General features: G+C 71.2%; 50 protein-coding genes (2 of these 50 cut by a window edge). 20 read left to right on the forward strand and 30 right to left on the reverse strand.

Annotation, left to right across the window (positions count from 1 at the left end):
* The 12 genes from OG303_RS31685 to OG303_RS31740 all read right to left on the reverse strand — a co-directional run.
* Window positions 1–545 carry the beginning of a PP2C family serine/threonine-protein phosphatase gene (locus OG303_RS31685; RefSeq protein ID WP_405872660.1) on the reverse strand. Its footprint begins 796 nt before the window's first position, so the window shows 545 of its 1,341 coding nt (coding positions 1–545); it begins with the start codon at window positions 543–545; the stop codon falls past the left edge of the window.
* A 3-nt stretch (window positions 546–548) separates the two neighbouring features.
* The gene (locus OG303_RS31690) at window positions 549–3,062 is read right to left on the reverse strand and encodes a tetratricopeptide repeat protein (RefSeq protein ID WP_405872661.1); all 2,514 of its coding nucleotides are present in this window, start codon (window positions 3,060–3,062) and stop codon (window positions 549–551) included.
* Between the two features lie 25 nt (window positions 3,063–3,087).
* Window positions 3,088–4,428, reverse strand: coding sequence for a hypothetical protein (locus tag OG303_RS31695; RefSeq protein ID WP_405872662.1), 1,341 nt, complete (start codon window positions 4,426–4,428; stop codon window positions 3,088–3,090).
* Between the two features lie 100 nt (window positions 4,429–4,528).
* Window positions 4,529–5,578, reverse strand: coding sequence for a glutamate ABC transporter substrate-binding protein (locus tag OG303_RS31700; RefSeq protein WP_405872664.1), 1,050 nt, complete (start codon window positions 5,576–5,578; stop codon window positions 4,529–4,531).
* A gap of 14 nt (window positions 5,579–5,592) precedes the next feature.
* Window positions 5,593–7,035: a hypothetical protein gene (locus OG303_RS31705; protein WP_405872666.1), complete on the reverse strand. Its 1,443-nt coding sequence runs from the start codon at window positions 7,033–7,035 to the stop codon at window positions 5,593–5,595.
* A 367-nt stretch (window positions 7,036–7,402) separates the two neighbouring features.
* Entirely contained in the window at window positions 7,403–8,374 is a 972-nt protein-coding gene (locus tag OG303_RS31710; protein ID WP_405872668.1) for an N-acetylglucosamine kinase, read from the reverse strand.
* Complete coding sequence (locus OG303_RS31715) at window positions 8,365–9,630, reverse strand: 6-phospho-beta-glucosidase (RefSeq protein WP_405872669.1); 1,266 nt, start codon at window positions 9,628–9,630, stop codon at window positions 8,365–8,367. The genes OG303_RS31710 and OG303_RS31715 overlap by 10 nt, the downstream gene beginning before the upstream one ends.
* Window positions 9,631–9,636: 6 nt before the next feature.
* Entirely contained in the window at window positions 9,637–10,530 is an 894-nt protein-coding gene (locus OG303_RS31720; RefSeq protein ID WP_405872671.1) for a carbohydrate ABC transporter permease, read from the reverse strand.
* A gap of 2 nt (window positions 10,531–10,532) precedes the next feature.
* Entirely contained in the window at window positions 10,533–11,474 is a 942-nt protein-coding gene (locus OG303_RS31725) for a carbohydrate ABC transporter permease (RefSeq protein WP_405872673.1), read from the reverse strand.
* A 7-nt stretch (window positions 11,475–11,481) separates the two neighbouring features.
* The gene (locus OG303_RS31730) at window positions 11,482–12,819 is read right to left on the reverse strand and encodes an ABC transporter substrate-binding protein (RefSeq protein ID WP_405872675.1); all 1,338 of its coding nucleotides are present in this window, start codon (window positions 12,817–12,819) and stop codon (window positions 11,482–11,484) included.
* Between the two features lie 85 nt (window positions 12,820–12,904).
* Entirely contained in the window at window positions 12,905–14,131 is a 1,227-nt protein-coding gene (locus OG303_RS31735; protein ID WP_405872677.1) for an ROK family protein, read from the reverse strand.
* A 204-nt stretch (window positions 14,132–14,335) separates the two neighbouring features.
* Window positions 14,336–15,433: a mechanosensitive ion channel family protein gene (locus OG303_RS31740; protein ID WP_405877584.1), complete on the reverse strand. Its 1,098-nt coding sequence runs from the start codon at window positions 15,431–15,433 to the stop codon at window positions 14,336–14,338.
* A 351-nt stretch (window positions 15,434–15,784) separates the two neighbouring features.
* Between OG303_RS31740 and OG303_RS31745 the strand changes: the two genes are divergently transcribed.
* Window positions 15,785–16,321 carry an HNH endonuclease gene (locus OG303_RS31745; RefSeq protein ID WP_405872679.1) on the forward strand — a complete coding sequence of 179 codons (537 nt, stop codon included), beginning with the start codon at window positions 15,785–15,787 and terminating at the stop codon, window positions 16,319–16,321.
* Between the two features lie 91 nt (window positions 16,322–16,412).
* Here the strand turns inward: OG303_RS31745 and OG303_RS31750 are convergent, their stop codons facing one another.
* The 3 genes from OG303_RS31750 to OG303_RS31760 are packed head-to-tail and all read right to left on the reverse strand — an operon-like array spanning window position 16,413 to window position 18,996.
* Window positions 16,413–17,765, reverse strand: coding sequence for an ABC transporter permease (locus OG303_RS31750; RefSeq protein WP_405872681.1), 1,353 nt, complete (start codon window positions 17,763–17,765; stop codon window positions 16,413–16,415).
* Window positions 17,762–18,466 carry an ABC transporter ATP-binding protein gene (locus OG303_RS31755; protein ID WP_405872683.1) on the reverse strand — a complete coding sequence of 235 codons (705 nt, stop codon included), beginning with the start codon at window positions 18,464–18,466 and terminating at the stop codon, window positions 17,762–17,764. The genes OG303_RS31750 and OG303_RS31755 overlap by 4 nt, the downstream gene beginning before the upstream one ends.
* On the reverse strand, window positions 18,463–18,996 hold the full coding sequence (locus tag OG303_RS31760) for a PadR family transcriptional regulator (RefSeq protein WP_405872685.1): 534 nt from the start codon (window positions 18,994–18,996) through the stop codon (window positions 18,463–18,465). The genes OG303_RS31755 and OG303_RS31760 overlap by 4 nt, the downstream gene beginning before the upstream one ends.
* 250 nt (window positions 18,997–19,246) lie before the next feature.
* Here OG303_RS31760 and OG303_RS31765 point away from each other — a divergent pair, with 250 nt between their 5' ends.
* The 3 genes from OG303_RS31765 to OG303_RS31775 all read left to right on the forward strand — a co-directional run bounded on the left by OG303_RS31765 (window position 19,247) and on the right by OG303_RS31775 (window position 22,076).
* Window positions 19,247–19,480, forward strand: a complete 234-nt coding sequence (locus tag OG303_RS31765) for a hypothetical protein (RefSeq protein WP_405872687.1) — start codon at window positions 19,247–19,249, stop codon at window positions 19,478–19,480.
* Between the two features lie 186 nt (window positions 19,481–19,666).
* Window positions 19,667–21,754, forward strand: coding sequence for a 4-alpha-glucanotransferase (gene malQ, locus OG303_RS31770; RefSeq protein WP_405872689.1), 2,088 nt, complete (start codon window positions 19,667–19,669; stop codon window positions 21,752–21,754).
* 70 nt (window positions 21,755–21,824) lie between these two features.
* The gene (locus OG303_RS31775) at window positions 21,825–22,076 is read left to right on the forward strand and encodes a hypothetical protein (RefSeq protein ID WP_405872690.1); all 252 of its coding nucleotides are present in this window, start codon (window positions 21,825–21,827) and stop codon (window positions 22,074–22,076) included.
* A gap of 103 nt (window positions 22,077–22,179) precedes the next feature.
* Here OG303_RS31775 and OG303_RS31780 read toward each other — a convergent pair whose 3' ends face one another.
* Entirely contained in the window at window positions 22,180–22,779 is a 600-nt protein-coding gene (locus OG303_RS31780) for a TetR family transcriptional regulator (protein ID WP_405872692.1), read from the reverse strand.
* 198 nt (window positions 22,780–22,977) lie between these two features.
* Between OG303_RS31780 and OG303_RS31785 the strand changes: the two genes are divergently transcribed.
* Entirely contained in the window at window positions 22,978–24,420 is a 1,443-nt protein-coding gene (locus tag OG303_RS31785; RefSeq protein ID WP_405872693.1) for an FAD-dependent monooxygenase, read from the forward strand.
* Between the two features lie 12 nt (window positions 24,421–24,432).
* Here OG303_RS31785 and OG303_RS31790 read toward each other — a convergent pair whose 3' ends face one another.
* Window positions 24,433–24,939 (reverse strand): MarR family winged helix-turn-helix transcriptional regulator, encoded by a 507-nt coding sequence (locus tag OG303_RS31790; RefSeq protein ID WP_405872695.1) that lies wholly within the window; start codon window positions 24,937–24,939, stop codon window positions 24,433–24,435.
* 128 nt (window positions 24,940–25,067) lie between these two features.
* Between OG303_RS31790 and OG303_RS31795 the strand changes: the two genes are divergently transcribed.
* The 5 genes from OG303_RS31795 (at window position 25,068) to OG303_RS31815 (ending at window position 30,188) form a co-directional block, all read left to right on the forward strand.
* Complete coding sequence (locus tag OG303_RS31795; RefSeq protein WP_405872696.1) at window positions 25,068–26,018, forward strand: EamA family transporter; 951 nt, start codon at window positions 25,068–25,070, stop codon at window positions 26,016–26,018.
* 94 nt (window positions 26,019–26,112) lie between these two features.
* Entirely contained in the window at window positions 26,113–27,018 is a 906-nt protein-coding gene (locus tag OG303_RS31800; protein WP_405877586.1) for a DMT family transporter, read from the forward strand.
* A gap of 25 nt (window positions 27,019–27,043) precedes the next feature.
* Entirely contained in the window at window positions 27,044–27,970 is a 927-nt protein-coding gene (locus OG303_RS31805; protein WP_405872697.1) for a LysR family transcriptional regulator, read from the forward strand.
* Between the two features lie 49 nt (window positions 27,971–28,019).
* Window positions 28,020–29,345 carry an RNA polymerase subunit sigma-70 gene (locus OG303_RS31810; RefSeq protein WP_405872698.1) on the forward strand — a complete coding sequence of 442 codons (1,326 nt, stop codon included), beginning with the start codon at window positions 28,020–28,022 and terminating at the stop codon, window positions 29,343–29,345.
* Between the two features lie 84 nt (window positions 29,346–29,429).
* A complete protein-coding gene (locus OG303_RS31815; RefSeq protein ID WP_405872699.1) occupies window positions 29,430–30,188 on the forward strand; it encodes an SDR family NAD(P)-dependent oxidoreductase in 759 nt (252 codons plus the stop codon).
* 61 nt (window positions 30,189–30,249) lie between these two features.
* Here the strand turns inward: OG303_RS31815 and pepN (OG303_RS31820) are convergent, their stop codons facing one another.
* On the reverse strand, window positions 30,250–32,820 hold the full coding sequence (gene pepN / locus OG303_RS31820) for an aminopeptidase N (protein WP_405872700.1): 2,571 nt from the start codon (window positions 32,818–32,820) through the stop codon (window positions 30,250–30,252).
* Between the two features lie 246 nt (window positions 32,821–33,066).
* On the opposite strand from pepN (OG303_RS31820), the gene OG303_RS31825 reads away from it, so the two are divergent.
* Window positions 33,067–33,537 (forward strand): DUF1203 domain-containing protein, encoded by a 471-nt coding sequence (locus OG303_RS31825; RefSeq protein WP_405872702.1) that lies wholly within the window; start codon window positions 33,067–33,069, stop codon window positions 33,535–33,537.
* Between the two features lie 31 nt (window positions 33,538–33,568).
* On the opposite strand, the gene OG303_RS31830 is transcribed toward OG303_RS31825, so the two are convergent.
* Window positions 33,569–34,585, reverse strand: coding sequence for an aspartate-semialdehyde dehydrogenase (locus OG303_RS31830; protein WP_405872704.1), 1,017 nt, complete (start codon window positions 34,583–34,585; stop codon window positions 33,569–33,571).
* A 244-nt stretch (window positions 34,586–34,829) separates the two neighbouring features.
* Between OG303_RS31830 and OG303_RS31835 the strand changes: the two genes are divergently transcribed.
* A complete protein-coding gene (locus OG303_RS31835; protein WP_405872705.1) occupies window positions 34,830–35,357 on the forward strand; it encodes a sigma-70 family RNA polymerase sigma factor in 528 nt (175 codons plus the stop codon).
* A gap of 1 nt (window position 35,358) precedes the next feature.
* Window positions 35,359–36,093: a hypothetical protein gene (locus OG303_RS31840; protein WP_405872707.1), complete on the forward strand. Its 735-nt coding sequence runs from the start codon at window positions 35,359–35,361 to the stop codon at window positions 36,091–36,093.
* An 88-nt stretch (window positions 36,094–36,181) separates the two neighbouring features.
* Here the strand turns inward: OG303_RS31840 and OG303_RS31845 are convergent, their stop codons facing one another.
* Entirely contained in the window at window positions 36,182–39,490 is a 3,309-nt protein-coding gene (locus OG303_RS31845; protein ID WP_405872708.1) for a S8 family serine peptidase, read from the reverse strand.
* A 176-nt stretch (window positions 39,491–39,666) separates the two neighbouring features.
* Window positions 39,667–40,209, reverse strand: a complete 543-nt coding sequence (locus OG303_RS31850; protein WP_405872710.1) for a CGNR zinc finger domain-containing protein — start codon at window positions 40,207–40,209, stop codon at window positions 39,667–39,669.
* Window positions 40,210–40,323: 114 nt separating this feature from the next.
* Between OG303_RS31850 and OG303_RS31855 the strand changes: the two genes are divergently transcribed.
* The 6 genes from OG303_RS31855 (at window position 40,324) to OG303_RS31880 (ending at window position 46,749) form a co-directional block, all read left to right on the forward strand.
* The gene (locus OG303_RS31855) at window positions 40,324–40,767 is read left to right on the forward strand and encodes a VOC family protein (protein ID WP_405872711.1); all 444 of its coding nucleotides are present in this window, start codon (window positions 40,324–40,326) and stop codon (window positions 40,765–40,767) included.
* 2 nt (window positions 40,768–40,769) lie between these two features.
* Complete coding sequence (locus OG303_RS31860) at window positions 40,770–41,657, forward strand: pyridoxamine 5'-phosphate oxidase family protein (RefSeq protein WP_405872712.1); 888 nt, start codon at window positions 40,770–40,772, stop codon at window positions 41,655–41,657.
* Window positions 41,658–41,666: 9 nt separating this feature from the next.
* Window positions 41,667–42,137: an NUDIX hydrolase gene (locus tag OG303_RS31865; RefSeq protein ID WP_405872714.1), complete on the forward strand. Its 471-nt coding sequence runs from the start codon at window positions 41,667–41,669 to the stop codon at window positions 42,135–42,137.
* A 232-nt stretch (window positions 42,138–42,369) separates the two neighbouring features.
* On the forward strand, window positions 42,370–44,130 hold the full coding sequence (locus tag OG303_RS31870) for a TIGR03767 family metallophosphoesterase (RefSeq protein ID WP_405872715.1): 1,761 nt from the start codon (window positions 42,370–42,372) through the stop codon (window positions 44,128–44,130).
* Window positions 44,131–44,230: 100 nt separating this feature from the next.
* The gene (locus OG303_RS31875; protein WP_405872716.1) at window positions 44,231–45,379 is read left to right on the forward strand and encodes a serine hydrolase domain-containing protein; all 1,149 of its coding nucleotides are present in this window, start codon (window positions 44,231–44,233) and stop codon (window positions 45,377–45,379) included.
* Window positions 45,380–45,564: 185 nt separating this feature from the next.
* The gene (locus OG303_RS31880) at window positions 45,565–46,749 is read left to right on the forward strand and encodes a glycosyltransferase (protein ID WP_405877588.1); all 1,185 of its coding nucleotides are present in this window, start codon (window positions 45,565–45,567) and stop codon (window positions 46,747–46,749) included.
* A gap of 103 nt (window positions 46,750–46,852) precedes the next feature.
* On the opposite strand, the gene OG303_RS31885 is transcribed toward OG303_RS31880, so the two are convergent.
* Window positions 46,853–47,899, reverse strand: a complete 1,047-nt coding sequence (locus OG303_RS31885; RefSeq protein ID WP_405872717.1) for a hypothetical protein — start codon at window positions 47,897–47,899, stop codon at window positions 46,853–46,855.
* A 230-nt stretch (window positions 47,900–48,129) separates the two neighbouring features.
* Window positions 48,130–50,715: an aminopeptidase N gene (gene pepN, locus OG303_RS31890; RefSeq protein ID WP_405872718.1), complete on the reverse strand. Its 2,586-nt coding sequence runs from the start codon at window positions 50,713–50,715 to the stop codon at window positions 48,130–48,132.
* 149 nt (window positions 50,716–50,864) lie between these two features.
* Between pepN (OG303_RS31890) and OG303_RS31895 the strand changes: the two genes are divergently transcribed.
* Entirely contained in the window at window positions 50,865–51,524 is a 660-nt protein-coding gene (locus OG303_RS31895) for a DsbA family protein (protein WP_405872720.1), read from the forward strand.
* 3 nt (window positions 51,525–51,527) lie between these two features.
* Here the strand turns inward: OG303_RS31895 and OG303_RS31900 are convergent, their stop codons facing one another.
* The 7 genes from OG303_RS31900 to OG303_RS31930 all read right to left on the reverse strand — a co-directional run.
* Window positions 51,528–51,755, reverse strand: coding sequence for a hypothetical protein (locus OG303_RS31900; protein WP_405872722.1), 228 nt, complete (start codon window positions 51,753–51,755; stop codon window positions 51,528–51,530).
* The gene (locus OG303_RS31905) at window positions 51,752–52,804 is read right to left on the reverse strand and encodes a glycerophosphodiester phosphodiesterase family protein (protein ID WP_405872723.1); all 1,053 of its coding nucleotides are present in this window, start codon (window positions 52,802–52,804) and stop codon (window positions 51,752–51,754) included. The genes OG303_RS31900 and OG303_RS31905 overlap by 4 nt, the downstream gene beginning before the upstream one ends.
* A gap of 77 nt (window positions 52,805–52,881) precedes the next feature.
* Complete coding sequence (locus tag OG303_RS31910; RefSeq protein ID WP_405872724.1) at window positions 52,882–54,306, reverse strand: FGGY family carbohydrate kinase; 1,425 nt, start codon at window positions 54,304–54,306, stop codon at window positions 52,882–52,884.
* Window positions 54,307–54,341: 35 nt separating this feature from the next.
* Window positions 54,342–55,379, reverse strand: a complete 1,038-nt coding sequence (locus OG303_RS31915) for a 2-hydroxyacid dehydrogenase (RefSeq protein WP_405872725.1) — start codon at window positions 55,377–55,379, stop codon at window positions 54,342–54,344.
* Complete coding sequence (locus OG303_RS31920) at window positions 55,376–56,455, reverse strand: ABC transporter ATP-binding protein (RefSeq protein WP_405872726.1); 1,080 nt, start codon at window positions 56,453–56,455, stop codon at window positions 55,376–55,378. The genes OG303_RS31915 and OG303_RS31920 overlap by 4 nt, the downstream gene beginning before the upstream one ends.
* A complete protein-coding gene (locus tag OG303_RS31925; protein WP_405872727.1) occupies window positions 56,433–57,284 on the reverse strand; it encodes a DeoR/GlpR family DNA-binding transcription regulator in 852 nt (283 codons plus the stop codon). The genes OG303_RS31920 and OG303_RS31925 overlap by 23 nt, the downstream gene beginning before the upstream one ends.
* Window positions 57,281–57,415, reverse strand: the end of a protein-coding gene (locus OG303_RS31930; RefSeq protein ID WP_405872728.1) for an ABC transporter ATP-binding protein. The gene runs 975 nt beyond the window's last position; the window shows 135 of its 1,110 coding nt (coding positions 976–1,110); its start codon lies beyond the right edge, outside the window; the stop codon is at window positions 57,281–57,283. Before OG303_RS31930 ends, OG303_RS31925 begins: the two co-directional genes overlap by 4 nt.

Raw genomic sequence — 57,415 nt, forward strand, 5'->3', positions numbered from 1 at the left:
GCGATCGGGCCGGACTCCTGCTCCATGTGGTCGCGCTCCCGGGGCTGGGCGTGTCCGCAGTTCTCGCAGTAGCCGTCGCTGTCGACGCGGCCCGCGCGGCAGGCCACGCACAGCTTGGCCTCCTCGGCGGGCGCGGTGAGGTCGGCGATGCGCGGGTCCGGTGCCTGCAGCGGGTACTCGTCGGGCTCCGGCGGCCGGTCGAAGCGCACACCGGAGGCCGGGGACACCGGCGATCCGGTGGGCGGCGACTGCTGAGGCGGCAGCGGGGAGCCGCCCGAGTCCGTCCCGGGAAGGTCCGCCGGCAGATGGGTCGACGCCGGGGCGTCGGTGGTGCCCGGCTCGGCGGCGTGGGGCCAGCCGGCACCGCCGCCGTCACCGGGCGGCGGGACCGAGCCGTTCAGCGTGATCGTCGGGCGGTCGTCCGGCTGTGCGGGCACCACGGACAGGTCGTATCCGCACGCACCGCAGAAACGGTCACCCGACTCGAGCGGCCACTCGCAGCTCGGGCAGTTCGTCAGGGCGGCCTGCTGGGGCATCTGCGACATCAACTACACCCACGTCCGGGGGCGGTAACGGTTGGCACGTTCCACCAGGTCGATCCTCTCCTCGCCGCCCCGCGCCAGCCGGGCCAGCGTGCGGTACGAACGCTCCAGTCCGAAGCGGAGTCCCCGCTCGTCCAGGTCACTGCCGAGCAGCACCCGCTGCCCCGCGGGCGCGGAACCCTGGCCACCGGAGAGTATCCAGTCCAGCGCGCAGCCGAGGACCTCGGCCGACAACTGCTCGCGGCGCGCCGGGTCCAGGCCGTACGCGTCCAGCGCCTCGACCTGCCCGGCGGCGGCGGTCAGGTCCTCCAGGAACTGCACGTCGGAAGCCGTCGCCGTGCGCCCGCGCAGCCGCGCCCGGACGGCGGCCACGCGTGCGGCCGTGTAGTGGATGGACGACTCCGGGACCGACTCCAACGTCCGTACGGCACTGGTGCGGTCACCGGCCGCGAGCTGGACGCGGGCCAGGCCGAAGGCGGCGCTCACATAGCTGGGGTCGGTCGACCAGACCAGGCGGTAGTACTCGGCCGCGTTGTCCAGCTGGCCCAGCACCTCCGCGCACAGGCCGAGCGCCAGCTTGGGCGCGGGCTCGCCGGGGAACGCGTCGTAGATCGCGTCGAAGGCGAGCGCGGCGCCTTCGTGGTCGCCGGTCACCAGCGCGGCCACGCCGCGGTACCAGACGACCCGCCAGTCGTCGGGCTGCTCGGTCTCCAGCGTCTGCAGGGAGTGCAGCGCGGTGGCCGAGTCGCCGTTCTCCAGCCAGGCGCGGATCTGCCTCAGCCGCGTCTCGATCGACGCCGCCGGCGCCGCGGCCAGCGCCCCGAGCAGCTCGGCCGGCGCGGTCGTCATCAGGCCCGCCAGGAAACCGGCGTTCGGGTCGGAGGAGTCGACGCGGGGGACGGGCAGGGCGAGGGCCGCGGTGGGGGAGTTGACGTGCTTGACGAGGGCGGAGGAGCCGTTGACGGAGGCGGGCAGCTGCGGTTGTTGCTGCTGCCCCTTCTGTCTCTTCAGCACCGTCCGCGCCCCGAGGAGCGACACGTCCCCCTCCAGCTTCGGGAACAACTCCGTGTCCGTGACCTTCAGTTCGGGCCCGAACAGCGTCGACAGCGCGGGCCGCGCACGCCCCGACTGCAGCGACACGACTTCGCGCAGCACGCCCGTCAGCTGCTCCGCCATCTCCTGCGCGGAGGCGAACCGGCGGGCCGGGTCGGGGTCGGTGGCGCGGACCAGGAAACGGTAGAAGGACTCGTACTGGCGGAAGACCTCGATGTTGTCCGGGTCGGGCAGGGAGTCCACGAAGACGTTCGTGTAGCCCTGGAAGTCGAACGTCATCACGGCCAGGGTGCGCGCGACCGTGTACAGGTCCGACGCCACCGACGGGCCGACCTCCGCGACCTCCGGCGCCTGGTAGCCCACCGTGCCGTAGATGGCCGACTCCTCGTCGTCCATCCTGCGCACCGCGCCCATGTCGATGAGCTTGAGCTGGTCCTCGGTCTGGATGGCGTTGTCGACCTTGAAGTCGCAGTACAGCAGGTTGCGGCTGTGCAGGTGGCCGAGCGCCTCCAGCGCCTCGATGCCGTACGCGCAGGCCTGCTCCACCGGCAGCGGATCCCGCTTCCCGGTCGGCGTACGGCGGTCGTTGGCGATCTCCTTCAGCGACTTGCCGCCGACGTACTCCATGACGATGTAGCCGTCGAGCGAGCCGGTGCGCTGGTCGAGGTGCTCGACGAAGTTGTAGATCCGCACGATGTTGGAGTGCTCGATCTCGGCCAGGAAGCGCCGCTCGGAGATCGCCGCCGCCATCGCGTCCTGGTCGCCGGTGTCCAGCAGGCCCTTGAGGACCACCCACCGGTCGGAGACCGCCTTGTCCACCGCGAGATAGACCCAGCCGAGGCCGCCGTGCGCCAGACAGCCCACGACCTCGTACTGGCCGTGCACCACGTCGGAGGCCTTCAGCTTCGGCACGAAGGAGTACGGGTGGCCGCACTTGGTGCAGAAGCCCTCCGTACGGCCCGGCCGGTCACCGCGCGAACGGCCGACCGGCGCCCCGCAGTCGGAGCGCGAGCAGAACCGCTTGCGCTCGGGCACCTCCGGGTTGTCCTGGACCATCGCGCGCGGGTCGGGCCGCGGCACGTCCGGCACCTGCACCAGGCCGACGCCCAGCCGGCCGCGGGTGCTGGTGTTGGTGCTCGAACCGGAGCTCCGCACCGACACCGAACGGCCCGTGGAACGCCCCGACAGGGAGCGCGAGAGCCGTCCCGACACCGAGCGCCGGGACTTCGACGACTGCGAGGACGTACGCGAACTGCTGCGGCTGCTACGGCTGCTGGAACGTGAACTGCCGCTGCCCTGCGATCCCTTGCCGCCGCCCGTGATGCCGGTGGCCGGCGAGCTCACCATGCCGTTCGCCGACACGACCGGCGCGAGGCCGCAGGTGTCGCAGTACAGCTCGCCGCCGCCCATGTCCTCGTACGTGCCGTCGCAACCCGGCCGCTGACAGGCCTGTTGTGCCTGACTCATGACGACGCTGCCCCCTCTTCGTGGCTCACGCTCCGGGCCCCCTGCGATCCGGACGGTCCTGCGGCCCGCCCTGCCCCGGCACGCGCGGGGAGCCCAGCACTTCGGCGGCCGCCTGCTGGTAGCGCAGCACGGCCTGTTCGGCGACGCGCAGGTCGCACGGGGCGCTCCACAGCATGCGGCGCGCCGCGTCGTACCGCTCGATCAGGAACGGGTCCTCGGCGAGCCCGTGCCGTGCCACCTTCGCCTTGTACGCGTCGAGGCGGCCGCGCAGCTCCGCGCGGACCGCGAGCGGCGCGGTGACCGCGGTCAACGACTCGCGGGCGCGCAGCAGTTCGTCCTCCGCCTTCACCTCCAGGGACTCCAGGAGCGGGGACAGCCGGTGCCACTGGGCGTGCCTGCGGTACTCGGCGGCCGTCGCCAGCTGCTCCTGCAGCACGGTCGGCGGGCCGCTGACGACCGGCACCTCCGTGGCGGCGATCTTCGCGAGGACCTCCCCGCGTGCGCTGCGCGCCTCGGCGAGCGTGCGGTCCGCGCGGCTGAGCAGGTCCCGCAGCTTCACCAGCCGCTGTTCCGCGTCCTGCCGGACGGTGAGCACGGCGTCGATCTCCCGGCGCACGTCCTCCAGGGCGCGCGCCTCCCGGTCGTACACCGTGGTGTCCGGTCTGCCGCCGCCGGGCGCCGAACTCCCTTGTGCGGGAAGCCAGTACGCCAGCGGGTCGGAGATCACCTGTTCGCGCAGGGACGTCAGGATGCGGGTGATGTGCTCCAGGTCGTCGCCCGCGGGGTGCTCGCCGGGGCGCACGCCGACGGAGTGGGCGAGCTTGCGGGTGCGCTGGAGCTCCGCGGCCAGTAAATCGATCCGGGCGGGCAGCGCCGACCAGACCGCGTCGGCGGTGACGACCATGTCCAGCGAGGTCGCGTACAGCTCGTTCATCAGGTCGACCAGGGTGGCCAGGGAGTACTGCTGGCTGAGCTTGCCGGAGACGGACAGCAGCGTCGGCGCGTTCGCGGTGGCCGTGGTGGAGCCCGCGACCGTGACGGACTCGCCGCGCAGCAGCTCCGTCAGCTCCACCAGGTCCTCGCGGCTGGACCAGCGACGGCGGGCCCGGATCTCCCGGGCCGAGCGCAACGCGTCCGAGTACGCGTCGAAGTACGCCCACAGCAGCGTGATCGACGCCTCCGCGGCAGCCCAGCGCTCCTGGGTGATGCCCGTGAGCTCGGCGCCCTCGAGGAGTCTGCGGCCCGCGTGGTCCTGCAGGGCCAGGAGCGAGGTCTCGATGGCCTCGTGCTCCGCGCCGAGCCGCGCCAGCGCACGGTCCACCTCGTCCCGGTCCATCACCGGCCCGGCGGGGTCCGTGACGCCCATCGATCACCTCTCGCTGCTGTCGTGTGCCGTCGTGTTGTGGGGTCGTGTCGTGTCGTCGTGTTCCGTGTGCTCCGTCAGACGTCCGTCAGTTGATGGTCGGTCACTTGTAGTGCGCTTCGGGAGGGGTCGCCGACGCCGACTTCTTCTCGCCCTGGTCCAGCGTCGGATGCAGCCACTTCTCGTACGACTTCTCCCAGTCGCCGTCCTTGATGTAGTTCTCCAGGGTCCGGTTGACCTGGCGTACCAGATCGTTGGAGCCCCGTTTCATCGCCACGCCGTAGTACTCGTCGGTGAACAGGCCGCCCTTGAGCGTCACCGTGGGGTCCTGCGCGGCCTGGCTGGCGGCGAGCGCGCCGTCCGTCACGACCGCGTCGACCTCGCCGAGCTGCAACTTCACCAGGCAGTCCAGCTGGTTGGGGACCACCGTCTTGATGTCCGCGCCGGCCGGGAGGTCACCGGCCTTCTTGTCCGCCTCCAGCCGATCGAGGGCCGTCGAACTGTCGGCCGAGCAGAGCCTCTTGTGGGCGAGGGACTTGTCGTATCCCGTGATCTTCGAGGTCGCGGGGGCGAGGACCTGCTGGCCGGTCCTGAAGTAGGGGGCGGAGAAGGCGACCTGACCCAGGCGGTCGCAGTTGATCGTCATGGTGCGGACCACCATGTCGACCTCGCCGTCCTGGATCGCCTCGATACGGCGGCTGGTGGGGATGGCCTTGAACGAGACCGCGTCCGGGTCGCCGAGGAGGTCCTGGGCGATGCGGTGGACGAGGTCGATGTCGAAGCCCTCCAGCGCACCGGAGGCGTTGTTCGGGTTGAGGTAGCCCCAGCGGTAGCTGTTGGTGTCGATGCCGACGACCAGGCGCCGGTCCTTGCGTGCCTTGATCTTGGGGATGACCGGTGTGCCGCCGCCGCTGCCCGACGGCGACAGGCTCTGGTCCTGCGGATTCACGCACTCCTTCGGGGCCTTGGCCTGACTGCCGTGGGCGAGACCCTGCCCGCCGCTGCCCGCGGCGCCGCTCCCGCCCTCGGACTGGGTCAGCGGCAGCAGCAGCGCGAAGGCCACGGCGAGGGCGCAGACGACCGCCATCGCACCGACCCCGCCCCAGCCCCGCAGACCGGACCGCAGACGCTGTGACAGACGTGGTGCATTCATCCTCACGCCCCCTCTCACCGGTACTCCGACAGCCTGCGCCCGATGCCGACGACCGCGCCCACCGCACCGAGGACCGCGAGCACCGCGGCCCCGTACGGCAGACCGGTCAGCGCGTCCCGGCCGTTGCCCGCAGCCTGCTTGAACTCGGTCTGCTCATGGCCGAGCGCCGTCTCCAGGGCATCGTCCACGTTGTCGAAGCACACGCTCGTCGGGTCCTTGCCGACGCCGATGACCTTGTCGCGGGCCGCCTGGTACTCGCCCTTGTCGTTCTTGTCCTGGGCGACCTCGTGCCGGTCCTTCCACGCCTTCATGGAGGAGTTCGCGACCTGTACGGGTTTCTTGCCCGCGGAGTCGTCGGCCAGTCCGTCCGCCTTGGTGAGCGACTTGGCCAACTTGCCGATCTCCTCGTCGTACCCCACCGCGTAGGCGTCCTGGGGACTGCCGTTCACCTTCTTGGTGTCCGCGCCGCGGCGGATCAGGCTGAGGTTCTCGTCGCTGCGGGCCGTCAGGGACGCGATGCGGGCGTCGTGCAGGACGTTCAGGGAGAGGACGCCGTGGTTGTACGAGTCGTTCAGTCCCGCGCGGGCGACGGTGTGGCCGACGACCAGCCAGAGCAGGACGACCACGGAGGCGGCCGAGGCGGTGACCAGGCCGTGGTTCAACACCCGGTTGGTGCGCAGGTAGTTGCGGCGCTGGGCCCAGGCGAGGCCGCCGAGCACGAGGAGGCCGAGGCCGATCGCGGCCCACGGGAACGACTTCGCGTCCGCGTAGTCGGAGCTCAGCCGCTGGTTCTCCTTCTGGTACAGGTCCTCGGCCTTGGGCAGCATCTGGTCCTGCATCTGCTCGTTCGCCGCCCGCAGGTACGCGCTGCCCACCGGGTAGCCCTGCCGGTTGTTGGCCCGGGCCGTCTCGACCAGGCCCTTGTACTCCGGCAGCAGCTTGTTGAGATCGGCGATGGTCTTCGCCGAGTCGGACCCCGCCTGTGAGTTGGACGCGGCCGTGACGAGCTTGGCGGCGGCCGTCCGGATGTCCAGCTCGTACCGCTTCCGCATCGCGGGATTCTCCTGCGGGCCCGCCAGATAACCGCTGGCCGCCGCCGTGTTGGCGTCGGCCAGCGAGCGGTAGATGTCGGCCGCGTCGGAACTCAGCGGCTGGCTTCTGGTGAGCACGTCGTCGGCGGCCGACGCGCGGTCGGTCATCTGCCAGGCGGTGACCGCGCCGAACGCGACGACGAGGAGCGCGACGAACGCCCCGATGATGCGCAGCCGGCCCGGCTCCGTCGTCGCCGCCTCACGCAGCCGGTCGACACCCTCCGCGAAGGCCGTACGGCGCGCAGAGACGGGCGCGGCCGCGGGCCCCGGCGGGGGAGCGGGCTGCCCCGGCTGCGGCGGCACGGCCGGCATCGTGGGCATGCCGGATCCCGGTGGCGCCGCGCTGCTCTTCGGCGGGTGTGTCACTGTTTGACCTCCCCCATGGTCATCCGTCGCCGCAAGTATCCCTGGCGGGACTGACATCCGCACCGGTCTCCACTGGATCTTGATCAGATCGCAGCGGAACGCCTGCCGACGGCCGACAGGATCCCGCAGCACCCCTGCCCATGAATACGCCGTGGGAATCTGTTCGGTTCCGTGTCCGGGGGCTGCCGCCCCCGGACCTCCGCTGCGGCCCGAACGGCCTCGTCCTCGAAAGCCGGACGGGCTGGGAGATCGCGGCCCGGCCGGGAGGTGCCCGCCGGGGCCGGGGGGCACCCGCCTGGGGGCCGCCGGGAGAGGGCCGCCGGGGCCGGGAGACGGCCGCCCGGACCGGGGGAGACGGCCCGGGCCGTCAGCCTTCGAAGTGTGCCCGTACCCGCTCGTGCACCTCCGGCTTCGCCTCCGCCCGGTCCAGGCCCAGCAGGGCCGCTCCCAGTACCGGGCTCGCCGTCACCACTCTGGCCGCCGCCTTCGGGGCGCGTGCCGCCAGCAAGTCCCGGATGCAGTAGTTCAGTTGGGGGTGCTGTGCGGCCAGGACGCCGCCGCCCAGCAGTACCGGTGTCTCCTCCTCCAGCAGGTCGAGACGGGTCAGGGCCACCGTCGCCATGGTCACCACCTCGTCGGCCAGCCGGTCGACGATCGCGCGGGCGACCGGGTCGCCGTCCGCCGCCGTGGCGAACAGGACCGGCGTCAGCTCGTGGCGGCGGGCGGGTGCCACTTCCTCCAGGTGCAGCGCCTGGATGAGGGAGAGCATGGTGTCGTGGCCGAAGTGGGCCGGGAGGGTGCGGGCCAGGGCCGTAGCCTCTCCGCGGCCGTCCTCCGCGCGCGCGGCGTGCCACAGCGCCTCCTCCGCCAGGCCCCAGCCGCCGCCCCAGTCACCGGAGATGCGGCCGAGCGCGGGGAAGCGGGCGGTGCGGCCGTCGGGGCGCATGCCGACGCAGTTGATGCCGGCGCCGCAGACGACCGCGACGCCCCGGGGTTCGGTGATGCCCGCGCGCAGGATGGCGAAGGTGTCGTTGCGGACCTCGACGGTCGTGCCCCACGCGCGTGCGTGCAGCGCGGCCGCCAACTGCTCCTCCTCGACGGGGAAGTCGGCGTTGGCCAGACAGGCGGAGACGTGGTCCACCGCGCTCACCCCGGCCGCGGCGAACGCCCGCCGCACCGCCTCGGCGACCTTGTCGACGGCTGCCTCCACGCCGACCACGGGCGGCCGGAACCCGCCGCCGCGGGCCGTGGCGAGGACGGTTCCGTCGGCCGCCACGACCGCGACGTCGGTCTTGCTGTTGCCCGCGTCTATGGCGAGGACACGTGCGGTCATGCCCACGCGAGATGCTCCCGGTTGTGTGCGATCAGTCGGTCGGTCAGGGCGTCCGCGTACTCGTACTGGCCGACGAGGGGGTGCGAGAGGAGGGCCCGGAAGACCCGGTCGCGGCCGCCTCGCAGCGCCGCCTCCAGGGCCAGGTCCTCGTACGCCGTCACGTTCGCCATCAGGCCCGCGTACAGCGGGTCGACGGTCGGCACCGACAGCGGGAGCGCTCCCTTGGGGCCCACCGCGGACTGGACCTCGATCACCGCGTCGTCGGGCAGGAAGGGCAGCGTGCCCCGGTTGTAGGTGTTCACCACCTGGTAGGGGCTGCCGCCCGCGCCCAGCAGCGAGGCCGCCAGGTCCACGGCCGCCTCCGAGTAGTAGGCGCCGCCCCGCTTGGCGAGCAGCTCCGGCTTCTCGTCGAGGGACGGATCGGCGTACATCTTCAGCAGGTTCCGTTCCATCTCCGCGACTTCGGCGGCACGGGACGGCTTGGTCCTGAGCTCTCGTACGACCTCGTCGTGCGCGTAGAAGTAGCGCAGGTAGTACGACGGGACCACGCCCAGGCGGTCGAGCACGGCCCGGGGCAGGTGCAGGTCGGCGGCGATCGTGTCGCCGTGCTCGGCCAGCAGCTTGGGCAGGACGTTCTCGCCCTCGGGGCCGTCCAGGCGTACGCCCGTCTCCCAGGTGAGGTGGTTGAGGCCCACGTGGTCGAGGTGGACGTCCGAGGGGGCGACACCGAGGAGGCCCGCGAACTTCCGCTGGAAGCCGATCGCCACGTTGCACAGGCCGACCGCCTTGTGGCCCGCCTGCAGCAGGGCACGGGTCACGATGCCGACCGGGTTGGTGAAGTCGATGATCCAGGCGTCCGGGTTCGTACGGCGGACCCGTTCCGCGATGTCCAGGACCACCGGGACCGTGCGCAGCGCCTTGGCCAGGCCGCCCGCGCCGGTCGTCTCCTGGCCGACGCAGCCGCACTCCAGCGGCCAGGTCTCGTCCTGCTCGCGGGCCGCCTGCCCGCCGACGCGCAGTTGCAGCAGCACGGCGTCGGCGCCTTCCACGCCGGCGTCCAGGTCGTGCGTCGTCACGATCCGGCCGTTGTGCCCCTGCTTGGCGAAGATACGGCGGGCCAGTCCGCCCACCAGCTCCAGACGTTCGGGCGCCGGGTCGACGAGGACCAGTTCCTCGACGGGAAGGGTGTCGCGCAACCGGGCGAAGCCGTCGATGAGTTCGGGGGTGTAGGTCGAGCCTCCGCCGACCACGGTGAGTTTCATACGTGGTTAACCCTTCACTCCGGTGAGCGTGACACCTTCGACGAACGCCTTCTGCGCGAAGAAGAACACGAGGATCACGGGGGCCATGACCAGCACGGTCGCGGCCATGGTGAGGTTCCAGTCGGTGTGGTGCGCGCCCTTGAACGACTCCAGGCCGTAGGAGAGGGTCCACGCGCCGGGATTCTCCGACGCGTAGATCTGCGGGCCGAAGTAGTCGTTCCAGGCGTAGAAGAACTGGAACAGGCCCACGGCCGCGATACCCGGCTTGGCCATCGGGAGGACGACCTTCAGCAGGGTCCTGAAGTCGCCGCAGCCGTCCACCTTCGCCGCGTCCAGGTACTCGTTCGGGATGGTCATCAGGAACTGGCGCAGCAGGAAGATGGAGAACGCGTCGCCGAACGCCATCGGGATGATCAGCGGCCACAGCGTGCCCGACAGGTCCAGCTGCTTCGCCCAGAACAGGTACATCGGGATGATGATCACCTGTGGCGGCAGCATCATCATCGAGATCACCAGCATGAGCGACAGATTGCGGCCGCGGAAGCGGAACTTGGCGAGCGCGTACGCCACCGGGATCGACGACACGACCGTCAGGACGGTGCCGAGGCCGGCGTAGATCAGCGTGTTCTTCCACCAGGTCAGAAAGCCCGGGGTGTCGAAGACCTTCTTGTAGTTGGACCACTCCCAGGTGTGCGGGATGAGGTCGCGGCTGAGGGCCTGGCTGTCGCTCATCAGCGAGGTCAGGAACACGAACACGAAGGGGAGGACGAAGAAGAGCGCGACCGCGACGCCGAGGGAGTGGATCGCGACCCATTCGAGTACGGCCCTGCGGCGGGCCGTGCGCTCGGCGGGGGAGACCGGTGCCTTCAACTGCACGGGCTTGTCCAGTACTTGGGCCATGGTCAGTCACCTGCCAGGTTGAGACCGCCCCGGCGCCGCATCAGGAACGCGGTGAACACCATGGACAGGGCGAACAGGACCAGGGCGACGACGCAGGCGGAGCCGTAGTCGAAGCGCTGGAAGCCGAGGTTGTAGACGAGCTGGGGGAGGGTGAGGGTCGACTTCTCCGGGTAGCCGGGCTCGAACTGGGTGCCCGCGCCCTGGATCACGCCCGAGGCGACCTTCCCGGCGATGAGTGGCTGTGTGTAGTACTGCATCGTCTGGATCACGCCGGTGACGACGGCGAACATGACGATCGGCGAGATGTTCGGAAGCGTCACGTACCGGAAGCGCTGCCAGGCCGACGCGCCGTCCAACTCCGCGGCCTCGTACTGCTCCTTGGGCACGTCGAGCAGGGCGGCCATGAAGATGACCATCAGGTCGCCGATGCCCCACAGGGCGAGCAGGGTGAGGGCGGGCTTGGACCAGGCGGGGTCGTTGAACCAGCCCGGGGCCGGGAGGCCGACCTTCTCCAGGATCGAGTTCACCGGGCCCGTACCGGGGTTGAGCAGGAACGCGAAGGCCATCGTCGCGGCCACCGGCGGGGCCAGGTAGGGCAGGTAGAAGAGGGTGCGGAAGACTCCCGTACCCGTCTTGATCTTGGTGATCAGGAGGCCGACGCCGAGGCCGAAGAGGACTCGCAGGGTGACCATGACCAGGACCAGCCAGAGCGTGTTGCGCAGGGCCGGCCAGAAGAAGGGGTAGTGCTCGAAGACGTAGGTCCAGTTCTTCGTTCCGCTCCACGTCGGCGGCTTGAAGCCGTCGTAGTGCATGAAGGAGAAATAGATCGTCGAGATCAGCGGGTACGCGAAGAAGACCGCGAAGCCGATCAACCAGGGCGACATGAAGGCGGCCGTACGAAGCGCCGCCCGGCGGCGCTTCGACGCCAGAGTGATGGTGCTCATCGCTGTTCTACTTCGCCTGCGCGATGTCCGTGTCGATCTGCGCGGCCGTCTTCTTCAGGCCGGCCTTCAAGTCGGTGACCTTTCCGCTCTCGTAGTCGTATCCGAAGTTCTGGATCGTCGCGAGATACACGCCGCCGTTGATGGAGGCGGGAGACGTCGTGGAGTTCGGGTTCGCGGCGATTTCCAGGAACGTCTTGAAGCGCGGGTCGTACTTCAGCTTCGGCGACTTCAGGGCGGCCAGCGTGGAGGGCACGTTGTGGATGGCGTTGGAGAAGTTCACCACCGCGTCCGTGTTCGTGGTCATGTACTTCACCAGCTCCCAGGCCGCGTTCTGCTTGTGGCTGGCCGCGGAGATACCTGTGATGGTGCCGGTGATGTAGCCCTTGCCGTACTGGCTGACCTGGTCGTCGGGGACGGGCAGCGGGGCGACGCCGATCTCGAACTTCGGCTTGGCGTCCAGGGCCATTCCCAGGCGCCATTCACCGTCCAGCTGCATGGCCACCTGACCGGTGTGGAAGGGGTGCTTGACGCCCCATTCGTCACCGAGCTTGGAGCGGTAGGTCTCCAGCTTCTTGAAGCCGCCGAGTTCGTCGACGAGCTTCTTCTGGAGCTTGAATCCGGCCTCGAATGCGGGGTCCGTGGCGAGCTCCGACTTGCCGGCCTTGTCGAAGTACGTCGGGGAGAACTGCCCGAAGTAGTGCTCGGTCGTCGACTCCCAGCCGTGGTAGTTCGGCATGAAGCCGAGCTGCTTGTAGCTGTCGCCCTGGGTGATGGTCAGCTTCTTGGCGTCGGTCTCGAACTCGGACCAGGTCTTCGGCGGGTTCTTGATGCCCGCCTTCGCGAACGCCGTCTTGTTGTAGTAGAGCCCGTACGCGTCACCCAGCAGCGGCGCCGCGCAGCGGTTGCCGTCGAACTGGGTGTACTCGTTCATCGCCTTCGGGAACGTCTTCTCCGGGTCGATGCCCGCCTTCTTGAAGAAGGGGTTGAGGTCGCTCAGCGCACCCGACGAGCAGAACTTGCCGACGTTGTTGGTGGTGAAGGAGGAGATGACGTCCGGAGACTTGTCACCGCCCGTGCGCAGCGCCTGGTTGATCTTGTCGTCGGTCATGTTGGCGACGACGTTCACATGGATGTTGGGGTGCGCCTTCTCGAAGCCGGCGATCAGGGAGTTGACGGCCTTCACTTCATTCGGCGCGCTCCAGGCGTGCCAGAAGTTGATGGTCGTGTTCTTCGAGGCGTCGTCGTCGGCACCGGAGGAGGACTGGCCGGTACAGGCGGTGGCGAGGAGGGCGAGGGAGGCGGAGGCGGCGACAGCAAGGGCCGCTTTCCGGGATATTCCGGGCATGGCAAGGTCTCCCAGGGGCGGGACGGGGTGGGTGAGGGAAGGCGGGGGGTGAGTAAGGGGTTCGGCGAGAGGTGGATACGGGTCGTCAGCGAGAGGTGTTGAAGACCTCGTCGCGGGTGGCCGCCAGGGCGCTTTCCAACGCGCCCCGCAGCACGGGCTGTTCACGGACGTCGCCGACCACGAGCCGGGGGCGTGAGGCGGCCAGTTCCTCCAACTCGTCCTGGACCAGGGCGCGCAGTACTTCGCCGCCCATGGTGAGCGAGCTGCCGCTGAGCACGACCAGTTCCGGGTCGAGGACGGAGACGAGGGAGGCGAGACCGGTGGCGAGGTGCGTCGCGTAGGTCTCCAGCAACTGCCGGTGCGGGCCGTCGGTCTCGCCGGCCTCGTGGGCCTCGGCGGCGCGGGCGACGAGAGACGCGGCGACCTCGGCGTACGGGCCGGACGGGATCTCCTCGATGCCCAACTGGCGGGCCAGCTTGGGGATGGCCTGCGAACCGGCCAGCTCCTGGTAACCGCCGCTGTTGGCCTTGGTCACCTGCCGGACCAGGGGTGCGCCCGGCACCGGCAGGAAGCCGACCTCGCCGGCGCCGCCGGTCCAGCCGCGGTGCAGCCGCCCGCCGAGGACGAGGGCGGCACCGAGGCCCCCCTCGTTCCACAGCAGCACGAAGTCCTCGTGGCCGCGGGCCGCGCCCAGCCGTTGTTCGGCCACGGCGGCGAGGTTGACGTCGTTCTCGTACTCGACCGGCATCGGCAGGGCCGCGGCGAGTTCGTCGAGCAGGGTCGGGGTGTGCCAGCCCGGGAGGTGGGAGGCGTAGCGCAGGCGGCCGGTGTTCGGGTCGAAGGCGCCGGGGGTGCCGATGACGAGCCGGTGGACGTCGTCGCGGGCGAGGCCCGCGGCCTTCACGGCGCCGTCGAGGGCGTCGGTGACCTGGCGGACGACGGGCTGGGTGGGCCGCCGTCCCGGGGTCTGGAGCTCGAACGAACCCACCGTGCGGCCGGTGATGTCGGCGACGGCGGCGAGGACGCGCTCGGGAGTGACGTCGAGTCCGGCGGCGTACGCGGCCGCCGGATTGACCTCGTACAGCTGGGCGTTGGGGCCGGGTCGTCCCTCGGTGGTGCCGGTGGCGAGGACGAGGCCGGCCGCTTCGAGGCGGGCGAGCAGCTGGGAGGCGGTCGGCTTGGAGAGGCCGGTGAGCTTGCCGATCCGTGTGCGGGACAGCTGCCCGTGCTCCAGGAGGAGGTCCAGGGCGGCGCGGTCGTTCATGGCGCGCAGGACGCGCGGGGTGCCCGGCGTACCGGCTGTTCCTGCCATGTGGTCGACACCTGCCTTTCGACTGCCCAGCTTCTCAGCGACCCGCGAGGTAAGTCCATCCGCAGATCATTGTTAGGAAACTTTCCTATTGGCTGGAAAGGAACGTAAGCCCAGGGCGAAGCGGGCGTCAATAGAAACCGCCCCCGAGGCAACAGACTCGTTACCTCGGGGGCGGTGGGAGTTGGCCGGAACGCCGGCCGGCCGCTACTTCGCGGCAGGCCGCTGCTGGGCGATCGGCGACGCTGCCGCTGCCTGCGGGGAGTCGGGGTTGGAGAGCACCGAAGGTGCCGCCACCGCCGCCGTCGGGTCGACGGCCTCGTCCTCGCCCAGGGGAGCCGTCGCGCCGCCCACGATGCGGATGTTCGCCGCGTCGAAGGCGCGCTTGATGCGCCAGCGCAGTTCGCGTTCGACGGTGAGGGCCTTGCCGGGCATGGTCTTGGCGGAGACGCGGACCACCATGGAGTCGAGCAGCACGCTGTCCAGGCCGAGGACCTCGATCGGGCTCCACAGGAGCTCGTTCCAGGGCTCCTCCGCGCTCATCTTCTCGGCGACCTCGTCGAGGGTGGCCTTCACCCGGTCCAGGTCCTCGCTCGCCTTCACGGTCACGTCCACGCCGGCCGTCGCCCAGCCCTGGGAGAGGTTGCCGATGCGCTTGACCTCGCCGTTGCGGACGTACCAGATCTCGCCGTTGTCGCCGCGCAGCTTGGTCACGCGCAGACCGACCTCGATCACCTCGCCGGAGGCGACGCCCGCGTCGATCGAGTCGCCGACGCCGTACTGGTCCTCGAGGATCATGAAGACGCCGGAGAGGAAGTCCGTGACCAGGTTGCGGGCGCCGAAGCCGATCGCCACACCCGCGACACCGGCGGAGGCGAGCAGTGGCGCCAGGTTGATCTCGAACGTGGCCAGGATCATCAGCGCCGCGGTGCCCAGGATGGCGAAGGACGCGACGGAACGCAGCACCGAGCCGATCGCCTGCGAGCGCTGCCGGCGGCGCTCGGTGTTGACCAGCAGACCGCCCAGCGCCGTGCCGTCCACGGCCTGCACGGTGCGGGTCATGCGGTCTATCAGCTTGGTGATCGCCCGCTGCACCACCACTCTCAGCACCCCGGCGATCACCAGGATCAGCAGGACCCTCAGACCGATCGAGAGCCAGGTCGACCAGTTCTGCTCGACCCAGCTGGCGGCGTTGGTCGCGCTCTCCTGGGCGTCCTGGAGCGTGGGGACCGCCGGGGTCGTCGATCCCGAGGGGGTCGGCGACGGCGACGAACCGGCGGCCAGTAGGACGGCGGGCAAGGACACGGCAGGTACCTCCAGGTGCTGCGTCCGCCCCAGCGGCAGGTGGTCGGATGGTGGTCGGGCGTCGTCCGTGGCCGCGTTCAAGGTCACGAAAAGGTCACCGGTGGGGCAGGTCCACCACACTAACGGGGCATCGTGTGCGGATCCTTGCCGTCTTCTGGGGAGAGACCGTGCTCATGTGGGGATGAACAGGGGGGATGAACCGTTCGTCATCCTGGGGATGAATGAGATGTGGTCGAAAACACTCCCAGCCCGTTACCGGGACATGGTGGCGCTTCCACCAGGCCAGAGGGGACACTGACTGCAGATCGTCCCGGCGCGAGCCACGCGCCGCCGACGCACAAGGAGGCATCCGTGCCGCATGTCCTGGTCCTCAACGCGTCGTACGAGCCACTCGGCGTCGTACCGCTCCGCCGCGCGCTCGTCCTCGTCCTGGAGAACAAGGCTGTCTCCCTGGAGGAATCCGGCGCCTTCATGCACAGCGCAACCGTCACAGTCCCCGCACCCAGCGTGGTCCGGCTCAAGCGATTCGTCCGGGTTCCCTATCGGGGGCCCGTTCCTCTTACCCGGCGGGCGCTCTTCGCGCGCGACGGGGGCCGGTGCATGTACTGCGGTGGCGTCGCAACCAGCGTCGACCATGTCATTCCGCGCAGCCGCGGGGGCAAGCACGTCTGGGACAACGTGGTGGCGTCCTGCCGCCGCTGCAACCACGTGAAGGCCGACCGACACCTCTTCGAGATCGGCTGGCGGCTGCGCCACAAACCCGCTCCACCCTCCGGCCTGGCCTGGCGCATCATCGGCACCGGACATAGGGACCCGCGCTGGCTGCCGTACTTGCAGCCATACGGCGCGGAGGCCGCCATGGCCCGGATCGACGGCATTTCCGCCTGACGATCCGGGCTTTCGCATACCCCTGGCCGCAGGGCACGCGGCCGTGGAGTGTCCGCCCCCGGAGTCCCCCTGTGCCCCCGGGGCCGGACCGTCATGCGTAGCGCAGCTCGGCCGGCTGGACGGAGCGGCGCAGGAGGGGCAGCGAGGTGGCCGCCGCCAGCAGGCAGGCCGGGTAGACGACGAGCGGGACCAGGAGCGCGGTGTACGGCACCGGCACGGCCACGTGGGCCGAGGCGATCGAGCCGTACCAGAAGCTGATCACCGCGCCGCCGAGGCCCGCCACCGCGACCGCGGGCGCCAGCGGCATCGCGGTCTCCAGCAGCAGCGCCCGGGCCAGTACGGCGTGCGGCACCCCGGCCGCGGTCTGCGCGGCAAGGCCCCGGCGCCGGGTGGCGACGGACTCGGCGGTGCCGACTGCGAGCGCGGTCAGCATGAGCGCGAGGGCGACGAGGATCGCGGCGCCGGTCAGGTTCAGGCCGTTCTCGTAGAACCCGGGCCGTTCGCCGTACCGCGCGTCCGGGGCGTGCACACGCGCCAGCATCACCTGCCGTACGCCCATGAAGCCCGAGGCCACCACCGTGACCAGCAGCACCGCGGCATGGGTACGGGCCGATGCCCACGGGTCGTCGCGCAGCCTTTCCGCCGCGATCAGTACCGCGGGTCTTTTGGCGCGGGCGGCGAGCCCCTCGCCCAGCTGCCGGGCCGACGCCCCGGTCAGCCACACCGCCACCGCGCCGACCAGCAGGCACACGGCGAACACGGTGAGCGGGGCGAGCGCGAACTCGAACGGGACCTCGTGGAAGGGGGTGGTCGCGATGTACACCACCGCCAGCGCGAGCGCCGCGGTCGCCACCCGGAACATCCGCCCCGGACCCTCGGCCGGCCGCACCCGCCGTATCCGCCCCAGCGGCGAGGTCACCACGCGACGCAGCACCAGCACGCTCACGGCCGCGCCCAGCACCGGCACCCCGACGGCCACCACGGCGACGCCCGCCCAGGCCAGGGGGTCGGGGCTGCGCCACAGCCGCAGCAGGGTCAGCACGCACAACACCGTGGCCACTGCCGAACCCGCCAGACACGCCAGCCCCGACTCCAGCGCCGCGATCCGCCGCACCTGGGCGGGCGTGGCTCCCGCCAGGCGCAGCGCGGCCAGCCTGCGGTCCCGGTGCACGGCGCCGATCCGGGCGCACTGGCCGAGGAAGCCGAGCACCGGGATGAACAGCATCAGCAGCGCGAAGATCACGCCGATGCGGGTGCCGGGCTCGTCGAGCAGACCACCGCCCACGGACATGCGGTGGTGGCCGTCCAGCGGCAGCAGCACGGCGATCACCATCCCGAGCCCGCTCGCCAGCCCGGCCCCGACCCCCATGAGCCCGACCCGCCACCACTCCCGCCGGTCCGAACCCCGGGTGAGCAGCCAGGCCAGCCGCAGATCGGTCCTCATGCCGTCACCCCCGCCGTGACCACGGCCCCGTCGCTCAGCCGCACCTCACGATCCGCGTACGCCGCCACCTGGGCATCGTGGGTGATCAGGAGTACGGCGGTGCCCGCGTCGCGGGCCGTGTGGATCAGGGACGTCATCACCTGCTCGGTCGCCAGGGAGTCCAGCGCGCCGGTCGGCTCGTCGGCGAAGACGACCTTCGGGTCGGTGATCAACGCCCGTGCCAGGGACGTCCGTTGGGCCTGGCCGCCGCTCATCTCGCCGGGCCGCAGCGCCTCCTGCGCCCGTACGCCGAACCGCTCCAGCCACTCACCGGCCCGCGCCTGCGCCTCGGGACGGGGTGTTCCGGCCAGCATCAGCGGCAGTGCGACATTGTCCAGCGCCGTCAGCTCGGGAATGAGCTGCCCGAACTGGAAGACCACACCGAACTCGGTGCGGCGCAGCTCGCTCAGCCGTTTCTCCGGCAGCCGGTCCAGCCGCTCCCCGGCATACGTCACCGCGCCCGCGTCCGGGCGGACGATGCCGGCCAGGCAGTGCAGCAGCGTGGACTTCCCGCTGCCGCTGGCGCCGGTCACGGCGAGGATCTCGCCGGCCCGCAGCTCCACCGAGGCGCCGCGCAGGGCCTCTGTCCTGCCGTGCGCCTTGGTGAGGTCGCGGGCCGCCAGGAGCGGCACCGTGGTGTCTGGGCTGTCCCCGTTGCTCATGCTGCGTCGACCTCCGCGGTCAGGGTGGTGAGCCGGGCCGCCGTGGTGGTCATCCAACGGAGGTCGGCGTCGAGGTGGTTGAGGGCGTAGTCCGCCGAGAGCACCGTCGCGAGGTCGGCGCTCTTCCCGGTCTTGACCGCCGTGAGCTCCCGCATCCGCTCCATGTGCGCGGCGCGCTGCGCCAGCAGATAGGAGGCCGGGTCGCCGCCGGACAGGATCGAGACGACGACCTTGGCGAAGATCTCGTTCGTCACGAACGGCGCGGGCGGGGTGATCTCCCCGGCCCACCGGGCCAGTTCACGCGATCCGTCGTCGGTCGAGTGGTAGGTCGTCCGCTCCGGGCCACCGTCCGAGTCGGTGCCCTCGACCTCGGCGAGGCCGTCCCGGACCAGGCGCTGCAGGGTCGTGTAGACCTGCCCGTAGGCCAGCGGACGGGCCTGCGGGAAACGTTCGTCGTGGCGTCGCTTCAGGTCGTAGCCATGGCTCGGCCCCGAGGCGAGCAGCCCCAGCAGGATGTGGCGGGTGCTCATGCCGAGCATTATGCACTCGATACATGTACTGAGTGAATAGTGATCGAGGGAAGAGCTTTCGGGAAGAAAGTCGGGGAAGGACTCGGGGAAGCGCTCCGGGGAGAGCTTCCGTCCGGGAAGGGCGGGGCGGCGCGGTGGCCCCCAGAATGTGAGGAGAGGCACGTACTTCCGTTCCATACGTCTGCCGTCGCGCCCGCTGGGTAGGGCTGCGGTAACCCAAAAGGTCGCCGTACTCGACAAGGAGGCCCCCGTGGCCGCATCGGCACATCTTCTGCTCTCGGCCCTCTCCAAACGTGAGGCGTTCGCCGAACCCGATCCCTATCTGTGCGCCTTCAGTGCGGAGAGCGCCTGCGCCGAGACCCCGCTCACCAGCGAACCGCCCCTGCCCGAGGCCGAGCCCCTCACCAGCGAGCCGCCGCTCGCCGACGCCGCCCCCCTGACCAGCGAGGCGGCGGCCCCCGAGCCGGACTGCACGAGGCCCTAGGGCCTGCCTTTCGGATCAGCCCGGCGTCGCGGGCCCTGGCACGCACATCTGCCGCGTTGTCGTCACTCGCCGACGCTCCGCGTCGACTCCCTCCTCCGCCTTGCAGCTGCACGCACCAGACCCCGCTCGGGGCGGCCCGAAGGCACCGTTTCGTACAGCCGACCTGATCCGAAAGGCAGGCCCTGGATGACAGCGCAGGGGTCGCCCGAACCGCCCTCCGAGGACCTGTCCCGGCTCGCCGTACTGCACGGCGTCGCCACCTCCTACAGCCCTTCCCCGGACCGCACGGTCGCGGCCTCGGCCACCGCCGTCACCCTCGCCCTGGCCGCCCTCGGCATCGACACGGGCACCCCCGAGACCAGCCGCGCCGCGCTCGCCGCCCGCGAGCGGGAGCTGAGCGAGCGGCTGCTGCCGCCGACGGTGGTGCTCTGGAGCGGCGGCACGTCCCCCGCGCTCACGGCCCTCCCGGACGGCACCCGGCTGCGCATCGAGACCGAGCAGGGTGAGACACGTACCTCCGCCGAGCAACTCCCGCCCGGCGTCCACCGGTTGACGGCCACGGCACCCGACGGCCGCACCGCCGAGACGCACCTCGTCGTTGCCCCGCCCCGGCTGCCCACGCCCACCGCCCGCTCGTACGGCCTGCTCGTCCAGCTCTACTCCCTGCTCTCCCACCGCTCCTGGGGCATGGGCGACCTCGGCGACCTCGCCGAACTCGGCGCCTGGGCCGGCCGTGCGCTCGGCGCGGGATTCGTCCAGGTCAACCCGCTGCACGCGGCCGTACCCGGCACCCCCACCGATCCCTCCCCCTACCGCCCCTCCTCCCGCCGCTTCCCCGACCCCGTGCACCTGCGCGTCGAGGACGTCCCCGAGTACGCCTACGTCGAGGACCGCGAGCGCCTGCGGACACTGCTGGGGCGCGCCGCAGAACTGCGCGAATCGGTGCTGGAGAAGGGCGCGTTGATCGACCGGGACGGGGTGTGGGCGCTCAAGCGCGAGGCGCTGGAACTGATCCGCGAGGTGGAACTCGGGCCCGGGCGGCGCGCCGCGTACGTCGACTTCCTCGCCGAGCAGGGCGAGGCCCTCGAGGACCACGCCACCTGGTACGCCCTCGCCGAGGTCCACGGCTCCGACTGGAGCCGGTGGCCCGCCGCCCTGCGCGAGCCCCGCTCGGCCGAAACGGCCCGCGCCCGCGGGGAGTTGAGGGACCGGGTGGACTTCCACTCCCGGCTGGCCTGGCTCACCGACGCCCAGCTCACCGACGCCCAGCTCACCGCGCGCGAGGCCGGGATGCCGGTCGGGATCGTGCACGACCTGGCGGTCGGGGTGCACCCCGAGGGCGCCGACGCCTGGGCGCAGCAGGAGTACTTCGCGGCCGGCATGTCGGTGGGCGCGCCGCCGGACGCCTTCAACGCGCGGGGCCAGGACTGGGGGCTGCCGCCCTGGCGACCGGACCGCCTGGCCGAGTCGGGCTACGAGCCGTATCGCCGCCTGCTCAGAGCCCTGTTCCGGTACGCCGGCGCCCTGCGCATCGACCACGTCATGGGCCTGTTCCGCCTCTGGTGGGTGCCACAGGGGCACCCGCCCACGGAGGGCACCTACGTCCGCTACGACGCCGAGGCCATGCTCGCCGTCCTCGTCCTCGAGGCCTCGCGCGCCGGCGCCGTCGTCATCGGCGAGGACCTGGGCACGGTCGAACCCGGCGTACGCGAGACGCTGCGCGAGCGCGGGGTGCTCGGCACCTCGGTCCTGTGGTTCGAACGGGACTGGGGCGGCGACGGCCGCCCGCTGCCCCCGGAGCGCTGGCGCGCCGACTGCCTGGCCACCGCCACCACCCACGACCTGCCGCCCACCGCCGCCCGCCTCACCGGCGAACACGTCGAACTGCGCGACCGCCTCGGCCTGTTGACCCGCCCGCTTCAGGAGGAGCGCGCGGAGGCGGCGAACGACACGGGGGAGTGGCTGGGCCTGCTCGCCCGCCTCGGCCTGCTGGACGGCACGAGCGGCGCCCACGGGGCGTCGGAGGAGGAGGCCGAGATCCAGGCCGTCCACCGCTTCCTGCTCCACACCCCGTCCCGCATGCTCGGCATCTGGCTCCCCGACACGGTCGGCGACCGCCGCCCCCAGAACCTCCCGGGCACCTGGAACCAGTACCCGAACTGGCGCCTGCCGATCGCGGACGCGGAGGGCCGCCCGGTGACGCTGGAGGAGCTGGCGGGGTCACCGCGGCTGCACGCGCTGATCGAGGTGCTGCGTCCGGTGCGGCCGGGGTAGGGAGGGGCCCGGACCTCGTACGGCACCCCCGGACGAGCGCACCCATTCGGCGTTCGATATTTTTGGCACCGTGGACAAGAAGAACGCTCTGCGCGCCGGGGCCCTGGCTGCCGGTACGACGCTGATGATGCTGCTCATGTCGTCCCCCGCGCTCGCGCTGACGCGCGACGACGGCGACGACCCCGGCAAGGGCCTGAGCGTCATCGAGACGCTGAGCCTCTACGTCCTGGCTCCCCTCGCCCTGTTCGCGATCATCGCGGGCCTGGTGATGGTCCTGGACGGGTCCAAGGACCGTCAGCCGAAGGCCAAGGCCAAGGCCTGACCCCGGTTCGACCTCACGCTATTTCCGAGGGCGTCGGCCGCACCGCACGTCGGTGAGGCCGGCGCCCTCAGTGTGTCCTCGTGCGATCTCGCGGGGTGTGTTCTCACGGGCTCGGCGCGGTCAGATACCGCTGCAGCGTGGGTGCCAGCCACGCGACGATCTCCTCGGGATGCAGTGCCACCGCCGGCGGGATCCGCAGGACGTAACGGGTCAGCGCCACTCCGAGCAGCTGTGACGCCGCGAGCGCGGCCCGCGCGGGGACCTGCTCGGGATCGGGGCACACCTGGCGGGCGACCGGCAGCAGTTGCTCCCGGAAGATGCCCTGCATCCGCTCGGCCCCGGCCCGGCCTGCCGCGCCGACCCGGAGCAGCGCCGTGAGCTCCTCGCTCTTCTCCCAGGTCCGCAGGAAGTGCGTCACCAGCACCCGGCCGACCACGTCCCGGGGCAGTGAAGCCATGTCCGGCAGTCTCAGGTCGATCGCTACGGCTGCCGCGAACAGGCCCTCCTTGTTGCCGTAGTAGCGCATCACCATCGACGGATCGATGCGGGCGCCCTTGGCGATGGCGCGGATGGTGGCCCGCTCGTAACCGTCGGCCGCGAAGCGTTCGCGGGCCGCGATGAGGATGGCGTCACGTGTGCCGTCGGAGCGGCGGCGTGTCCCGCTGCCGCCGGAGCTGCTGCTGCCGCTGTGGTTCCCGTTCATGCCTACGAGCGTAGGTCAACCCGTGTTGGCCAACAAGTGTTGACTCCGGCCTGTGGATAGCTCTATCGTCGCCAACAAGCGTTGGTCAACAGATGTTGGCAAACGGATGTTTGCCAGCAAGGGTTGGCAAGCAGGCGTGGGCCAGCGAGCGTTGGCAAGCACGCGTTGGCAAGCGAATGTCGGCAACAGGAGGTCACCATGAACGGCACCGCCACCCCTGCCGTGATCGTCGTCGGCTCCGGTCCCACCGGCCTTCTCCTCGCCGGGGACCTCGCCACCGCCGGCGTCCGCGTCACCCTCCTCGAACGGCGCGCGCACCACATCAGCAACCTCTCCCGCGCCTTCGTCCTGCACGCCCGCGCCCTGGAGCAGCTCGACGCCCGCGGTCTCGCCGATGGACTGGAGGCCCTCGGCCAACCGCTGGACCGCCTCCGCCTCTTCGGCCGCCTCACCGTCGACCTCGCCCCCCTCCCCTCCCGTTTCAACCACCTCCTGGTCCTCCCGCAGTACGAGGTGGAGAAGGCGCTGGAGCGGCGGGCGGTCGAGGCGGGCGTGGACTTCCGGTACGAGACCGAGATGACGGCGCTGTCGCAGGACGCTGAGGCGGTGAGTGTCGAGGTCCGCACCCCCGCCGGGGAGACCGAGACCCTGCGCGCCGCGTACGTGGTCGGCACCGACGGCATGCGCAGCGCCGTGCGCGACGCGATCGGGCTGCCCTTCCCCGGGCACTCCGTGATCCGCTCGGTCGTCCTCGCGGACGTACTCCTCGACGAGCAGCCCGACACCCTCCTCACCGTCAACACCGTCGGTGACGCCTTCGCCTTCATCGCGCCCTTCCGCGACGGCTACTACCGCGTCATCGGCTGGAACCGCAGCCGCAACGTCTCCGACGACGAGCCGCTCGAGCTCGACGAGGTCAAGGAGATCGCCCGGCTCGCGCTCGGCCGCGACTACGGCATGCGCGACGCCCGCTGGATGTCCCGCTTCCACAGCGACGAACGCCAGGCGCCCGCCTACCGCGTCGGCCGCGTCTTCCTCGCCGGTGACGCCGCGCACGTCCACACCCCGGCCGGCGGCCAGGGCATGAACACCGGTCTGCAGGACGCGGCCAACCTCGGCTGGAAGCTGGCCCAGGTGGTCAACGGGTATGCGGACAGCGCCCTGTTGGACACCTACCAGGCCGAGCGCCACCCCGTCGGCAGGTCCGTGCTCCGCAGCAGCGGCGGCATCGTCCGCCTCGCCATGGCCAAGCGCCCCTGGACGCTGGCGCTGCGGTCGGTGCTCACCACCGTCCTCAACAACGTCGCCCCCGCCCGCCGCAAGGCGGTCGGCCGGCTCACGGGCATCGGCTACGACTACGCGGCCCCCCGCGGCTCGCACCGCCTCACCGGCACCCGCGTCCCGGACGTCGCCCTGCAGGGCGGCCGCCTCTACGAGGCCCTGCGCGGCGGCCGCTTCGTGCTGATCACCCCCGAGGCCCACGAGGAGCAGGGCGCCCGAAAGGACCGGCTGGCGGTGGAGCGCTGGGCGAGCGACCGCCGTACGACCGTGCTGGTGCGCCCCGACGGATACGTGGCCTGGGCGGCGGACTCGGCGGACGCCGCGGCGATCGAGGGCGCGCTCGCCACCCACGTGGGGTGAACGGCCCTTCGACTACTGGGAGTCGCGTGTCCCCGCGAGCAACTCGCGCAACAGGTCGGCCAGTTGGCCGGCCTGTTCGGCGTCCAGGGCGGACAGGGCCGCCGCCTCGGTGGCGAGACCGGCGGCGACCGCCTCGTCGACGACGCTCAACCCCTTCTCCGTGAGCGTCACTTGGAGACCCCGGCGGTCGTGCGGGTCGGGGGAGCGGCGGAGCAGGCCCGCGCGTTCCAGTTTGTCGAGGCGGCCGGTCATGCCGCCGGTGGTGAGCATCAGCGTCGCCGAGAGCTGGCGGGGCGAGAGGGTGTAGGGCTCGCCGGAGCGGCGCAGGGTGGCGAGGGCGTCGAACTCGCCGCGCGAGATCCCGTGGGGTGCGTACGCCTTCTCCATCCGGTCGCCCATCGCGCGCGACAGCCGGAAGATCCGCCCGAAGACCTCCATCGCGGCGGTGTCGAGGTCGGGCCGCACCTCGGCCCACTGCTCGATGATCGCGTCGACGGGGTCCTTGGCCTGTGCACTCATGCGGTGAGTATCCGCCCGGGGATGACTCGATCGCAAGAAAGTGGCTTGACGGAAAGTAGCTTAGAGGTAAGCTACTTTCTACCAAGCTACCTCCGGGTGGCATGTCGCATTCGATGGGGGACCCGGCCATGAAACGGCCCGCGACCGCACTCCTCACCGCCCTCGCCCCCGTCTCCTGGGGCACGACCTACGCGGTCACGACCGAGTTCCTGCCGGCCGACCGCCCCCTGTTCACCGCTCTGACGCGCGCCCTGCCCGCCGGTCTGCTCCTGCTGGCGCTCGCCCGCGTCCTGCCCCGCGGCGCCTGGTGGTGGAAGGCCGCCGTCCTCGGCGCGCTGAACATCGGCGCCTTCTTCCCGCTGCTGTTCCTGTCCGCGTACCGGCTGCCCGGCGGCATGGCGGCCGTCGTCGGCTCGATCGGGCCGCTGTTCGTGGTCGGGCTGTCGGCGCTGCTGCTGGGGCAGCGGCCGACCGGGCGGGCGGTGCTCGCCGGGGTCGTGGCCGCGTTCGGTGTCAGCCTCGTCGTACTGAAGGCGGCCGGGGCGCTCGATCCCGTCGGTGTCCTGGCCGCCCTCGCCTCGACCGCGTCGATGTCGACCGGCACGGTGCTGGCCAAGCGGTGGGGCCGCCCCGACGGTGTGGGCCCACTGGCCCTCACCGGCTGGCAGTTGACCGCGGGCGGCCTGCTCATCGCCCCCCTCGCCCTCCTGGTCGAGGGTGCGCCGCCCGCGCTGGACGCCCGCGCGGTCGGCGGCTATCTCTACCTCGCCCTGGCCAACACGGCCGTCGCCTACTGGCTCTGGTTCCGCGGCATCGGCCGGCTCACCGCCACCCAGGTCACCTTCCTCGGCCCGCTGTCCCCGCTGACCGCGGCGGTCGTCGGCTGGGCGGCCCTCGGGCAGGCCCTGGGCCCCGTCCAACTGGCGGGCATGGCCCTGGCGTTCGGGGCGACGGTGGCGGGACAGCTGGGGTCGCGCGCGAGCGGTGGCGGCGGTGGCCCCCGGCCATTGTTCAGCTCAGCTGAAAGGAATCGTCGAAAAGATTCGATGGACGTGACAAGTGGGGCGCTGCAACGGTAGATCCACCGGGGTTGCCGGGATCATCCGGACGCACCGGATCCAGACCGGATCCCCGGTATCACCGACCAGCGAAAGGACATCCGTGGCCGCCGTCCTGCACCGGACCGCCCCTACGACCGAGACCCCCACCGCCACCCGCAACACCCCGCTCCTCGGGCTCGCCCTCGCCGCCCTGGCCACCGTCGTCTGGTCCGGCAGCTTCGTCACCTCCCGGGCGCTGCACGACAGCGTGCCGCCGGTGCAACAGGCGTTCTGGCGTTGGCTGGTGGCGCTCGTGGCCGTGGCACCGTTCGGGGCCCGGCAGGCTTGGCGGCAGCGGGAGTCGATACGGCGGCACCTCGGCTTCGTGCTGCTCGCCTCGCTCCTCGGCGTGACCGTGTACAACACCCTCGTCAACCAGGCCGGGGCGACCACACCGGCCGCCAACATGGGCATGATCATGGCCGCTTCGCCGGTGCTGATGGCGGCGTTCGAGCGGGCGGGCGGCGTACGGCTGGGCGGGCGCCGGGTCGCCGGGCTGCTGACGGCGTGCGCGGGGGTGGTGCTGCTCGTCGGCGGCGGGGCGGGCCTCGCCGCCGGTGACCTCTGGATGATCGCCGCGGCCTGCTGCTTCGGCTCGTACAGCGTGCTGGTGCGACGCAAGCCGGCCGAACTCGGCGGTGCGGGCTTCCTGTTCACCACCTTCCTCCTCGGCACGGTCCTCCTCCTGCCCGCCCAGGCCGTGAGTCTCACCGTCCAGGGCGGCTTCACGCCGACGCCCGGCACCGTCCTCCCCCTCCTCTACGTCGGCGTCGTCTCCTCCGCCGTCGCCTTCTTCGCGTGGAACAAGGCGATCGCCCTGGTCGGCCCGAGCCGGGCCGGCGTCGTCTACTACCTGCAGCCCGTGTGTGTGGCGCTGCTGTCCTGGGCGGTGCTCGGCGAGGCGATCGGCTGGACGCAGGCCCTGTGCATGGCGCTGATCCTGGGCGGGGTCGCACTGGGCGCCGCGGCGCGGTCCTGAGACGGCCGCCGTATAGGTTGCCGCCATGGCCGAGTGGGACATCCGGAAGCTGCAGATCCTGCGGACGCTCAGGGAGCGGGGGACCGTGACCGCGACGGCCGAGGCGCTGCGGATGACGCCGTCGGCGGTGTCGCAGCAGCTGACCAACCTCGCCAAACAGGTCGGGGTGCCGTTGCTTGAGGCGCAGGGGCGGCGGGTGCGGCTGACGGACGCGGCGCGGCTGGTGCTCCGGCACGCGGAGGCCGTGTTCGAGCAACTGGAGCGCGCGGACGCCGAGTTGGCGGCCTACGCGCACGGCGAGGCCGGCGAGGTGCGGGTCGGTGCCTTCTCCACCGCCGTACCGGCCCTCGTCGTACCCGCCGTGCGGGCGCTGCGGGCCGCGCACCCCGGGGTGACCGTGCGGGTGCGGGAGGCGGAGGCCGGGGAGGCGTACGAGCTGCTGGCCGCCGGGGACGTCGACCTCGCGCTGTCCCTCGCCGCGCAGGCCCCGACGGCGGCCGACCCCCGCTTCACCCGCGTTCCGCTGCTCGCCGACCCCCTCGACGTCGCCCTGCCCCGCGACCACGCCCTCGCCGACACGGACGGACTGCGGCTCGCCGATCTCGCGGGGGAGCCGTGGATCTTCGGCGGGAGCGGGCCCTGGTCGGACATCACCCGCGGGGCCTGCGAGGCGGCCGGGTTCAGCCCCGTCCAGGGGCATTCGGCGGCCGGGTGGACGGCGATCCTGGCGATGGTCGAGGCCGGGATGGGGGTCGCGCTCGTACCGCGCATGGCGGCGGTGCGCAGGGAGGGCGTGGTGATGCGGGAGCTGACGGCGGACCGGCCGCGGCGGCATGTGGTGGCGGCCGTACGGAAGGGGGCCGAGGAGGGCGCCGCGGTGGGGAGAGTGCTGGAGGCGTTGCGGACGGTTGCCGCGCGGCTCGCCGGTCCCACGGGGACCGAACCGCGATAGCGTCACACCGTCCCCGCGTGACGCAATTCCCGGACTCCCGGAGGTGCCCGTGGTCGCCCAGGTCTGTGCCAGTTGTGGCAAACCGCTGCCCGCGCGGGCCGGCCGCACGGGCCGCAGCTCCGTCTACTGCTCGGCCGCCTGCCGGCAGAAGGCCTACCGGGGGCGGCAGCAGGCCGGGGCCAGTGTGAACGGCCTGATCGAGGACATCGGGCGGCGGGTGAAGGAGCTGGTGCCGCAGCCCGCCTCCGTCCTCTACTCCGGGGTGACCGAGCTGTCGGCTTCCGTGGCCCAGTTGCGGCGCATCGCCCGGGTCGCGCGGGACAGCGCGAACGATTCCGTCACGCAGGCCTCTGCCGGGCAGGCCTCCGTCACACCGGCCCCCGTGACGAAAAGCCTCCTCACGGAAGCCGACTTCGCCGCCCTCACCGAGTCCCACCGCCGTGAGATCCAGGTGCACTGCTACCGGATGACCGGCTCCTACGACGACGCCGAGGACCTCGTGCAGGAGACGTTCCTGCGGGCCTGGCGGGCCCGGGACGCCTTCGAGGGGCGGGCCGGCGCACGCACCTGGCTGTACCGCATCGCCACCAACGCCTGCCTCGACTTCCAGCGCCGCACCGCCCGCCGTCCGCAGCGCTACGAGCCGCTGCCCGGCATGAACCACGGCACCGGCGAGGCACCCGCCCGGGTGACCTGGCTGCAGCCCTACCCGGACGACGAACTGCCCACCGCCGAGAAGGACCGGCCGGACGTCGCCGCCGTCTCCCGGGAGACCCTGGAGCTCGTCTTCCTCGCCGCCATCCAGCATCTGCCGCCCCGCCAGCGGGCCGTGCTGATCCTGCGGGACGTGCTCGGCCTGACCGCCGCCGAGACCGCCGAGGCCCTCGACCTGACCGTGGCCTCGGCCAACAGCGCCCTGCAGCGGGCCCGGCCCACGTTGCGCGACCGGCTGCCCGGGCAGCGCGCCGACTGGAGCCCCGCCGAGCCCACCGACGCCCAACGCGCCGTCCTGCAGCGGTACATGACCGCCGTCGAACACCTCGACTTCGCCGCGATGACCGACCTGCTGAGCAAGGACGTCACGCTCACCATGCCGCCCAACCCGTTCTGGTTCACGGGGCGCGACGCCCTCCTGGAGTTCGTCCTCCCCAACCTCGACCCGGCCTCACCGGCGTTCCTCGGCCACTGGCGCCACCTGCCCGCCCGCGCCAACGGCCGGCTCGCGGCGGGGGGTTACGTCCGCAGACCTGGTACGAACGTGTACCGGGCCCAGGTCCTCGACGTGCTCCGCTTCGACGGCGACGACCGGGTCGTGGAGATCATGTCCTTCGAGCCGCACCTGTTCCCGGCGTTCGGACTGCCCCTGCGCCTGTGACCGATGAGCGGCCGGGGTGCCGTGCGTCTGTATCACCGACGCGTACGACTCGTACGACACGAATCCCGCAGGGAGTTGATCACCATGCTGCTCACCGACAAGACCGCGATCGTGTACGGCGCCGGCGGATCCATCGGCGGTGCGGTCGCCCGCGCCTTCGCCGCCGAGGGCGCCCGCGTCCACCTCGTCGGACGCACCCGGGAGACGCTTCAGGCGGTGGCCGACGACATCAAGGGCGCCGAGGTCGCCGTCGTGGACGCCCTCGACGAGGCGGCCGTGGAGGAGCATCTCGCCGGCGTCGGCGACGTCGACATCTCGTTCAACCTCGTCACGCGCGGCGACGTACAGGGCGCCCCGCTCACCGACATGCCCGTGGACGACTTCCTGCGGCCCCTGCTCAACGGCGTCCGCGCCAATTTCCTCACGGCCCGCGGCGCCGCCCGCCGGATGGCCGAGCGCGGTTCCGGCGTGATCCTCACCCTCAACAGCGGCTCCGCGCACGGCAGTCCGATGATGGGCGGCACGGGACCGGCCGACGCCGCCATCGACACGCTGGTGCGGAACCTGGCGGTGGAGTGCGGGCCGCGCGGGGTGCGGGCCGTCGGCCTGTGGGCGGCCGGGGTGCCCGAGACCTTCACCGTCGAGAAGCTCGCCGCGGTCAACCCCGCCATCGACGCCGCCGCCGTCCAGGGCATCATCGACAACCTCGCCGGGATGCGCATGACCCGCCGCAACCCCACCCTCGCCGACGTCGCCGCCACGGCCGTGTTCCTCGCCTCCGGCCACGCGGCCGGCATCACCGGCACCTTCGTCAACGTGACCGGCGGGATGGTCCCGCGCTGACCGCAGGCACGCGAAGGGGCGCCCGGCACGATGCCGGGCGCCCCTGCCGTCGTACGAACGACTACGCCTGCGCGTCCGCCGCCTGTGCCTTCAGCGCGCGCTCCACGCCCGAGCGGGACTCGGAGACCAGGCGGCGCAGGGCCGCGCTGGGCTCGGCCGAGGCCAGCCAGGCGTCCGTCCTGTCCAGCGTCTCCTGCGACACCTGGACGGTCGGGTAGAGGCCGATCGCGATCTGCTGGGCGATCTCGTGCGAACGGGAGTCCCAGATGCCCTTGACCACCTCGAAGTACCGCTCGGTGTACGGGGCGAGCAGCTCACGCTGGTCGGTCTGGACGAAGCCGCCGATGACCGCCTCCTGGACGGCGTTCGGCAGCTTGTCGGACTCGACGACCGACGCCCAGACCTCCGCCTTCGCCTCCTCGGTCGGCCGGGCGGCGCGGGCGCTCGCCGCGTGCCGCTCGCCGGCGGCGGTCTTGTCCCGCTCGTACTCGCCGGCGATCTCCGCCTCGTCATAGCGGCCGACCGCGGCGAGCCGCTGCACGAACGCCCAGCGCAGCTCGGTGTCGACGACCAGACCCTCGATCGTCTGCGAACCGTCGAGCAGCGCTTCCAGCAGGTCCAGCTGCTCCGGCGTCCGGGCCGTCGCCGCGAACGCCCGCGCCCACGCCAGCTGGTGGTCGCTGCCGGGCGCGGCCGCACGCAGGTGCGCCAGCGTGGCGTCGGTCCAGCGGGTGAGCAGGGCCTCGCGGGTGGCCGGGTCGGCGTACAGGTCGATCGCCAGCTTCACCTGGCGGTGCAGCGACTGCACGACACCGATGTCGGACTCCTTGCCGATGCCCGACAGGACCAGGGAGAGGTAGTCGCGGGTCGCGAGCTCCGCGTCCCTGGTCATGTCCCAGGCCGAGGCCCAGCACAGGGCGCGGGGGAGCGAGGACTCGAAGTCGCCGAGGTGCTCGGTGACGAACGCGAGGGACTGCTCGTCGAGGCGGACCTTGGCGTACGACAGGTCGTCGTCGTTGAGCAGTGCGACGGCCGGGCGGCGCTTGCCCACCAGCTGCGGTACGGCGGTCAGTTCGCCGTCGACGTCCAGCTCGATGCGCTCGGCACGCACCAACTTGCCGGTCTCGTCGTCGAGTTCGTACAGGCCGACGGCGATGCGGTGCGGGCGGAGCGTCGGCGCGCCCTTGGCACCGGCCGGCAGGGCGGGGGCCTCCTGGCGGATGGCGAAGGAGGTGATGACGCCGTCGGCGTCCGTCTCGACCTCGGGACGGAGGATGTTGATGCCCGCCGTCCTCAGCCACTTCTCCGACCAGGTCCCCAGGTCACGGCCGGAGGTCTCCTCCAGCGCGCCCAGCAGGTCGGACAGCTGCGTGTTGCCGTACGCGTGACGCTTGAAGTACGCCTGCACGCCCGCGAAGAACTCGTCCATGCCGACGTACGCGACGAGCTGCTTCAGGACGCTCGCGCCCTTGGCGTAGGTGATGCCGTCGAAGTTGACCAGGACGTCGTCGAGGTCGTTGATCTCCGCCATGATCGGGTGGGTGGACGGCAGTTGGTCCTGCCGGTACGCCCACGTCTTCATGGAGTTGGCGAACGTCGTCCAGGAGTGCGGCCACCGCGAGTCGGGGTGGTAGGACTGGCAGGCGATGGAGGTGTAGGTGGCGAACGACTCGTTCAGCCACAGGTCGTTCCACCACTCCATGGTGACCAGGTCGCCGAACCACATGTGCGCCAGCTCGTGCAGGATCGTCTCCGCACGCACCTCGTACGCCGCGTCGGTCACCTTGGACCGGAAGACGTACTGGTCGCGAATGGTGACCGCGCCCGCGTTCTCCATCGCGCCCGCGTTGAACTCCGGCACGAACAGCTGGTCGTACTTCTTGAACGGGTACGCGTAGTCGAACTTCTCCTGGAACCACTCGAAGCCCTGCCGGGTGACCTCGAAGATCGCGTCGGAGTCGAGGTACTCGGCGAGCGAGGGCCGGCAGTAGATGCCGAGCGGTACGCTCTGCCCGTCCTTCTCGTACACGCTGTGCACCGAGTGGTACGGGCCGACGACGAGCGCCGTGATGTACGACGAGATCCGCGGCGTCGGCTCGAAGGCCCAGGTGTCGTCCTTGGGTTCGGGCGTCGGTGAGTTGGAGATGACGGTCCAGCCGGAGGGCGCCTTCACGGTGAACTGGAAGGTCGCCTTCAGGTCCGGCTGCTCGAAGGAGGCGAAGACGCGGCGGGCGTCCGGGACCTCGAACTGGGTGTAGAGATAAGCCTGTTCGTCGACGGGGTCGACGAACCGGTGCAGCCCCTCACCGGTGTTGGTGTAGGCGCAGTCGGCGACGACCCGCAGGACGTTGGGGCCCTCCAGCAGACCGGGCAGCGCGATCCGGGAGTCCTCGAAGACCTTGTCCGGGGCGAGCGGGTCGCCGTTGAGCGTCACCTCGTGGACCGTCGGGGCCACCAGGTCGATGAAGGACGCGGCCCCGTTTTCGGCCACGTCGAAACGCACCGTGGTCACGGACCGGTAGGTGCCGCCCTCCTGCGCGCCGGAGAGGTCGAGATCGATCTCGTACGAGTCAACGGTGAGCAGCTTCGCCCGCTGCTGCGCCTCTTCGCGAGTCAGGTTTGTGCCAGGCACGCGGTCATCTCCTCGTTATGTGTCGGTTGCGTCATCCTTCCACGTGACAGTGGGGAGGGCGACGAGGGTTTTCCCGATGGGTCCGCCGGTGGGTGCCGCCGGGGCAGCCGTCCATGGGTCGGGTGCTTCGGCCCTGAAGGGGTCTCGTCCTCGGACGACGACCGGCCGAGTCGCACCCACCGGCGGCACAAGCGTCACGTCCGGATCCCGCCAGTCATCCAGCCCCGCCCGCGCCAGCCTGGACCCATGACGACGTACACCGCACGACCCATCGAACCGTCCGTCCTCAAGGAACTGCGCACCACCGACGACGCGGGCCGCCCCATGACCCCCGTGACCGACGAGGAAGGCGGCGCCCCGCTGCGCTGCTGTCTGCGCCGCAGCGAGCCGGGTGAGCGGATCGCCCTCGTCTCGTACGCGCCCCTGCGCCGCTGGGCGGCCGAGGCGGGAGCCGAGCCGGGGGCCTACGACGAGCAGGGGCCCGTCTTCATCCACGCCGAGGAGTGCCCGGGCCCTGACCTGGACGGCCATCCGTTCGCCAACGCCCACCGGACCGTCCGCCGCTACTCGGCCGACGGGCACATCCTGGGCGGCGAGCTGGTCGGGGCGCCCGACGACGCGGCCTTCCAGAACGCGTTCGACGACCCGTCGGTGGCGCTCGTCCACGTCCGGGCCGTCGAGTACGGCTGTTTCCTCTACGAGGTGCGCAGGCCCTAGGCCTTCAGCTTCGCTACGAGGTGCGCAGGGCCTAGCCCTTCAGCTCCGCCGCGACCAGCTCCGCGATCTGTACCGCGTTCAGCGCGGCGCCCTTGCGGAGGTTGTCGTTGGAGATGAACAGCGCGAGGCCGTTGTCGACGGTCTCGTCGCGGCGGATGCGGCCCACGTACGCCGGGTCCTGGCCGGCGGCCTGGAGCGGGGTCGGGATCTCGGAGAGCGCGACGCCCGGGGCGCCGGCCAGGAGCTCCGTCGCGCGCTCCGGGGAGATCGGACGCGCGAAGCGGGCGTTGACCTGGAGGGAGTGGCCGGAGAAGACCGGGACGCGCACGCAGGTGCCGGAGACCTTCAGCTCGGGGATCTCCAGGATCTTGCGCGACTCGTTGCGGAGCTTCTGCTCCTCGTCGGTCTCGTTCAGGCCGTCGTCGACGAGGTTGCCCGCGAAGGGGAGCACGTTGAAGGCGATGGGGCGCTTGTAGACGCCGGGCTCCGGGAAGTCGACAGCGGCGCCGTCGTGGGTGAGCTTGTCTGCGTCGCCGATCACCTTCTGCGCCTGGCCGTGCAGCTCGGCCACGCCCGCGAGGCCCGAGCCGGACACCGCCTGGTACGTGGCGACGACCAGCGCTTCGAGGCCCGCCTCGGCGTGCAGCACCTGCAGGACCGGCATCGCGGCCATCGTCGTGCAGTTCGGGTTGGCGATGATGCCCTTGGGGCGGTCGGCGATCGCGTGCGGGTTCACCTCGGAGACGACGAGGGGGACCTCGGGGTCCTTGCGCCAAGCGGAGGAGTTGTCGATCACGACCGGGCCCTGCGCGGCGACCTTCTCGGCCAGCGCCTTCGAGGTCGCGCCGCCCGCGGAGAACAGCACGATGTCCAGGCCGGAGTAGTCGGCGGTCGCCGCGTCCTCCACCGTCACGCCGTCCAGGACCGTCCCGGCCGAGCGGGCCGAGGCGAACAGGCGCAGCTCGTCCAGCGGGAAGTTCCGCTCCGCGAGGATCCTGCGCATGACCGTGCCGACCTGACCGGTGGCTCCGACGATTCCGACCCTCACGGCGACTCCCTCTACGTGTTCGCGCATGTCTGCGCTTCGAGCAGCTCTGCGGCTTCTTGCAATGTCTGCGGCTTTTCCATCATGCGGCCGACCCGGGTCCGCCTGTCCAATTCTTTGCGCAGCATGCCCGAGGAGTGGAACGCCGAAGGGTGTGACGTACGCCTCTGGACAATTTTCCCGGGGATCCGCCGAACGTTTCCGTGCGCTGCGGCGTCGTAGAGGAAACGCGGTGAGGGGGTGGCTTGTGCTGCGCAGAAAGGCCCGGCGGGCCCAGGAGGACGATCAGGGTGATCCTCTGGACGCGGCCCAGGAACGCCGGGTGCGGGCGGTGCTCGCGCTGGGCGGGGTGCCGCAGACGGATCTGCCGGACGGGGTGCAGCAGGTGCGGCTGCGGCTGCTGGAGCGCGCGGCGAAGGGGCACGAGGCGCCGCGCGACGTCTCCGCGTGGGCGGCGGTCGTCGCCTCCAACCTGGCCATGGACTGGCACCGCGCCAAGCGCCGCCAGGAGCGGATCGGCGAGCGCCTGGCCTCCCTGCGGCAGCTGGAGCACCCCTCGGGCGAGGACACCAGCGTGCTGTCCCTCGCCGTGGCCCAGGGCCTCGACGAGCTGCCCGACTCCCAGCGCCAGGTCCTCGTCCTGCGCTTCTACGCCGATCTGCCGGTCCGCTCGATAGCCGAGGAGCTCGGCGTCCCGGAGGGCACGGTCAAGAGCAGGCTGCACACGGCGGTACGGGCTCTGCGCACCCGCCTGCACGAGGACGAGGTGGTGTGACATGACCGCCGAACACGAGACCCACGAGGCCTACGACGGCGCCGACGCGCTGATGGCCGCGATCACCGGCGCGGAGCTGCCGGACGAGGCCCGTGCGGATGCCGCCTTCATGGCCGGGCACCGCAAGGCCGAGGCCGACCTGGCCCTGCTGAAGGAACACCTGGGGATCATCGGGGACGCGCTGGCCGAGGAGGCACGGCCCGTGCGGACACCCGCTGCGGTACGGGCGCCGCGGGACCGGCGCATGGTGCGCAGGTTCGCCTTCGGCACCGTGGCGGTGGCCGGCGTCGCGGGTGTGCTGGCGGGGATGGCGTGGCTGCTGGCGCAGGGCGGCGGTGCCGCCAGTACCTCGAGCAGCGACTCGGGCGCCAAGGCGGCGGAGTCCGCCGCGCCCGGCTCCGCCTTCTCCAGCCCCGGCTATCTCGCCTGCGCCCGCCTGGTCGCCGAGGGCAGGGTCACGGAGGTCGAGCAGGTGCCCGGAACCGCCGACCAGGAGCGGATCACCCTGGACGTGACCCACTGGTACAAGCCGGAGAAGTCCGAGAAGGAGATCACCTTCGTGCTCGACGAGGGCGCCGTCCAGAAGGCCCTCCACAAGGGCGACCACCTCCTTGTGGCGCTCCCGCAGCAGGCCGCCACCCCGGACTACGTGCTCGTCGGCGAGAAGGCGATCGCCCACGAACGCGCCGGGCTCACCCGGGCGCTGCCCGAGTCGGCCGACATCACCTGCGAGTGAGGTGGGTGAGGCACGGGAAAGGGCGGGCGCCCGTACGGACGCCCGCCCTCACAGCCGCACTACCGAGTACGGCCGGCCGTGCCGGTGACTACGGCGTGACCTTCTCGATCTTCACGCTGCCGATGCCCGCGACCGTGCCGCGTGCGTTCACCAGCTGGACCTGGCCGAAGAACTCGCGGCCCTCCGGAGCGGCCGCCGCGGCGGTGACGCTGCCGGAGACGGTCGCCGAGTCGCCCGTGCCGAGCTTGACCGGGGTCGAGTCGTCGACGGTGACGGTGCCCAGGGACGAGGAGAAGAAGACGTCCTGGTAGTCGTACGCCGTGGAGCCGGACGGGACCGAGTAGCCCACCACCTCGACGGTGTAGGTACCGGCGGCGGGCGAGGCGACGGAGACCGCCTCCTCCGAGTCGCCGTCGGCGGACTGGCCGACCACGTTGCCGTCCTTGTCCGTGACCGTCAGGTCGAGGTCGGCGGCCGCGTCCGAGACGTTGCCGATGGCGACGTCGAGGGACTTGGCGCCCGCGGGCACCTCGACCGTGGTGGTCTGGGTCTCGCCCTCCTTGATGGTCGGGCGGGCCGACTTCGACGAGCCGAGCGGGCCGCCGACCAGCTTGCCGTCGAGGGCGGCGAACTTGTTGGTCGCCTTCCAGGAGACGGCGGCCGGGGTGCCGACCTTCGCCTCGGGGACGGTCACGGTCTCCGGGTCGAAGGCCGCGCCGTAGACGGCGACGTCCAGCTTGTACGGGTTGTCGAGCAGCGGCGACGTACGGCGCGACTCGACCTCGATCTCCCAGACGCCGGCCTGCGGGTCCGCGTACGAACGCACGTCGGGCTTGCAGCCGTTGGTGTTCGGGTAGTTGCTGTAGCAGTACGGGGTGCCGGTGTCCTCGACCGGAACGCCGTAGGGGTGGATCGAGATGAAGCGGGTCTGGCTCTTGTCCTTCAGCCCGCCGATCGCGACCTCCAGCGACTTGGCGCCCTCGGGCACGGTCACGAAGTACGACTGCGTGCTGTTGCGCTGCACCGTGTTCGACGCGGAGTAGGTGTACTTCACCGGCGCCGAGACCACGACGGTGCTGAGGACCTGCTTGTCGATCCCCTCCGTCTTCGGGTCGTCGACCTCGAGGATCGCGCTCTTGATGCCCGCGGACTTCGGAGCGGCCTGCACCTTGACGGTCACCGGCTGGTTCAGCGGCAGCTTCACCTCGTCCGAGCCGACGATCCGGAAGGTGTCACCGGCGTTGTTCCCGAAGGACAGCTCGTGGCGAACTGCCTTGTCCGCGCCGGAGGTTCGGGTGATCGTGACGTCGTACGTCTTCTTCTGCCCGGCCTTCAGACCGCCCTCGCGGTCGTAGAGACCGGTGCCGAAGCCCGGCGTCTTCAGGGCGTAGTCGATCGCGGTGTCGACCGGGGCCTTCACCGTGTAGTCGTGCGAGCTCGCCCCGTCCTTGATGGACTCCCAGGCGTCGCCGATGTTCATGAGGCCCGCGCCCTCCTCGTACGCCTGAACACCCTTGATGTGATCGGCGGTTGAGGTGAGAGCCGTGCGCAGGGCGGCGGGCTTCAGCTCGATGTTCTTCTGCTTGGCGGCGGAGAGCAGCAGTGCGCTCGCACCCGCGGCCTGCGGGGACGCCATGGACGTGCCCTGCAGCATCGAGTAGCCGGCCGGCAGCGCGTAGCCCGCCTCGGCGACCGGGGAGCCCGGCAGCCAGGTCTGGGTGGTGTTGATCGCGGCACCCGGCGCGGACAGGGTCGGGGTGAAGCCGCCGTCCTCACGCGGGCCGCGCGAGGAGAAGGGCATCATGGCGTACTTCTTCTCCACGACCGAGCCGTAGTTGGCGGCCCAGGTCTTCTTGGAGATGGTCGCGCCGACCGAGATCACCTTGTCGGCCAGACCGGGGTCGCCGATGGTGTTGGCGCCCGGGCCGGAGTTGCCGGCCGAGATCACGAGCTGCACGCCGTAGGTGTCGATGAGCCGGGTGTACAGCTCGGCGCGGGCGTTGTTGCCGTCGTTGAGGGCCGGGAGGCCGCCGATCGACATGTTGACGATGTCGACACCGCGGTTCACGACGAGGTCGATCATGCCCTCGGTGAGCGCGACGTTGGTGCAGCCGCCGCTCCAGGTGCAGGCACGGGACGAGACGATCTTCGCGCCGGGGGCGGCGCCGTTCATCTTCCCGCCGAACAGACCGTTGGCGGAGGTGATGCCGGCGACGTGGGTGCCGTGCTCGGACTCGATGACGCCGATGTTGACGAAGTCGGCCTTCTTGCCGACCCAGTCGCCGCCGTAGGGGTCCATCGGCACGTCCTTGCGGATCTGCACGACGAACGGCTGGCGCTCCACGACGTCGGTGGACGGGTCGTCGGTCCCGAAGTAGCCGACCTGGTAACCGTCCTTGTACGGCTTCATCGGCGCGTCGTCGCCGAAGTCGTGGTTGTTGTTGAGGTCGACGCGGACGGTCCCGGCGGCGGCGTCGTAGAGGACGCCCCACTTGTCGGTGGTGTCCCCGTCCCGGTTCGCGTCACCCTTGGCGTCGCCGCCCGTGGTCGCGGCCTCGCTGAAGGTGCTGACCTGGTACGACCCGGCGGGCGCCGTCCAAGTCTGGCCGCTGTAGGTGAAGGTGGGGCCCGAGACCGCGGTGACCATCGGCCGCCACGTCGCGTCGCTGTCGACGATCGGGTCGGTCGCCGTCACCCAGTCGACGATCTTCCGCTCGCCGGTGGTGGTCTTCTGCAGCGCCGGGTGACCGAGGTCCACACCGGAGTCGAGGATGCCGATGGTGATGCCGCGGCCGTCCGCCTTCGGGTGGTCCTTCACGAAGTCGACGGCGCCCGTCTCGAAGGACGGGTTGTACGGGTTCTCGGCGGGGGTGTTCTTGTTCGGCGCCGGGTAACTCACGGCCGCCGAGCCGGACTTGGCGCCGCTCGTGGCGCTCGGGTCGTCCAGGGGGATCTCTTCGCGCAGGTCGATGCCGTGCACGGAGGAGAGCTTCGCGGCGGCGGCGATGGCCGCCTGTGCCCTGCCGGTCGGGACGGTGGCGCGGACGTAACCGAGCTTGTCGTAGGTCCGGCCCACCGAGCCGCCCTTGACCGCGTCCAGGTCCTTGGCGACCTGCTCGGTCTGCCCCGGCGCGGTGGCGATCATCATCGTGACGTTCTTGTCGCCCTCGGCCTCGGCCGTGGCAAGCAGGTCCGCGTCGTCGGAACCGAGCTTGTCGTGGGCGGACTTGACGCTGCCGTCCGAGGGCGCGGTGGAGTTCGCGGACGGTGCGTCGGCGGAGAAGGCCATGGGTATCGGCCCCGCCGCGGAGAGCGCGGCGACGAGACCGGCGGCCACGGCTATACGGGCCACGCGTCTGGGGCCCGATATCGGGTCGCGCTGGGGGGTGAGGGTCATCGGCATCCCTTGTAGTGAAGAGTCCAGTGCCGGACGAGCGCAGCTTTACCCAAGGGACAGTTGTTTGGGAAGTGTTGACCGAAACGATATGGATGTGTGGGGAAAACCCGCGATGGACTTGAGGCTGTGAGTCCCCTATGAGGTGATTCGGTCAGTTCCTCGTTGAACGAGTTGGGTCAGTTCTCCTTGGAACGGGCGTAGTGGCGCGACGCCTTCGCCCGGTTCCCGCACGCGGCCATCGAGCACCACCGACGGGTGCCGTTGCGCGACGTGTCGAAGAAGTGCAGGACGCACGAGTCGTGCGCGCAGCCGCGGATGCGGTCGGGGGCGGTGGAGAGCAACTCCAGGTAGTTGCGGGCCGCGAGCCAGGCCGGCCCCCACGTCGGATCAGTGAACTCGGGAAGCTCGCCGGGCCCGTCGGGAGTGAGCGTGGCCCGGATCCGCCCGTGCCCGAGAACGGCGTCGACCGCCCGCGCGCCTTCCTCCGGCGACCCGTCCACGGCCGTCTTCAGGGCGTCGCGGGCCTTCAGGACGTGACGCAGCATCCGCGAGTCGGGGGCGTATCCACCGCTCAGCCCGGTCGAGTCGAGCCACACGCCGAGCCCGTCGACGTCGGCGAGCAGATCCTGCATCACCCCCTCCTGGTTCCACCGCGTGTTGAGCAGGTCGAGCGCGAGGGGCTCGCCGGTGAGGGGGCGCGGGTCGGGGGTGCCGGGCATGGATGCTCCTTCCGATCTAACCGTTCAATGGTACGTCACCGGTTGACGCCTTCTCGCTCTAACCGTTAATGTCGATTGCATGGGTTATAACTGCTGCCGCTGAGAGGGAGAGCCATGACCTTGCGCACCGGCCATATCGGCCTGAACGTCACCGACCTCGACCGTTCGCTGGCCTTCTACCGGGACGTCCTGGGCTTCGTCCTCGTGGCGGAGGGCAAGGAGGAGGGCAGGCGGTACGCGTTCCTGGGGGACGGGGAGAGGCTGGTGCTCACCCTCTGGCAGCAGGCGGGACAGCCGTACGACGGCACCCGCGCCGGCCTGCACCACCTCGCGCTGGAGGCGGACTCCATCGAGAGGGTCAGGGAGTACGAGGAGGCGCTGCGCGCGTACGGCGTCGACTTCGCGTACGAGGGTGTGGTCGCCCACCGTGAGGGCGCGGCGTCGGGCGGCATCTTCTTCCACGACCCCGACGGGACACGGTTGGAGATCTCGGTGCCGAGTGGCGCCGAGGGCGCGCCGGTGCCGCACGAGACGGCTCCGACCTGCGGATTCTTCTAGTCATGGAGGTGTATCACTCGGGTTCGCGGGCACTGCAGGACCGGACCGGCGTACGGGATGTCGCCGATCACGTGGGCCGGGCGATCGGTGAGGGGATCAAGCCGGTGGCGGCCGCCTTCCTGGAGCTGCAGCCTCTCCTGGTGCTGGGCGCGGCCGACCCCGGGACGGGTCACGTCTGGGCGTCACCGCTGACCGGTACGCCCGGTTTCGCGCGGGCGACGGGGCCGCGTCAGATGTCGGTCACGGGTGGAGTGCGTCCGGGCGACCCGCTCACGGCGGCACTCGCCTCGGAAGGCACCCCTGTCGGCACCATCGCCCTCGACCCGCGCACCCGCCGCCGGATGCGCCTCAACGGCCGACTCCGGCCCACGGAACGGGGGTTCGCGGTGGCTGCGGACCGGGTGTTCTCCAACTGCCCCAAGTACATCCAGCGCAGGCAGTCGTACGAGACGGTGGAGAACCGCGGGCCGGAAGCGGCGCGGCACGGCAGCGAACTGTCCGAAGCGCAAAGGGACTTCGTCACGGGGGCCGACACGTTCTTCCTCGCCACCGTCCACGAGGACGGCGCCGACGTCAGCCACCGGGGAGGCAACCCCGGCTTCGTACACGTCGATTCGCCACGCGAGCTGAGCTGGCGGGACTACCCGGGCAACTCCATGTTCCTCACCCTGGGCAACCTCGCGACGGACCCGCGGGCGGGCCTGCTGTTCCTGGACTGGACGACCGGCACGACGCTGCAACTGACGGGCGAGGCGCGGACGGAGTTCGCGGCGGACGGGGAACGACGGGTCCGCTTCACGACGCTGGACGTCATCGAGACCCGGTCGGCGGTCCCGCTTCGCTGGTCGGCGCCCGAATACTCGCCTGCCAATCCGGACGCGGCGGACTAACGTCCGTACGTGCGCAAGAAGTTGAGGGTGGCGGCCTACGCCATATGCGTCCGTGACGGCCAACTCCTGCTGGCCCGCTGGATCAACGACGACGGCGTCCCCGAGTGGACCCTGCCGGGCGGCGGCATGGAACACGGCGAGGACCCCTACGAGACCGTCCTGCGGGAGGTGGACGAGGAGACCGGGTACGCCATCGAGGTGACGGGCCTGCTGGGCGTGCACACCCGCCGAGCTCGTTTCCCCCGCCGCTTCGGCCGCACGGTCGACCACCAGGGCCTGCGGCTGATCTACGAGGCCCGCATCACCGGCGGCGAACTCCGCCCCGAGACCGGCGGTTCCACGGACATGGCGGCGTGGCATCCGCTGGACGAGGTGCCCGGTCTCAACCGGATCGGACTGGTCGACACAGGCCTCGCGCTGTGGCGGGAGCGGCCGGCGGCGGGGCATGTGCCGGCGACACCGCAAAGCCCCGTGGAATAGGTGCAGTACCCCGAAAGATGAACAAGGAGTGACCGCCTCCCGGCCGTTCGAGGAGCGGCCGTGGACGCGGAGGGTGGCCCAAGATCGACGTACGGTGATCGGCGTTGCGCGTTGCCGTCTCGTTCACGCGCAGGTCATCCCGGGTGCCAAACATCCAGAGCGAGCGGGTTGTTCGCGACAGCGAAACGGCCCGCGACCACTGCCGACGCGTTGCACTCGGGGAGATCGCGCCATGTCGCGCATACGCTCTGTCGCCGCCACCATCCCGGCGATCAACCGCCGTACCGTCCTCGCCGCCACCGGCGCGGCGGCCGTCTCCGCAGGCGTCGGCTACGCCCTGCGGCCCACCGACAGCCACGCCGCCACCACCGCCGCCACCGAGGCCACCAAGGTCGTGGCGCAGTCCCGCCAGGCCCCGGCGGCCCCACTCGCCCCGTACACCAAGGGCACCACGCTCGCCTCCGTCGCCGCCCCGCGCACCGGCTCCGGCTACCGCCGCCTCGGCGACGGCCCCGGCTGGACCCGTGTCGTGCGCGGCGAGCTGGCCGCCGCCAAGACGGGCCGTGCAGGGCGCCGCACCGCGCTCGCCGCGTTCGTACAGCTCACCGACCTGCACCTGATCGACGCCCAGCACCCGATGCGCCTGGAGTACCTCCGCTCCACCGACAAGCACGCCTGGCGCCCGCACGAGGCGCTGACCGTGCAGGGCGCGGTCTCGCTGGTGGAGCGGATCAACGCACTGCGCGGCGCCCCCGTCACCGGCACCCCGCTGCACTTCGCGATGACCACCGGTGACAACACGGACAACAACGCCAAGTCCGAGCTCGAGTGGTTCCTGAAGATCATGAGCGGTGGGCGGATCACCCCCAACTCCGGTGACCCGCGCCACTACGAAGGCGTCCAGAACAGCGGCCTCAAGCTGTACTGGCAGCCCGACTCCACCGTCCGCGACGGCGACAAGCAGGTCGGCTTCCCGCACCTGCAGGGCTTCCTGGCCGCCGCGATCCGCGAGGTCCAGAGCCCCGGCCTGAACCTGCCCTGGTACTCCACGGTCGGCAACCACGACGCCATGCCGCTCGGCTGCTACGGCCACGGCGACTCCTGGCTCGCCGAGTACGCGGTCGGCGGCAAGAAGCTGATGTCCCTGTCCGCCTCCGAGGCGACGAAGCTCCAGAACCACATCAAGAACGGCAACGACCCCAAGGGCACCGCCTTCCGCGACCTGCTCAAGGCGCACAGCCGCGACATGCGCTCGGTCACCGCCGACGAGACCCGCGCCCCGTACACCCCCACCGACTACCTCAAGGCCCACCTCGACCCGGCGTACCGCGGTCTGGGCCCGGTCGGGCACGGCTACTCCAGCGCCAACCTCGCGGCGGGCACCCAGTACTACACCTTCCGCATCGCCGACGACGTCATCGGCATCAGCCTCGACACCACCGATCCGGGCGGCCACTACGAAGGCTCCATCGGGACGGCCCAGTTGAAGTGGCTGGACAAGCAACTGACGGACAACAAGGACTCGTACGTCATCGTCTTCAGCCACCACACCAGCAAGACGATGACGAACACGAACCACGTGGACCCGGCCCGCCCGAACGAGCGTCGGCACAACGGCCAGGAGGTCATCACCCTCCTCGGCCGCCACCGCAACGTCCTCGCCTGGGTGAACGGCCACATCCACCGCAACGAGATCACCCCGCACGCGGCCTCCGGCGGCCGCTCCTTCTGGGAGATCTCCACGGCGTCCCACGTGGACTACCCCCAGCTGGCCCGCGTCATCGAGATCGCCGACAACAAGGACGGCACGATCTCCGTCTTCACCACCCTCGTCGAGTCCGCGGCCCCGCACCGCACGGACTTCTCCGACCTCACGCAGACGGGCCTCGCTGCCCTCTACCGCGAGCTGTCGTACAACGCCCCGGGCGCCGGCACGAACCTGGGCGGCGACGCGAACGACCGCAACACGGAGCTGGTGCTGAAGAAGGGCTGAATGCGGCTCAACCGGCCCGCGGCGCATCAACCCCCGTACTGCGGGCCGGGTCTGACCTCCCGACCGAGCTCAGCGCAGAGCGAGATGGGGGAGAGCAGACATGAACGTACGCGTACGGACGACCCTGGTCGCCGCGACGGCCGTGGCACTGTCCGCGGCCCTGGCGGGCCCCGCGATCGCGGCCACGCCCGCCACAGACGCCGGCCACGACGCCACCCGCCGGGCCGTCGAGGCCGCGGTGAAGGACGGCGTGCCCGGGGTGACGCTCACCGCGAAGGACGCACACGGCAGCTGGTCGACGACCGCGGGCGTGGGCAACCTCCGCACCGGCGAGCCGCGTTCGGCCCAGGACCGCTACCGCGCCGGCAGCATCACCAAGACCTTCGTGGCCACCGTGCTGCTCCAACTGGAGGCGGAGGGCAGGCTGTCGCTGGATGACAAGGTGGAGAAGTGGCTGCCGGGAGCGGTCCGGGGCAACGGCCACGACGGCCGCGCCATCACCCTCCGCCAGCTCCTCAACCACACCAGCGGCGTCTTCAATTACACCCGGGACGACACCTTCGGCCGCACCTATTTCCTGAAGGACGGCTTCTTCAAGCACCGTTACGACCGGAAAACCCCGGCCGATCTGCTCGCGATCGCGATGTCCCACAAGCCGGACTTCGAGCCGGGCACCTCCTGGAGTTACTCCAACACGAACTACCTCCTGGCCGCCCTGGTGATCGAAAAGGCCACGGGCCATTCCTACGGCGCGGAAATCCGCCGGCGCGTCATCGACCCGCTCCACCTGGCCGCCACCTCGGTCCCCGGCACCCGGGTCACCGTCCCGCACCCCAGCAGCCGCGCCTACTCCAAGCTCGCGGAATCGACGACGGGCCCGACGTACGACGTCACGACCCTGAACCCCGCCCTCGCCTACGGATCGGGCGAGATGATCTCGGACTCCGCCGACCTGGTCCGCTTCTACCGGGCACTGCTCGGCGGCCGCCTGCTCCCACCGCACCAGCTGAAGGAGATGAAGACCACGGTGAAGGCCGACGCCGCGCCCCACGCCCGCTACGGGCTGGGCCTGATCGACCGCACCCTGTCCTGCGGCGTCCACGTCTGGGGCCACGACGGCGGCATCCACGGCTCGACGTCCTCGGCGGTGACCACGGCGGACGGCCGGCATTCGCTGGCCTTCAACTTCAACGGGGACTGGTCCGGCAACAGCGACGCGGTGATCGAGGCGGAATTCTGCGGGAAATAACGCCTCCGGCATAAGCGTCTCCGGTGTAAGCGTCTCCGGTGTAATCGAGAGGACCCGGACACGAAGCGCCGTGTTAATCCGTACGCAATATTCGTGCCGCCTCATATCGGCTGACCCGGTCTTCACGGGGATGGCTCGATTCAGGCAAGGCGGGTGGTCGTGTGCGTGCGAGGCGCGGACTGCACGTGCTCTCGGTCTACGAGGGTTTCTTCTCCGGCGGGGCCCGGATCCTCCACAGTGAGGTCGTCCGCGGGCTGCAGGAGGGTGACCAGCACCATCGCGTGCTGAGCATCCATGGCGAGGTGCACCGGGAGGCCACCCGGCAGCGCATGGAGGACGACGCCTGCTACCGGTCGCTGACCGCGGCCGGAGTGGGCGTCACTTCCCTGGGCCGGGTCTTTCCCGCAAGCGGTGATCAGGCCACGTTCACCGGGCCGGAGCTGGCCGATACCGCCCGGGCGACGGCGGACGCGGACGTCATCCTCTCCCTCAAGGAGCAGCCGCTGCGCCTGCTCAACCAGGCGGGCCTGCCGCGCCGCCCGGTCGTCGTCTGCCTGCACCGCTCCGATCCGGAGAACCAGGGGCCGGCCCTCGGCGAACTGAAGGCCGCCATCGCCGACGGCACGGTGGTGGCGTGCGTGTGCTGCGCCGAGTCGACCCGGGTCGCGTACGAGGCCGCCGGGATCCCGGCCGACCTGCTGCACGTCATCCCGAACGGGGTGGACCTGGTCCGCTTCCGCCCCGACCCGGCCCGGCGCCTCGCCCTGCGGACCGCCCTCGACGTCCCGGCCGCGGCGCCGGTCGTCGTCTTCGCGGCCCGGTACGACGCGATGAAGAACGTCCCGCTGTTCCTGCGGGCGGCGCGGGTCTGGCTCGAGCGCAAGCCCGGCGCGCACGTCCTGATGTGCGGGGCGGGCATGACGGCGGCCAATCCGGGCCTGGACGCGGACATCGAGGCCGCCTTCGGCGACGACCGGCGGCTCGCGGACCGGCTCCACCTCCTCGGCGTCCGGCACGACATGGAGCACGTCTACGCCGGCGCCGACGTGGTGGCGCTGACCTCCTCCTGGGGCGAGGCCGCCCCGCTGTGCCTGGTGGAGGGCATGATGTGCGGGGCCGTACCGGTCGCCACCGACGTCGGCGACAGCGCGGCGATCGTGGCGGGGCACGGCTTCGTCACACCGCCGGACCCGGAGGCCGTCGCACAGGCGTGGACCGAGGCCGCCGCCGCCCGCGCCGCCCTCGCACCTGCGCTCGCGAGCAGCCGCGAACGCTTCAGCCGCACCCGCATGATCGCCGCGTACGCCGCACTCATCGACGGCGTGCACACGCGGACGAGTGTGCCGCCGGCCCTGCCGGAGCCGCACTGACGGGACGGCGGACGGCAGTCGGCGGACACCCGCACGAGGAGGGGCCGCCCGGGAATCCCGGCGGCCCCTCCTCTCCCCTCCTGATACCGGCCCCGGTCCGTCACTACCGGGGCAGCACCACGACATACGCGGCGGGATCTCGGTCGCCGGACGCCATGAGCGCCGTACGGACGACCGCCGCCTGTTGCTCCATCGAGTCGCGGAGCTTCTTCGGGGTGACGTACACGACCGTGATCCCGAGCCGCTCCAAGGTCTCCCGCTTACGGGCGTACTCCGACCACATCGCGTCCTCGTCCTGGCGCGGGGCCCGCGTGTCCAGCTCCACCGCCACCGCCTGTTCCGGCCAGTACGCGTCCAGGCCGCCGAGGTGCGGGCCGCCCGGCAGCCGGAGGTCCACGTTCCAGACCGGGTCGGGCAGGCCGTACTCGAGGACCATCCGGTACAGGCGGTCCTCGGCGATCGCGCGGCCCTCGGCCAGCAGGGAGTCCACCGCGTCCACCACGTGCGGGCGGCTCAGCAGCTTCGCCTGGTTCAACGCCCGTACCACCGACGCCGGTTCGCAGTGGCCGCCGCGCACCGCCTCCGTGAGCAGCCGGCGTACCGCGCCCGCGTCCGCCAGTTCGGACACCGCGTCGGCCAGGGCGCGCGGCACCGGCGCGATCGGAACTCCCGTCACCTGCTGGGGAGTCGGCAGCGCCGACGTGCGGACGATCCGCGCGCAGCCCGTCGAGCGCAGCCTGCGCAGCCGGGGAACCAGCACGTCGATCTTCTCCAGCGACAGCAGCGGGGGCGCGGAGGTGAAGCCGTGCAGGTTCAGGGCGGCCAGGCCCGTGATCATCGCCTCCGGGTAGACCTGGCGGTGCGGGTCGTCCGCGCCCGGCTGCGCCGGCACCCCGGGGGCCGACTCGCGTGCCGCGTACATCAGCACCGCGTGCAGTCGCTCCTCGCTGGTCGGCGGGCCCGGGTGGAGCAGGAAGACGCCCGGGAGGATCTGCTGCCAGGGGCCGCCGGTGCGGCACTGCTCGTTCGTCTCCGCGGACGAGACGCCGTGCGAGCGGAGCTGAGCCGCCGTCAGGACGCGGCGGTGCACCTCGGAGAGGTGGCGGAGGGGGCGGGGGGAGGCCGGGGGGAGCGGGGTGTTGTGGTTCATGACGGGGGGTTTCCCGCGCTCGATCCGTCCCCTAACCGCTGTTACACGCCCGTCGACAAATACGGACAAGGCGGAGCTAAAGGACGGTTGTTCGGGTGCCGAGTAGGGACGGAAAACCCCTGGTCCGTTCGGGTGTGGACCAGGGGTTACGGCTGTGATTGCCTGAATTCCGTAACGGTGACGGGACGCTCAATCGTTGGCCATGGATCTGAGTGAGCCGGGGGCCCCGATCAGCCGGCCGCGGAGTCCGCCGCCTGCGCCCGCAGCGCCCGCGCCAGGTCGTCCCGCGCCTCCAGCACCAGCCTGCGCAGCGCCGGTGCCGCGTCCTCGTGGGCCGCGAGCCACGCGTCCGTCGCGTCCAGCGTCGGCTGCGCGTCCTGCTCGGTCGGGTAGGACGGGAACAGGCCCCGGACCACGTCCATGCCGATCTGGATCGACCGGTCCCGCCACACCCGCTCGATCGCCTCGAAGTACTTCGACACGTACGGCGCGGTCAGCTCCCGCTGCGAAGGCCGCGCGAAGCCCGCGATCGTGGCCTCCACCAGGGCGTTGGACAGCGCGTCCGACTCCACCACCTGCGCCCACGCCTGCGCCTTCACCGCCGCCGAGGGGCGGGCGGCCAGACAGCGGACCTGGTGGCGCTTGCCTGACGCCGTGTCGTCGCGGGCCAGTTCGGCCGAGAGGGCGGACTCGTCCGCGACCCCGTGCGCGGCGAGCGGCTCCAGGAACGCCCAGCGCAGCTCCTGGTCGACCTCCAGCCCGTCGACCTTCTCCGTGCCGTCCAACAGGCCGCGCAGCAGTGCCAGATCCTCCGGTGCGGAGGCCACCGACGCGAAGAAGCGCGCCCAGGCCAGCTGGTGTTCGCTGCCGGCTGCGGCCCCCCGCAGATCCCGCAGGGCGATGTGCGCCAGCATCTTCTCGCCGGTCTGCCGCCACCACGGCGGCGCGTAGTGGACCAGCGCCGAGTTCGCCCACGCGTGCAGCATCTGCAGGACGCCGATGTCCGACTCGCGGCGCCCGAAGGTCATCACCAGGTCGATGAAGTCGGGCGCGAGCAGCAGCGCGTCCCGGGTCATGTTCCACAGCGCCGACCAGCACAGGGCGCGGGCCAGCGGGTCGGTCATGTGACCCAGGTGCTCGCGCAGTGTGGCCAGCGAGGTCTCGTCGAAGCGGATCTTGCAGTACGTGAGGTCGTCGTCGTTGACCAGGACCAGCTCGGGCGCCTCGGCACCGGCCAGCTCCGTCACCACCGTACGGGGGCCGTCGACGTCCACCTCGGCGCGCGCGTACCGCTCCAGAGCCCCCGAACCGGAACGCCGGTACAGGCCCACCGCGACCCGGTGCGGGCGCAGTTCCGGATGGGACTCGGCGGCCTCCTGCACGACCGCCAGCTCGTCGACCCGGCCCTCCGCGTTCAACAGCACCTGCGGAGTGAGGGAGTTGACCCCCGCCGTCTGCAGCCACTTCCGCGCCCACGCTCCCATGTCCCGGCCGCTGGTCTCCGCCAGCGCCGACAGCAGGTCGCCGAGGCGCGTGTTGCCGTACGCGTGCCGCTTGAAGTAGCGCCGCGCGCCCTCGAGGAACGCGTCCTGACCGACGTACGCCACCAACTGCTTCAGTACGGAAGCCCCCTTGGCGTACGTGATGCCGTCGAAGTTGAGCTTCGCGTCCTGCAGGTCGCGGATGTCGGCGGTGATCGGGTGGGTGGAGGGCAGCTGGTCGGCGCGGTAGGCCCAGGCCTTGCGGCGGTTGGCGAAGGTGATCCAGCCGTCGCTGAAGCGGGTGGCGCCGACCAGCGCGAACGCGCCCATGAAGTCGGCGAACGACTCCTTGAGCCACAGGTCGTCCCACCACTCCATGGTGACCAGGTCGCCGAACCACATGTGCGCCATCTCGTGCAGGACGACGTTCGCCCGGCCCTCGTACGAGGCCCGTGTCACCTTCCCGCGGAAGATGAACTCCTCCCGGAAGGTGACCAGTCCGGGGTTCTCCATCGCGCCGAGGTTGTACTCGGGCACGAACGCCTGGTCGTACTTCCCGAAGGGGTACGGGTAGTCGAAGTGGTCGTGGAAGAAGTCCAGGCCCTGCTTGGTGACGAGGAAGACGTCGTCCGCGTCGAAGTAGGGGGCCAGACCCTTGCGGCACAGGGCGCCGAGGGGGATCTCCAGCGTCGTACCGTCCGGGAAGGTGCGGGAGTAGGAGTCCGTGACGTAGTGGTACGGGCCCGCCGTCACGCACGTGATGTAGGTGGAGATGGGCTTCGTCTCCGCGAACTTCCAGATGCCGTCGGTGAGTTCACCGACGCCGTTGCTCCAGACCGTCCACCCCTCCGGGGCCCGCACCTCGAAGCGGAACGGGGCCTTGAGGTCCGGCTGCTCGAAGCCTGCGAAGACCCGGCGGGAGTCGGCCGGCTCGTACTGGGTGTACAGGTACACCTCGCCGTCCTCGGGGTCGACGAAGCGGTGCATGCCCTCGCCGGTGCGGGAGTAGGCGCACTGGGCGTCGACGATCAGCTCGTTCTCTGCGGCCAGGTCCTCCAGGAGGATCCGTGAGCCGTCGAAGACCGCGCCCGGGTCGAGATCCCGGCCGTTGAGTGAGACGGCGGTCACACTCGGCGCGATCAGGTCGGCGAAGGTGGCGGCGCCCGGCTCGTTGCTGCGGAAACGGATCGTGGTGACCGAGCGGAAGGTGCGCGGCCCCTCCCCGGCCTCGTCCCCCACCGCCGTACGCAGATCGAGGGACACGTCGTAGCCCTCGACGGACAGCAGGGCGGCCCGCTCGCGGGCCTCGTCGCGGGTCAGATTCTCACCGGGCACGGGCGGCACTCCCTTTGTGACATATCGGACATCGATGGGTACGGCGGAACAGGACCGATCCTGCCATGTGCCCCTGACGCGGGGCACCCGGGAATGGGTTCGGTGATGGCCGGTGTTGGCTGGGAAACGACCGCATTCCGAGGAGAGCCATGTCCGAGACCGCGACCTCCGCCAAGACCCCCGTCGACTTCTGGTTCGACCCGCTGTGCCCCTGGGCCTGGATGACCTCCCGATGGGTGCTGGAAGTGGAGAAGGTCCGGGACATAGAGGTCCGCTGGCACATCATGAGCCTGGCGGTGCTGAACGAGCACCGGATCGACGAGCTGCCCGAGGAGTACCGGGAGATGCTCGCCACCAAGGCGTGGAAGCCGGTGCGCGTGGTGACCGCGGCCTGGCAGAAGCACGGCGCGGACGTCGTCGGCCCGCTCTACACGGCGCTCGGCACCCGCATCCACAACCAGGGCGAGGGCCCGACCGTCGAGGCGATCGTGGGCGCCCTCGCGGACGTCGGCCTGCCCGCCGACCTCATCGACTACGCCGACCAGCAGGACTTCGAGTTCGAAGCCGAGCTGCGCGCCTCCCACAAGGAGGGCATAGAGAAGGTCGGCCAGGAGGTCGGCACCCCGGTCATCGCCGTCCCCGGCGCGGACGGCGAGCAGATCGCCTTCTTCGGCCCGGTCGTCACCCCGACCCCCAAGGGTGACGACGCCGCCAAGCTCTGGGACGGCACCCTCGCCGTCGCCTCGGTCCCCGGCTTCTACGAGATCAAGCGGACCCGGACGGCGGGGCCGGACTTCAGCAACCTGTAGGGGTCACTCGGGGGCGGCGGGCTCCTTCCGGAACTTCTCCGGGAGGAGCCCGCGGTCGCTCATGTTGCCGTAGCGGAAGTACGTCAGGCAGCGGTCGGCGGTGCAGCGCCAGAGGTCGTGCACATAGTGGCGGTCCCCTTTCTCCTCGCGGACCGCCCCCTTCTCCGCGTCGTTGAGCTGCCGGAAGTCCTGTCTGCTGCGGCAGGTCGGGCACATTCGGCTTATCGTCACAAACCCCTCCTCGCGATCACCGCCAGGTCCGGGAAGTCGGTCACCACCGCGTCGACCCCCAAGCGGTAGTACAGCGCGTACTCGGCGAACGCGTCCCCGAAATCGTCGGCTCCGCCAACGCGGCGGAGATCCGCAGGCAGGAACTGGTTCTCGGAGCGGAAGGTGTACGGCCCCACCCGCAGGCCCGCCGCGTGCGCGTCCGCGAGAAGGGACGTGCCGGCGACCGACGACTTGTCCGGGCCGATCCAGTCCGCGTACCGCGCGATCCCCGCCAGGCCCGCCGGCGTCATCATGTCCGCGTACGTCGTCGGGTCGCCGGACGACACGAGGTCGTACGGGCCGCCCGTCGTGCCCAGCGCCTGCCACAGGGGGACGCCCAGTCCCGTCATCCGCTGCAGGCTCGTCGGTTCGAAGGACTGGATGACGCATTCGCGTGGACCGAGGCGGTTGCGGCGGACGGCGGACGCCAGCTTCGGCTCCAGTTCCAGGCCGATCGAGCGGAAGTACGTCGGGTGCTTGGTCTCCGGGAAGACGGCGATGGTGCGGCCGTGGGTCCTCGACAACTTCCGTGCCAGGTCGACCACTTCCTGGAAGGTGAGGACCTGGTAGCGGCCGTCGAACACGGTGTTGCGGTTGCGGACCAGGGGGAGGCGTTCGACCGCCCTCAAGGTCTTGAGCTCCGCCAGCGTGAAGTCCTCCGTGAACCAGCCGGTGACCTGGTTCCCGTCCACCGTCTTCGTCGTACGGCGGGCCGCGAACTCGGAGTGGGAGGCCACGTCCGTCGTCTGGGAGATCTCGTTCTCGTGCCGGACGACCAGGACACCGTCCTGCGTCGGCACGAGGTCGGGTTCGATCCAGTCGGCGCCGGTCTGGGCGCCGTACGTGTACGCCGCCGCCGTGTGCTCGGGGCGCCAGCCGGCCGCGCCCCGGTGGCCGATGACCAGCGGGCCCCGGCTGTCGGGGGTCTTCTCGGCCGCGTGCGCCGGTACGGCCGCGGCCACCGGCGTTGCGGCGGCCGCGAGCAGGAGGGATCGACGTCTGAGCTGCATGTGACTCCCTTTCGTCAACGGGCTGTCGTCGACCTCGTCGACAGACTTTCGTCAACGGGCTTGTGTCGTCGGGTCGTTCACGCGCGAGCCCGGCCGCGGGCCTCCGTGAGCCGGGCCAGGTGGTCCTCGTAGGCCTTCGCGTAGTACGCCGCCCGGGCCTTGTCCGGCGCCACGACCGCCGTCGGTTCGGTCCACGCCGCCGCGTCCAGCGCGACCCCGTACCGCTCCGCGGCCGCCAACACCGCGCCCCGCGCGCCCACTTCACCCTCGACGACCCTGAGCGGGCGGCCCAGGACGTCGGCGAGCAGGCGCATCCAGGCGGGGCTGCGGGTGCCGCCGCCGCAGACCGCGAGCGTGCCGGTCAGGCCGGCCGCCGCGAGGCAGTGCCGGGCCGCGTAACCGATGCCCTCGCAGGTCGCGCGGATCAGGTCGCCCTTCGTCGACTCCAGGGAGACACCGGTGAGTTCGGCGCGCAGGTGCGGTTCGACGAAGGGCGCCCGCTCTCCCGACGGGGCGAAGTACGGCAGGACGCGGACGCCGTTCGCGCCGGGCGGGGTCTCGGCGAGCAGGGCGTCGACCTCCTCGTGGTGCACGCCGGTCGTCGACAGCACCCAGTCCAGGGCCGCCGTGCCGACCATCGCGGGCATGGCGCGCAGCCAGTGGCCGGGACGGTCGGTGGAGATGTACAGACCGGCCGGCTCACCGGTGAGGTCCAGGTCGGTCGTGGCGACGAGGCTGGCCAGGCAGGTGCCGACGATCAGCAGGCCGTCCCCGGGGGTGGTCACCCCGGCGCCGAGCGCGCAGGACGGGAGGTCGTACGGGCCGTTCGCGAGCCGTGTGCCGGGCGGCAGGCCCTCGCCGCGCGCCTCCGCCGTCGCGATCGGGTCACCGATGGGGGCGAGCAGACCGCGGCGGTGCGTGAGGCCCAGCAGCTCGACGACCCGGTTGTCGTACGTCCGGGTCCGCGGGTCGAGGAACGGCATCGAGGCATCCGAGACGTCCGTCGTCGCGGATGCGCCCGTCAACCGCCGGAACACCATGTCCTTGCAGTACAGGGCGGTGGCCGCCGCGTCGAGGGACTTCGGCTCGTAGCGGTCGAGCCAGGCCAGGAGAGGGCCGGGACAGCCGGGGAACATGGCATTCCCCGTCCGCCGGAACACCGTCTCGAAGGTGCCGTCCGCCAGCCACTGGTCGAGCAGTTCGTGTGCCCGGCCGTCCATCCAGGAGGCCGCGGGCCGGACCGGGCGGCCCTCCTTGTCGACCAGCCACACCCCGTCGCCCTGCCCGGTCAGCCCGGCCAGCTCCACCGGCCGGGCCACCCGCGAGGTCAGCGAGTCGAGCACGCCGACGACCGCCGCGTACACCTCCTCCATGTCCTGCTCGACGACACCCTCGTGCAGTGCGAGGCCCACCGGGCGCGCCTCGACGGCCAGTTCACGCCCCTGCTCGTCGAACGCGGCGGCCTTCACCATGGACGTGCCCACATCGATACCGACGTACATAGCGCCTCCCGGCTCGTCAGAGCCTGTGTCATGGCTCAGGTCAGACAGTGCGCCAGCGGCTCCCCGCGTACCCAGCGCCCCACTTCCTCCGCGGCGATCCGCGCCGCCTTCTCCGCCACCGCGCGCGAGGCCCCGCCCAGATGCGGTGTGAGGACGACGCGTTCGGCGAGCGCGTGCAGCCGCGAGCCCGCCGGCAGCGGCTCCCGTACGTAGGTGTCGAGGGCCGCCGCCGACAGCCGACCGCTCTCCAGGGCGTCGCACAGCGCGTCCTCGTCCAGCAGCGGGCCGCGGGCCGCGTTCACGACCACCGCGCCCTGCGGCAGCAGCGCCAGTTCCCGGGCGCCGATCAGGCCGCGGGTCTCGGCAGTGAGCCGGGCGTGCAGGGTGATCACCTGGGAGCGGCGCAGGAGTTCGTCGAGCGAGGAGACGCGCAGGCCGTGGATCTCGCCGCGCACATAGGGGTCGTAGACCATCACCTGCGCGCCGAAGGCACACAGCGCGCGCGCCACCCGGCTGCCCACGGCGCCGTAGCCGACGAGCCCGACGGGCAGGTCCTCCAGCTCCAGACCGCTGTGTTCGTACGTGTAGTACGTCGCCCCCTGCCAACTCCCTTGCCCGGCGAGGAGGTTGTGGGCCTGGGGGATGCGGCGCAGGGCGGCCAGGATCAGGCCGACGGTGAACTCGGCGGTGGCGGCGGCGTTGCGGCCGGGGGAGTAACACACCCGCACGTCCTGGGACTTGGCCGCGTCGAGGTTGACGTTGACCGGGCCGCCGCGGCAGACGACGACCAGGCGCAGGGCGGGGGAGGCGGCCAGGACGCGTTCGGTGACCGGGGCCATCTGGGTGACCAGGACCTCGCGGTCGTCCGCGAGCGCCTCGATCAGCTCGTCCTCGGCATCGCTCGCCTCCGTCACCTCGGCGACGGGACCGAACGGCTCCAGCGGCCAGCCCAGCGTCAGTTCCCGTACCGCCAGGGCCGATGGTCCGTGGATCTCGTGGCTGAGGGCACGCGAGATCAGCTCGGGCAGCACGAAGTGGTCGCCGGCCGCCACGACACGCACAGGATCGCTCATCGCAGGGAGTCTCCCGTCTCGGCGTCGAAGACATGGGTGAGGCGCGCGTCGGCAGTGACCCGTACGGGCTCGTCGTGGGTGAGGCGCACCTCGGGGTCGGTGAGGACGACGAGGGGGCGTTCGACGCCGTCGAGGGCGAGGGTGGCGATGCCCGCCTCCAGGAGGGGTTCGTGGGCGACGACCTTGACGGGGATGCCCTCGTCGCCGGTGAGCCGCAGGTCCTCGGGGCGGATGCCGACGACCACCTCGCGGCCCTCCGTCACCGGCACGGGCAGCGCGATCCGCACCGCGTCCGAGAGGCGGGCGTGGCCGTCGGCGGTCGCGATGCCGGGCAGGAGGTTGATGGCGGGTTCGCCGACGAAGTCCGCGACGAAGACGTTGGCCGGGCTGTCGTAGATCTCGTAGGGCGTGCCGAGCTGCTGGATGACGCCGTCCTTCATCACGGCGATCCGGTCGGCGAGGGAGAGGGCCTCTTCCTGGTCGTGCGTGACCAGGATCGTCGTATGGCCCAAGTCCCGCTGAATGCGCTTGAGTTCGCGGCGTGTGGTGTCGCGCTGGGCCGCGTCCAGATGGGACAGGGGCTCGTCAAGCAGCAGGACGTCCGGTTCGCGGATGAGCGCGCGGGCCAGTGACACGCGCTGCTTCTGGCCGCTGGACAGGCCGGCCGGGCGGGCGTCGAGGATCCCGGTGAGGTCGACGCGGTCGGCGATCTCGGCGACCCTGCGCCGCACGTCCTTCCGGTCGCTTCCCCGGCGCGCCTTCAGTCCGAACGCCAGGTTCTCCGCCACGTTCAGCGGCGGATACAGCGCATAGTTCTCGAACGCCACCCCGATGTTGCGCCGCTGCGCCGGACGGTCGACCACCGACGCGCCGCCCACCAGGATGTCGCCGCCGGTCACCGTCTCCAGGCCCGCGATCATCCGCAGGGTCGTGGACTTGCCGCAGCCCGACGGGCCGAGCAGCCCGAGCAGTTCCCCGGAGTGCAGCGCGAGGTCGATGCCACGCACCGCGTCCACGGCCGGGCGGCCTCGCGACCGGTAGGTCTTGCGCAGATCACGTAGCTCCAGCTCGGTCATCGCTGCCCTTCGTCGCTCTCGTAGCGCAAACCTCGTAGGGAACCTTGTGCTCGTCCAGGTCCCGCAGCGCCTGTGCCGACGCCCCGTCGTCGACGAGGAGCAGGTCGAAGCGGGACAGCGGGACGACCCGGTGCAGGGCGACCCGGGCGAGCTTGGTGTGGTCGATCAGCAGGACGTTGCGGGCGGCCGCGTCGAGCATCGCCCGCTTCACGGAGACGATGTGCTGCTCCTGGTGGTAGGCGTAGCCGCCGTGCACGGCCGACGTCGACGCGAAGCAGACGTCCACCCGGAGGGACTGGATCGCCTCGACGCAGGACACGCCGAGGAAGGAGGAGTGCAGCGGGTCGTAGTCGCCGCCGAGGGCCATCAGATGGATGCCCCGCTGGTCGGCGAGCAGGTTGATCGCCTCCAGGAAGTTGGTGACGACGGTGAGCGGGGTGATCTCGCCGAGCCGGAGTATGCGGGCTATCTCCAGGGTGGAGGTGGAGTCGTCGAGCATGATCGCCATGCCGGGCTCTATCGACCTCAGCGCGTGCTCGGCGACGGCGGTCTTCTCGGCGCGCATGGTCTTCAGCCGGTACTGGACGTTCGACTCGAAGACACCGGACGGCTGCGCGGTCACACCGCCCCTGAACTTCCTCACCATCCCCTGCCGTTCGAGCTCGTCGAGGTCCCGGTGGATGGTCATCAGGCTCACCCCGAAGCGCTCGGCGAGCTCGGCCGCGGTCGCCGAACCGTCGGCCAGGACCTGTTCGGCCATGGCGGCCTGACGGCCCGCGGGCCCCGGCTGCTGGGCGCTATTGCTGTGGCTGCTGTTGCTGCTGCTCATTCCGTGCTCTTCTCGATCCGTCGTCCTGGCTGCCCCGGCCGGTCGGCCTCGAACAGCAGCAGGTTCTCAGGCCGGACCGTCAGCCGTACGGGATCGTCGGGACGCAGCCCCGCCGTGTCGGCGCGCGGGGC

It is taken from the genome of Streptomyces sp. NBC_00005 (assembly GCF_045160215.1).
Lineage (GTDB): Bacteria > Actinomycetota > Actinomycetes > Streptomycetales > Streptomycetaceae > Streptomyces.

Bases quoted from the DNA above. Each gene is read 5' to 3' on its own strand.
- OG303_RS31915 (WP_405872725.1), bottom strand. From the start codon at position 55,379: ATGAGCGATCCTGTGCGTGTCGTGGCGGCCGGCGACCACTTCGTGCTG.
- malQ (WP_405872689.1), top strand. From the start codon at position 19,667: ATGACAGCGCAGGGGTCGCCCGAACCGCCCTCCGAGGACCTGTCCCGG.
- OG303_RS31760 (WP_405872685.1), bottom strand. From the start codon at position 18,996: ATGAGCACCCGCCACATCCTGCTGGGGCTGCTCGCCTCGGGGCCGAGC.
- OG303_RS31715 (WP_405872669.1), bottom strand. From the start codon at position 9,630: ATGAAACTCACCGTGGTCGGCGGAGGCTCGACCTACACCCCCGAACTC.
- OG303_RS31840 (WP_405872707.1), top strand. From the start codon at position 35,359: ATGACCGCCGAACACGAGACCCACGAGGCCTACGACGGCGCCGACGCG.
- OG303_RS31805 (WP_405872697.1), top strand. From the start codon at position 27,044: ATGGCCGAGTGGGACATCCGGAAGCTGCAGATCCTGCGGACGCTCAGG.
- OG303_RS31695 (WP_405872662.1), bottom strand. From the start codon at position 4,428: ATGGGCGTCACGGACCCCGCCGGGCCGGTGATGGACCGGGACGAGGTG.
- OG303_RS31755 (WP_405872683.1), bottom strand. From the start codon at position 18,466: ATGAGCAACGGGGACAGCCCAGACACCACGGTGCCGCTCCTGGCGGCC.
- OG303_RS31790 (WP_405872695.1), bottom strand. From the start codon at position 24,939: ATGAGTGCACAGGCCAAGGACCCCGTCGACGCGATCATCGAGCAGTGG.
- OG303_RS31690 (WP_405872661.1), bottom strand. From the start codon at position 3,062: ATGAGTCAGGCACAACAGGCCTGTCAGCGGCCGGGTTGCGACGGCACG.
- OG303_RS31795 (WP_405872696.1), top strand. From the start codon at position 25,068: ATGAAACGGCCCGCGACCGCACTCCTCACCGCCCTCGCCCCCGTCTCC.
- OG303_RS31870 (WP_405872715.1), top strand. From the start codon at position 42,370: ATGTCGCGCATACGCTCTGTCGCCGCCACCATCCCGGCGATCAACCGC.
- OG303_RS31855 (WP_405872711.1), top strand. From the start codon at position 40,324: ATGACCTTGCGCACCGGCCATATCGGCCTGAACGTCACCGACCTCGAC.
- OG303_RS31895 (WP_405872720.1), top strand. From the start codon at position 50,865: ATGTCCGAGACCGCGACCTCCGCCAAGACCCCCGTCGACTTCTGGTTC.
- OG303_RS31730 (WP_405872675.1), bottom strand. From the start codon at position 12,819: ATGCCCGGAATATCCCGGAAAGCGGCCCTTGCTGTCGCCGCCTCCGCC.
- OG303_RS31725 (WP_405872673.1), bottom strand. From the start codon at position 11,474: ATGAGCACCATCACTCTGGCGTCGAAGCGCCGCCGGGCGGCGCTTCGT.
- OG303_RS31735 (WP_405872677.1), bottom strand. From the start codon at position 14,131: ATGGCAGGAACAGCCGGTACGCCGGGCACCCCGCGCGTCCTGCGCGCC.
- OG303_RS31845 (WP_405872708.1), bottom strand. From the start codon at position 39,490: ATGACCCTCACCCCCCAGCGCGACCCGATATCGGGCCCCAGACGCGTG.
- OG303_RS31700 (WP_405872664.1), bottom strand. From the start codon at position 5,578: ATGAATGCACCACGTCTGTCACAGCGTCTGCGGTCCGGTCTGCGGGGC.
- OG303_RS31785 (WP_405872693.1), top strand. From the start codon at position 22,978: ATGAACGGCACCGCCACCCCTGCCGTGATCGTCGTCGGCTCCGGTCCC.
- OG303_RS31825 (WP_405872702.1), top strand. From the start codon at position 33,067: ATGACGACGTACACCGCACGACCCATCGAACCGTCCGTCCTCAAGGAA.
- OG303_RS31750 (WP_405872681.1), bottom strand. From the start codon at position 17,765: ATGAGGACCGATCTGCGGCTGGCCTGGCTGCTCACCCGGGGTTCGGAC.
- OG303_RS31850 (WP_405872710.1), bottom strand. From the start codon at position 40,209: ATGCCCGGCACCCCCGACCCGCGCCCCCTCACCGGCGAGCCCCTCGCG.
- OG303_RS31905 (WP_405872723.1), bottom strand. From the start codon at position 52,804: ATGCAGCTCAGACGTCGATCCCTCCTGCTCGCGGCCGCCGCAACGCCG.
- OG303_RS31910 (WP_405872724.1), bottom strand. From the start codon at position 54,306: ATGTACGTCGGTATCGATGTGGGCACGTCCATGGTGAAGGCCGCCGCG.
- OG303_RS31860 (WP_405872712.1), top strand. From the start codon at position 40,770: ATGGAGGTGTATCACTCGGGTTCGCGGGCACTGCAGGACCGGACCGGC.
- OG303_RS31925 (WP_405872727.1), bottom strand. From the start codon at position 57,284: ATGAGCAGCAGCAACAGCAGCCACAGCAATAGCGCCCAGCAGCCGGGG.
- OG303_RS31875 (WP_405872716.1), top strand. From the start codon at position 44,231: ATGAACGTACGCGTACGGACGACCCTGGTCGCCGCGACGGCCGTGGCA.
- OG303_RS31920 (WP_405872726.1), bottom strand. From the start codon at position 56,455: ATGACCGAGCTGGAGCTACGTGATCTGCGCAAGACCTACCGGTCGCGA.
- OG303_RS31780 (WP_405872692.1), bottom strand. From the start codon at position 22,779: ATGAACGGGAACCACAGCGGCAGCAGCAGCTCCGGCGGCAGCGGGACA.
- OG303_RS31815 (WP_405872699.1), top strand. From the start codon at position 29,430: ATGCTGCTCACCGACAAGACCGCGATCGTGTACGGCGCCGGCGGATCC.
- OG303_RS31885 (WP_405872717.1), bottom strand. From the start codon at position 47,899: ATGAACCACAACACCCCGCTCCCCCCGGCCTCCCCCCGCCCCCTCCGC.
- OG303_RS31720 (WP_405872671.1), bottom strand. From the start codon at position 10,530: ATGGCCCAAGTACTGGACAAGCCCGTGCAGTTGAAGGCACCGGTCTCC.